The organism is Actinoplanes sp. NPDC019969, from assembly GCF_055562375.1.
In genome coordinates this window covers 1-57,136 of record NZ_JBVHFK010000004.1, presented here as the reverse complement: position 1 = coordinate 57,136, position 57,136 = coordinate 1, and the positions used below count along the sequence as shown (strand labels likewise).

Sequence of the window (57,136 nt, the reverse complement as noted above, 5' to 3'; positions counted from 1 at the left end):
GTCACCGAGATCGCCGGCGGCCCGACCGGCGAGTGACCGTTTCTCCGGCTGGTTCTCAGGGCTGTCTCAGGGCGGTCGAGACAGCCCTGAGAACCAGCCGGATGCTTTTCAGCCGGCGACGACGCGGTCCCGGCCGGAGCGCTTGGCGGCGTACAGGTTGCGGTCGGCGACGGAGAGCAGCGCCGAGAAGACGCCCCGCCCTTCCGGCGCGGTGGTGACACCGATACTGGTGGTGACCGACATGTCCCCGGTGACCGGCTGCCAGCCGAACGCCCGGATCCGCAGCCGCAGCCGCTCGCAGCGCATCGCCGCCTCCTCGGCGTCCACCCCGGGGAAGACCAGCAGGAACTCCTCACCGCCCATCCGGGCCGCGATGGCCCCGCCGGGCGCCGCCTCCTCCAGCAGCTCGGCGACCCGCTGCAGGACGGTGTCGCCGGTGGCGTGCGACAGCGTGTCGTTGATCCGTTTGAAGTGGTCCAGGTCGATGATCGCCAGGGACAGCGGACGGCCCCGGGCGGCCGACTCCAGCAGCAGGGCCGGCACCCGCTCGTTGACGAAACGGCGGTTGTAGAGACCGGTCAGCGCGTCCCGGTGGGCCATCTCCCGGAAGTGCTCGCTGGCGCGGCGGGCCTCGTTGGCCTCGAAGACGGCCTGCAGCGCCCGGGCCCGGGCGTCACGCTGCACCGACTGCAGCGCGGTCATGTCGGCGTGGAAGGCCCGGTGCTCCTCGTACGCCTCGGCGAACCGCCCGGTCGCCGCGAACAGGGCGGCCTGCTCCTGGCGTACCCGGGCCCCGATCCCCGCGAGCTGCCGCTGCGTGCTCAGCGCCCGGGCCGCGTCCAGCGCCGCCTGCGCGTCGTCGTGCCGCCCGTCCAGCCGGCGGGCCTGCGCCAGGGTGAGCTGGCACTCGGCGACCGCGTCACCCTCGTTCGCCACGACCAGGTCGGCCATCACGGGGGCGAGCAGCTCCTCGACGGCGGCGTACCGCCCGCCCATCATCTCGACCTGGGCCAGCGTGTCCAGTTCGTTGGCGGTGAACCGATGCCCGGTGCGGGCCTGCAGTTCCCACATCTGCTCGATCAGCGATCGTGCCTCGGCCTCGTCACCGGTCTCGACCGCCGAGTACGCCATGTTGTTGAGCAGCGACGACGTCTGCTCGTGATCGCCGGCCGCGTCGGCCAGGGCCAGCGCCTCCCGGCTGCGGCGCCTGCCGTCGGCGTGCGAGCCGGTGTCGTCCAGCGCCACCGCGAGGGTCATCAGGTGCCGGGCCCGCAGGTGCCCCGGCACCTCGTCGGTGAGCAGGGCGACACTCTGCACCGCGTGGTTCAGGGCATCGGAGAAGTCGCCGACGTGCCGGTAGAAGACCGACAGCTCCCGGTGCGCCCGGGACAGCAGGTACCGCGAGTCGTGCTCCTCGGCCCAGGCGCGGACCTGCTGGGCGAGCTGCCCGCCGTCGCCGGTGCGGCCCTCTCGCAGCAGCACCCCGGCCTGCAGCAGCGTCGCGCGCTGGCCGACCTCCTCGGCGCCGACCTCGGCGGCCCGCTGCCGCAGCGCGGTCGCGGGCGCCCAGACGGTACGGAACTGGGACAGCGGCCGGCCCTCCAGCTCGGCCACGGCGTCTTCGAGTTCGTCGAGCCGGTGGAGTGGCTCGACAGGGACGAGGCTTGCGGCTTCCGTCGTCAATGTCCCTCTTCCCTGTGATCGCCGTGACGTCTTACGCTCCGGTGCCGGGGTAGCAGACCGGGTCGCATCCGGTTGCGAGACGGGTGCGGAAGAGGCGATCAGCGCCGGGTGCAGACCGGCGTGGCGGTGGCCGGGACCGGCCCGCCGGTCTCGACCCCGACCGTGAAGCAGTAGTTCAGCTTCTCGTTCAGGCTGTAGACGACGTAGTCGGCGGCGCCGGGCCGCAAGGTGGTGATCTTCACCGGGGTCTGCTGGGCCCGCCCGCCGATCACGACCACCTGGCCGGTGGCGCCGCTCGGGTAGACCCAGGAGAGCATGACGCTCCCGCCGTTGTCGCGCAGCCGCACGTTCTGCGGGGCGCCCGGCTCGGCGGTGGTGGCCTCGACCGGCGGGCCGCCGGCGGCGGTGGACGGGCCGGCCGGCGGCAGCGTCGCCCCGTCGGCGCCGGGCAGCATCACGATGACGATCGCGGCGGCCGCCGCCACCCCACCGGCCAGCACCGTGGACAGCAGCAGCGGATGGGCGATCCGGGACCGGCCGGGCCGATCGACCCGCACCGGCAGCCGCCGCGAGTTCGGCGGATCGGTCCGCGTGCCGGTCGGCGCCGTGCCCACCGGCACGGCACGGCCGTCCTCGCCGTAGTCGGGCGCACGCTCGCCGGGCAGCGGCGGCGGGGTGTCCGCGCGGGCGTGCCGGCCGGTCGGGTCCCCGGGCAGCCGGTGCAGGTCGCTGAGATAGAGCGGCTGCTGATAGAGGCCGCCGTTGGGGTCGGTGGCCCGGTCGTCCGGCGGCGCCGGATAAACCCTGCCGTTGGGGTCGGTGGGCCGGTCGTCCGGCGGTGGCTGGCCGGGGGCGTGCACCGGGAACGGCGACGGCCGGGCCCCGCCGGGATCGGCCGCGGTGGGGCGGCGCGGGAACGGGCGGAACGGTTTCTCCCCGGTCGTGTTCCGCCTGCCGCAGACGTGCCGGCCGGACGCCGCCCCGGTGACCAGGGCGGTCGTCTGCCGGGCCAGCGGGTGGTCGGCCGGCAGGTAGCGGGCGCTCAGCTCGGCGGCCAGGGCCAGATGCTCGGCCGACTCGGTGTCCTCGCCGCACTCGCGCTCCATGGCGCCCAGCCGGGCCAGCATCTTGATGCCGGCCGGGGCGGCGTCGCCGTGCACCCGGCGGTGCCGGCGCCAGGCCCGGGCCAGCCGGGAACGGGCCGTCGAGCAGTGCCCGGCCGCGTGCTCGGCGGTGGCCAGGTCGGCCTCGGCGGCCAGCACCCGCGGCGAATCCGGGCCCTCGATCAGGGCGAGCTCGCCGATCAGATCGTGATAGACCGACGCGGCCCGGCCGTGCTGGCCGATCCGCTGGAGCACCGCGGCGTGCATGGCGGACGCGGCGATGGTGCGCTCGTCGCGGGGGCCGTGCAGCCGCTCCTCCGCCGAGTGGGCGAACGCCGCCCACAGCCGGGCCGACTCGGGGTCGCCGAGGGCGATGAGGAGGCGGGCGTGCAGGGCCGCGGCGACGGCGAGATCGGGGGTGGCGCGGCGGGGGTCGGCGTCGGCGGTGCGGAGGATCCCGTCCAGAACGTCGCGGGCGCCCGCGAGATCCCCGGCGGACGACAGAGTCTGTGCCTGGGCGGTGACTTCGGCGAGCGGTGGGGGCATGTATCCCATAGTGCTCACGTGGACACCCTGTGTACAAGTTTTGGCGGGCTGATCGGACACGGTAGAAAGTCGGTATGTCCCCGATTTCGACTGTCACACGTGAACTCCTGCTCCGCCACCTGCAGACCTGGGCGACGGGAGCGCTGCAGCGGGCCCGCCGGGCGACCTATGTGCACGGCTACGCCGACGCCGGCGACGGGGCCGCCGCCGAGGCGGCGCTGCGGGCGCTGGCCGGCCTGCCCGACCTGGCCCGTGGCCGGGAACTGTCCATGGTGGCGGTCGGCGGCGACGTGACCGTGGTGGGGAAGCGGCTGGCCGCGGCCCAGGCCGACGCGGGAGCCGGGCTGGCGGTGCTGCCGGTCGGCGGGGGGACGGACGAGCGGTTGGCGGTCGCGCTGAAGGCGGCCGGTGCTTCGGGCGTACCCCTGCTGGGGTTTCTCGACGCGACAGCCGCAAGCGGGCCGCCCGCGGTGAGCACCGTCCGGGCGATCGCCGCCGGGAAACCGGCCGAGGCGCTGCTGATCCTGCCGCCCGGCACTCCGGTGGACCCCTATCGGGGCCTGGGTTTCCCGCTGGTCACGGCAGCCGGCCTGGCCATCGGGCCGGAGCCGGGCGAGGTGGTCGCCTTCGCCACCACCTCCGCGAAGAGTCTGGAGAGCTTCAAGGAGGCGTTGTGGGAGGCTTGCGAAAACGCGGGGGTACGCCTACGCGGTCCCGCCGATCCGGAACAGCTCCCGGTCGACGTCTCGCCGCGCCCGGACCTCGGCCCGCTGCGGGGTGAGCTGCTCGCCCATCTCGCCGGGGTGGGCCGGGCGACGGTGACCGAGCTGCGCACCTTCGCCCTGACCGGAACCGTCTATCGCGCCGCCGACGCCTCCCGGGTGCTGCACGCGCTCGTGGACGCGGGCACCGTCACCCGGGAGCCGGCGGTCGGCCGGCTGGGCGGCGACGTCGTGATCGGTCTCTAGGAACTCAGCGGGACCGGCTCTTGTCCTGCTTCCAGGACAGCGGCCCGGGCAGGTCGACGCGGTGCGCGCGGGTCTTGGAATTCCAGGACCAGCGGCCGATCTTCAGGCTCCAGGACGAGTAGCCGTTCTCGGTGAAGTTCAGGACCAGCGGGCCGATCTTCTTCCGGCTGCGGTAAACGATGCCCATCGGAACCTCTCCCATCTCGTAGCTGATGGGCCCAAGATTCCCGATGGGCTCGATTCACAAACGTCAGCGTGGCTGCCAGGCGTCGGGGCGGGTGGTCAGCTTGCGCACATGCGCCGGCATCCGCCCGCTGACCAGCTCGGCGAGGCTGACCTCGTCCAGCACCTCGCGCACCGCGGCACGCACCGCCACCCAGAGGTTCGGCAGGTTCTCGGCGGCGCCGGTGTACTGCGTCTCCTCCGGGCGGAGGCCGCGCACGCCGGCGAGCGGGCCGTCGACGGCCCGGATGACCTGCCCGACCGTCACATCCCGGGGTGGGTGCGACAGCGTGTAACCGCCCTCGGCACCGCGTTGCGCCCGCACCACGCCGGCCCGCCGCAGGTCGGCGAGCACCGCCTCGAGGAACTTGCGGGGCATTTCCTGGTCTTGGGCAATGGCCTGGGCGGACATCAGGGCGGGGTAGGCCTGCGCCAAACTGAGGGCGGCCCGGACCGCGTAGTCGCCGCGCGCGGAGATCTGCACCTGACTATCATGCCCCGCCCCCGCATCCCGGATGCACATGCCCCAGGGGTTTATGGGGATTCGGTCAATCCGCCGGTTGTCGTGGGCCCGGAATGGCGGCCGGGCGGTCGCCGGTGAACCGGGCACGGAACTGCCCCGGGCTCAGCCCCGTCTCGCGGTGGAAGAACCGGCCGAAGTTCGTCGGCTCCCCGAACCCCAGGACACGCCCCACCTCGGCGACCGACAGTGACGTCGCGGCCAGCAGCCGCCGCGCCTGCAGCGCCACCCGGTCATCCACCACCTGCTTGGCGGTGCGGCCGGTCAGGGCGAGGCTGGCCCGTGTGAGGGTGCGCACCGAGCAGTTCAGCTCCGACGCGTAGTCCTCCACCCGGCGGGTGTGCGGGTAGCCCTCCTCCAGCCGGACCCGGAACCGCTCGAAGGTGCGGCTCTCGACATGCGCGTGCTGGTCGTCCACCGGATCGAGTTGCCGGATCCGCAGCAGCAGCGCCGCCAGCTGGTGACGCAGCAGCGCGGCGGTGACCGGTCCCGGCGGCCCGTCGGCGTCCGCGGTGAGATGGGTGAGGGCGGATCGCAGAAGCCCCGGATCGGGCGGGGTCAGCGGCCTGCGGGCCGGACCGGCGGGATCCTCGGGGCTCACCTCCGGCAGCTCGTCAGGGCCGAACAGGCCGGGCCGGAACACCACCGTCACCGGATCGTCCGCCGGAGCGGCGAACCGGACCGCCTGCCCCGGGCGGACCCAGAGCAGGGTGCCGGGACCGCACAGGTGCTCACCGAAATCGATCTCGGCGAGCAGCGGCCCGGTGGTGGTGAGTACCAGCGCGTGACAGTTCAGCAGGCCGGTCGCCGCACCGGCGGCGAGCGGCAGGGTGCATCCCCCGATGCCCGACCACTCCGGTGGAAGGCAGGCGGGTGCTGGCTCAGTGTCATGAATGAGTGCTGACATCGCGCCTGACGGTAGTCGTCGATGTCTTCCCGCGCATCCACTAGCGCACTGACTGAGGTGTATGTCCGATTCCCGGCGCGGTATTCGCTATACGTCCGATTCCGATTTCTTTTCGGAGATCGCTTGTTTATCCGGATAAAGGGCGACCCGCGCGGACCGGCAGAGTCCGCGCGGGTCGCCCTGATATCGCTTATCGACCGGCCAGCAGCCGATTGACCGCCGCGTCGACGTCCAGGTGATCCGACTCCCGGCCGCGGGGCACCACCACGTAGGTGCGCCGCAGGAAGCGGACCAGGACGCTGCGCGGCACCTCGAACAGCGCGTTCCCGTCGGGTGACGACAGTGCCAGGGCGACGAAGTCGCCCCGCGGCGTGGCCCACGGCCACACCCGGACATCGCCGATCCCGGCCGGCTCGTCGAGCCCGGTGACGAGCAGTTCCCGCGCGAAGGACCAGCTCACGGCTTCCCCACCGGCTGATTCTGCGTGGAACAACACGTGTACCGCATACGGGTCGGCTGGGTCGTACCGCAGGCTGGCGCGCACGGGCAGTGCCGTCGCGTCAGGCGCTACGAGCCGCAGCGAGGTTTCGACCTCGACGGTCGTTGGACGAATGGTACTCATGGACGAACTCCCCCCGGCACCGCTGCGAGGCTGGTGAACCCCGCGTTTCCCATACTCAGGCGATCCTTGTAGTTACGCTCCGCCATACGCTGATCTCACCCAGTAGTGGGAAGACGGTTCCGAAAACCCCTCCGCGCAGGACGTAAAGAGATATCTTGTCCTGTTCTGCCCATGTACTCGGTTCCGCCCGGCGTCGGGTGGTCCAGCAGTTGACTTACTCCGGTAACGTCCATTCCTCCCGGGTAGTGACGGGGCTCCCGGACACTGGGGGATGAAATGGGTGTAAAACCGGACGACGGGGTTATGTGACGTGCGTGTGCTTGACCGTATCCGGTCCAACTCCACCGGCCGCCTCGCTCTCAAGATCGGCGTCGGGATCGTCGGTGGCCTGGTCGTCGCCGTCGGCATCGTCCTGATCCCGTTCCCCGGCCCCGGCTGGGCGATCGTGATCCTCGGGCTGGCCATCCTGGCGGTGGAGTTCGCGTGGGCCAAAGGAGTCCTCGCGTTCACCAAGCGCCACGTCCAGAGCTGGACGCACTGGATCGGCCGTCAGTCTCTCCCGATCCGGGCGCTCGTGGGCCTGGTCGGCATGATCTTCATCAGCGCGGTGGTCTGGTTGAGCGTTCTGCTGAGTTTCGACCTCAACCTGTTCACCTGGACGCTCGACTTCCTGGGGTGGCGCTGACCCCCTGGTTCGCGTGCCCGGGCGGTCATCTAGTAGAGTTCCATCTCGTTGAGGGCGATTAGCTCAGCGGGAGAGCGCTCCGTTCACACCGGAGAGGTCACTGGTTCGATCCCAGTATCGCCCACTCGGATCCGCAGGTCAGCGGCATGATCGATGACCTTGCTCATTGGCTCCCATCTTCGGATGGGAGCCTTTTGCTTCCCTGGTAACCGCCCCGGTGCTCATCACTCGTTACGTCTGGTGGTGCGCCCGACCCCGGATACCTGATGCTTTCGCGGCTTACAGCCTGTGAAGTCGGTTCGGCTGGGGTCACCAGTAGCCACCGTTGGCGAGCCATCGGGTTTGCAGACGGGCGAGTAGCCGGGTGGTCAGGGTGGGGGCGACGTGGGCGTACTCGACCGACTCCGTCGGCACGTCCAGCGGATCGGCGAGGACCAAGCCCAACGCCCGCAGCACCGAGCGGCACGCGGCGACCGCTACCTTGTGCGGCATGCACTACACCTACTTCGCCGCCCGTTCCGACGCGGCCGCTATCGAGGTCCTGGACCGGCCCGGGAGTTCGGGTCAGTCGTCGGCGGACGCCGGCCTACTCTCCGAGCTGGTCGACGGGGTGGGGTTCTCCCAGGAGCTCGGCTACTACGCCGATCTCATCCTGGGTAGCGGCACCGACCTCGACCTCGAAGACTGGGAGCATCGCATCGACGCCACCACGGACGAGCGGAGGGTCATTCTCCGGCTGCCGCCGATCCTGGTCCGGGCCATCGCGGACACCGACATCGAGCACCTGCACAACCTGGTCCCGGCCTGGGCGCAGTTCCCGCACTTCGCCGAGCGGAACCCGGACCGCCTCCGCACCTTCGCCACCGAACTGCACCGCCTGTGCCGCACAGCCACCGAAGCGAACGGCGGCGTCTATTCCTACGGATATGCCTGACCCGCCGGCGCCGCCCGGCGAACGCGCGCCACCACATATGAGAGTGTCGACCCGCTGGATGCACCGTTCGGCGGGACAGCCGCGTACGGTCTGCGGCTGTAGGGTGCGGTGATCGTCTTGCCGGTCCGATCCGGAGGTACCGTGGCCATCGAACCTACCGTGCGCGATGTCGTCGACAGCGCGATCACGCTGCGGCTGGTGAGCACCGAGAAGGCCGTGGTCCTGTCGGACTGGTCGGATCATCCGCTGTCGGAGTACGGCGGCGGTGACACCGACGCCGAGGTGGCGGTCGGTGTGCTGATCGACCTGCAGGTCGGCTTCGAGGTGCACAGTGACGACGTCGACGACCTGCTCTCTGGCTACGAGGGGACGTTCGAGGAACTGACCGCGTGCACCGACGGCCTGGTCACGGTCGCCGACGTCGAACTCATCGAGTCCGCGAAGGGTTACGACGTGCTGCGGTTCAGCCTCAACGGCGAGCTGGTCGAGTGGACGGTCGAGCACCGCGGCGGCGACTACCTCGACCAGATGCCCTTCTTCGAGAACATGGACGCGTTTACCGTACCGGCCGTACCGAAGCGGTGGGCTGTGATCGACATCGACGGTGAGCCCCTGCCCGGGCGGTACGTCTTCGGTGAACCGGCCGCTCTGCACGCGTTCGGCGAGCGGTTCGGTATCACGTTCGAGGTCTACGCCGCTGTGTGAGGCCGTTCCGCTTTCAGGGAAGTGGAACGGCCGGTCGTGTATGTCAGATTGCCCGGCGCACAAGGGTGGCCGTCTCGTGGACGGCATCGGCGACCATGTGGGTATGACCGATCAGCCCATTACCTTGTGCGGCCAAGGCTCAGCTTTCGCCGCAGCGTAGTTGTCGAACCAGGCGAATCATCTCGGCCTCCTCGGCGCTGACCTTGTCATCCTGACCAGCACAGTCCAAGACACCACCCCGACCGATCGCCTCCCACGAGATCACCGGGCCTTCAGTGATCCCGCCGTCGCAGCTGAAGCGGAACGGTACGTCGACGGTTCGGATCCACTCGTAGCTCACGGAGCGCCCAGTCCCATCGAACGTCGCGGACTCCCCTGCAGCCGGGCGGTGCACGACGCCGTAAGCGGGCAGCGACTCCTTTTCTGCGTACGCAGCCGCCAGTTGGCGGTAAATCGCCTCCGCTGGCACCGGCGTACCGGCCTGCACCTTGGCCGTCCGGGTACTGACCTCGGCATACGGCTCGTCGAGAGTCATGCCTTTGATGACTGCCTCAAGCACCGGCGTTACGCCAGTCAACAGCGGGTTGTCGTCATGGTTCTGGGGGCAGGTCGGATTGACCACTCCTAGATCAGAATTGTTCTGCTCCCTGCATGACCACTACCAGGTCGCAAAGGTGCTCACCCGACAGGTGATACCGCTGGCATCCATCGAACTTGGCATGTCGATGGACGGCCGCCGACACAGGTCCCGGGCCATGAACGGCGCGAAGATGGAAGCTCAGGACGCCCCGACGCGCCCGGCACTGTGGAGCAGGACGGGACGCCGTTGCTGTAGAAGAAGGGTCGCGAAGTCGTCGGCGACCTTCGGCGCGGAGCGGTCGATGATGAAGCCCGGCGGCCCCAGGCGAGTCGGGCGGCTATGTTGCCGGGCGACCGCGTGCCTGTCGGGCTGATGGCGGCAATCCCGAAAGGTTTCTCCAATGCGATGATCAGGGCGGATACGAGGCGTCGTCCAGACCTGGGCTCAGGGAGCGAAAGGCACGTGACAGCAACACCGATGCAACGCCCAGGCGGGCGCACCGAGCGCATCCGGCAGGCGGTCCACCGGGCCGTCCTCGACCTGCTGCGTGAGTCGGGGCCGGCGTTCACTTATCACGACCTGGCCGAACGCTCGGACGTCAGCCGGCGCACGCTGCATCGGCGGTGGCCGGATCGCACCGATCTGATCGCCGAGGCTCTGCGGGAGGACTACGGCACCCTCGATGTGCCGCTCACCGGCGACATGTCCCATGACCTGCGCGAGTACGCGCTGCGTTTCCGGGATTTCTCGGCGCGGTCCACCACGATTCTGGTCGACGGTCTCGCCGCACTCGCCCCCGATGCCGGGCTGGCCCGGATTAGTCGTGATGCGTTCGAGCAGTCCACCAGCGGTGTCCAAGCGCTGCTGAGCGTGGCAGTCGAGCAGGGGCAGTTGTCGAAGGATGTCGACCTGGGCGTGATCCTGCACATGCTGGTGTCGCCGATCGTCGTGAGCTGTTCGATCCTGCGTGAGCCGTTCACCGACGACGAGGTGACGGCCCTCGTCACGCACGTGCTGCTCGCTGCCCGGCCGAGCTGAACCGGACCGTACAGCGAACGGCTGTGGCCCGGCGACCGGTCAGGCGCTGCGGATGTCCATCCGCAGCGCCTCGGCGAGATCGACGGCTTGGTCGGCGGTGATCACCGTGTCGCGCAACTCGACCTCGCGCGGGTCGAAGGCGGTCATGACGCTGCCACGCAGATCGGCACCGCCGAGATCGACCTCACGGAACGTCGCCCCTGCGCAGTGCGCGCCGCTGAGGTTGGCCCCCCGCATCGTCACCCGGGTGAAGTCGGCCGTACTCAGAACGGCGCCGGCCAGAGCCGGCCACGCAGCCTCGATACAGGTGTGGCCATGACGTGTCCCTCTTTCATCCTGCCTGATCTTCCGTGCCGGACGAGGACGGGCCTCCGGCCGTGTGATCGGTCGGAGGCCCGCTCGCGGACCAGCCGGTCAGCCTTCGCCACCGACCGGCTGGATGTCGGCGTTATGCGGCCGCGGGGTTGGGGAACGCACCCGTCACGGTGGTCTCCTGGGTGATCACGACGGCAGGATCCTGCACGAAGTGGTCGATGAAGTCGGCAGCGGCGAAGCACACCTCAGGAGTGAGCACACCGGTCCCGGTGACACGGCCGTCGATCAGCGCCTCCACACCGATCCGGGCAGCCGTCGAGGTCGGGTCCATCGCGTCCTCGCTGCCGCCGAAGTGCATCAGGGTCTTGATCGCGACCTGCCGGCCCGCGCGTACGCCCTCGACCTCCACCGTGGTGCCGTTCAGCACCGGTACGGAGTCGTCGAAGAAAGCGAGCTGACGGTCGGAGCCGACGAGCGCGCCGAGGAACGCCACGGGGGATATACCGGCACTCTCGAGGACTTCGCCGGAGGACAGGCCGGCGTCGATCAGCGCCCGCCAGCGGTCGTTGGCGCCCTCCTCGAGCCAGGTCAGCCGTACGGAGACCTCCTCCAGGTCCGGGAAGGAGTGGCCGAGCATCGCGGTCTCGCCGTGGCCGGCGTTGTAGGTCTTGTGCGTCCCGAACGGCGCCGGTACCTGGATCTCTCGCTCGTCACCGAAGCCGGGAACACTGCGGAACGTTCCCTTCTCGTACCTGATGACGTCTCCCGTCGTGATGTGGAACATGTGATCGATCACCGCGGGGCTGTAGTAGCGCACGCCCTGGAACGACAGCAGCATCGTGACGATGACCCGGGTCGCAGTATCCACCTGGTCGATGGAGTGGCGGGCGATGATGTTCGAGACGCCCGGCGTGGTGCCGCAGCCGATGATGATGCGGATGCCGGCCTCGGCAGCCCTTGCCCGCAGGCTCTCATCGCCGAGAACCTTGACGGCTACGTCGTCATCGTCGTTGACGTCGAGGTAGTGCACCTTCGCCGCGATGGCGCCCTCCATGATGACCGCGGCGTTGCGGTAGAACGGCCCGGCCGTGTTCAACACGATGTCGACACCAGTGAACGCCGCCGCCAGCGATTGCGGGTCGTGTACGTCGACCTGGACGGCCTCGGCGGACTCTCCGGCGGCCGCGGCTGCCCGCTGGGCGTTCTCGATTCGCAGGTCGCCGACCCGGATCTGCACCTCCGGCCGACGTTGAGCCAGTTGGAGAGCAGCGTTCGCGCCGACGTTGCCGGCGCCCAGGAAGAGGACTCGCATGGATTTCCTTTCGATCAGTGCATCGCTTAATTGCGCACAGTGTGACATTAATGCGGTCGGGGTGGTTCCGCGAGAGGATGAAGATCTCCAAACCATGGCGCTCTGAAGGCTTGCCATGCAGGCAAGCCACGTCTACCCGCACCGTCGCCGGTTGCCGCCCGGGCCGACTGCTGTCAGTCGGCGGAGCGCGCCGCGTCCGCCGAATCGAGAAGCGTCTGCAGCCCCAGCGCGATGAAGACTCTCTGGACTGGGCCGCGAGCGTTGACGACGTGGAAGCCGACGCCGGCATCACGGGCCACCTGGGCGCCGACCAGCAAACATCCGGCGGCCTCGGAATCAATGAAGGACACGGCGTACAAGTCGACGACGATCACCGTGCCCCGACCGCCGGTGGCCGGCTGGAGCAGAGCCTCCCGCAGGCGATCACGGGCGCTGAGGTCCAGCTCCCCTGACAGGTGAACCCATACGCCTGATGTCCTGGCCTCATGGGCCCAGACCGGCTCTTCGATGATCGAGAAGCACTCGATCGGCTCTCGGCCGTCGGGGGTCGTGATGGCGGGCCCGCCCAGGGTGGGCTCAGTCGCAATCATGTGGAGCCCGCCGATCGGTACGCCGGCCGGTCCGGGCCGCAGAATCGACCAGGGCAGCGAGGAGAGTCGCCGCAACGGCGAAGGTGACCGCGGTTGAAACAGTGCTGTCCAGCAGCACCGAAGCAAACGCGGCGGCGCCGGTCAGCATCAACCCGAGAGCCAAAGCTGACTGCCGGGGTGGGCGGAAAGTGGCCATGTCACTCCTTCCGATGGCCGGGTGGATCGGGGTGTCAGTAGCGGGCCGGGCCACGGTGAGGCGCGACCGAGCGGCCGTCGGGCATCAACTCACCGGTGTCGTCGAACGTGATGACGCCGTTGCATCGCAAACCCCAGCCTTGCTCGGGGTACGCGATCACGATGCGGGCGGCTTCGTGGTCGGCCGCCTCCGCCAACGGGCACGCCGGCTCATGCCGGCAGATCTCACGGGCTTCTGGCAGGGCACGGAAAGCCGGCGCGGTGGACATGGGATTCCTCTCGGTCGCACGGGTCGGAGACGAGCCCCGATGGCGTGGACCTACGTTACCGACTCGATGGTCGGCAGTGCAAACCTTTTGGTCGGTTAGGAGCGATCGCCAGATCGGGCCAGGCATTACCGATCAAACGGTAAGCTGTGCGGACCTTATGGTTTGCTCCGAGCGCGAGAACATGGAGGAGAGCGTTGGCGCAGCACCTGGAACGCGATACGGCGAGGACCCGACGACTGATCCTCGACGCCGCCGCGAAAGTAGTCGGCAGCAAGGGCGCCGGTGCCAGCGTGGACGCCATCGCCAAAGAGGCCGGAGTCTCCAAGGGCGGCCTGCTGCATCACTTCCGTTCCCGCGAACAGTTGCTCATCGCCGTAGCCGAAGACCTGGCCGAGCAGTGGATCGCCAGCGTGAACGCCGCGGTCGACCCGCGTGACCACGCCGCCGGCCGGCTGGTCCGGGGTTACATCAACGCCACCTTCGACTACGTGCTCGACGGCACCAGCATCCCCGAGCAGGCCATCCTGCATGCCGTCCTGTCGTCTGTGCCCGGTGTCCCCGAGGTCTTGCATCGGGACCGGCTGTGGTGGCAGAAGGCCCTGGACGACGACGGTCTGCACCCCCAACGGGTGCTGCTCATCGTCCGGGCCGCCGACGGCGCCGCTGTGACCAGCCTCGACGAGGGTGCCAAGAACGTCGAGGAGCTCGAAGGCTTCCGGACACTACTGCTGGCTCTGAGCCGACAGGACGGACCACTCATCGGAGAATGACGTGGTTGCAATCTGCAGGGCATCCCACGTCCGGCTTGCCCGCCGGCCCGGCACCGGATTTTCGCTGCCCAGCCTCAATGGCTCCCCTACGCTACGGCCTCGGACACCAGGGTCCTTGGGGCTCGGCTGAGGAGATGGCGGCGGGGGAGCAGCTCACTCCTCACCGGACATTGTGTTTGCCCTGTTCAGAGATTGTCCTCAGTGATGGCGGGGAGCACCACCACGATGAATTTGGGCTGTTCGGGGCGGGTGGTGCGGCGCTGCTCCCAAAACCGGCGATCGGGCGGGGAACAGGCGGGGGTGAAATGAGCAGCGTCAAACAGCGCCGAACGACGTTCAGTCAGCGTCGGGCGACGCTGACTGAGCAGGACAAATCTATATCAGTGCTGGTCAACAGCTTGATCGGACTACGTTCACGCCGGAGAGGTCACTGGTTCGATCCCAGTATCGCCCACATGGCATCCAGCTGCGAAAACACCCGTTGCCACAATCCACGGCAACGGGTGTTTTGTCATAGTCTCGGGAGTGGCGGCGGTCCCGTGGTCCGCTTCGCCTGAGCCGCTTCCGGAACGCTGTCCTCGATCATCCGGGTCCTGTGGGTGTGCCGGGGCGACCAGGAATGGCGGCAGCACCAGGGGCCCGACAGCGGCGGGAGGTCCGCAAGCGGCGGCCGTACGCCCACCGGGTGTTCCGACACAAGCTCGCCGCCCGCCGTAGGCGGCATGCCCGTCAGGTAGTGGTCCCCGCGCCGAATAACCCCAGCTGGAAAGCGGGCCGGGTCCGCGTGGCGGATCCGGCCCACTGACGGCGGTTGCCGGGAACCTCGGTCGAGGTTCCCGGCAACCGCCTCTTCCAGCTCAGGGTGGGTGCTGTTACATGATGCGGTTGAAGGAGTTCCAGCCGGAGAAGCCGATCTGGGTTGCGGTGCTGTACGGGGTGCCGTTGTCGCGCTCGATGTTGTTGGCGTAGTACCAGAGGGTGCTGTCGCTCTTGCGGACGACGAGGTCGGTGAAGCCGTCGCCGGTGACGTCGGCGCCGACGATCGCGGTGAAGGCGTTCCAGCCGTGGCCGATCTGAGTGGGCGCGGCGCTGTAGGGCATGCCGTTGTCGCGGCCGATGTTGTTGGCGTACAGCCACAGGGTTCCGTCGGACTTGCGGGCGACGAGGTCGGTGAAGCCGTCGCCGGTGACGTCGGCGCCGATGAGGTTCTCGAAGTTCCAGCCGCTGAAGCCGATCTGCTTCGCGGCGCTGAACGGGCTGCCGTTGTCGCGGGCGAAGTTGTTGGCGTAGAGCCACAGCGTGCCGTCGGGCTTGCGGGCGACCAGGTCGGTGAAGCCGTCGCCGGTGACGTCGGCGCCGATCAGCTTGTTGAAGCCGCTCCAGCCGTGGCCGATCTGGGTGGCGGCGCCGTACGGGCTGCCGTTGTCACGCTCGATGTTGTTCGGGTACAGCCACAGGGTGCCGTCGGTCTTGCGGACGACCAGGTCGGTGTAGCCGTCGCCGGTGACGTCGGCTTTGACGACCTGGTCGTAGGCGCTGCCCCAGCTACTGCCGATCTTGGTGCCGGCGGTGTATGGCACGCCGTCGTCACGGACGATGTTGTTGGCGTACATGGTCATCGTGCCGTCGGAGCCGGTGACGACGAGGTCGGCGAACGAGTCACCGGTGACGCTGTCGCCGCGCCGCGGCTGATCGGTGGACGATCCGGCGCCGACGCCGGCAGGTGACACGTAGCCGTCGATGGAGGCGCTGGAGCGCTGGTAGCCGGCCCGGCTGACCTTGCTGAGGCGGTTGTCCTTGTTGTCCTGGTTGCCGCCGATGGTGTAGACGCGGCTGCTGTCGGCGCTGGTGACGATGGCGACGTGATCGATGGGGTGGCCGTCGCTGGAGCTGCGGTCGTAGTCGAAGACGATGGCGTCACCGGGCTGAGGCACGTACCCGCTGGAACGGGAGTGGTAGAGCCCGCGGTTCTGCCCATAGGTCTTGAACGACTGCGCCCAGGAGTCCAGGCCCTTGATGTCCGGCACACCGGAGGTCCCCCACACCCAGCGGGCGAACTCGGCGCACCACTCGATGTCGCAGCTGTTGTAGTAGCTCGGGTCGCAGCCCTTGCCGCCGAGTTGTGAGGTGGCCTTGTCGACGATGTTCTGCCGGGTCGGGGCTGCCGAGGCGGGAGCGGCGATCAGACCGATGCCGGCGAGCACGGTCGTCGCGCCGATGAGCGCCTTGCGGCCGAACCGGTGCTCCTTGCGGGGCCGTGTCCCGGTGGTGGCGGCAGTGGCGTCGGTCACGGAGGTGGAACGTCCGAACAGCATGGTGAGCCTTTCGAGGAATGGTGGTCGATTTCGAGCGTGCGAGGTCGGGCTACCGATTCAGAGAATGGCGGCCGGTGATGTCGGGGTGTCACGGAATCTGTCTTCCGCGGGGTCGCGCGATGGTTTTTCAGATCAGTGGCTGCAAGGTCCAGCCGACGGTGTCCGGGCCGGCGGCCAGTGCCCCGGCGCAGAGTCGGGCACCCACGGCGCGGGCCTTGTCGTCACTGGTGGCCATCAACAGGATCCCCACGTCCAGGTGGTGGTGGCGGAGGCCGTCGTGCTCAGCGAGCTCCGCCTCGAGAGGACTGGCGGGCCGGATCCTGATGTGCTGCACCCGGTCGGCGGCGGTCGCCTGCGCCCACAACCGGGCCGTGAGATCTCCCGTCAACGGCTGCTGAGCTGCTGAAACGTGCCATCGCAGGGGACCGGACAGCCGGTAGGCGCACAGCCTCATCCATGCCGTCGTCTCCAGTGCTCTCACCCCCATTCCAGCCCTCCGGCGGCCAGCACCGTCACGGCCGCGCCGTGCTCCCCGGCCTGCTGCTCCGCGCCGGCCGGGGACGGCGTCACCATCAGGGTGAGGACCGTCGAAGCCAGAACCAGTCCCACCGTCGTGAACGTCTTGTTGATCGCTTTGCGCATGACACACTCCTCCTGTGGATCGCATTTCTGTTTAGCGGCGGGACCTTTTTGTCGTCTGCCGCTGAAAGGGCGCTTGTTTGCTGCCGTTCTGCGGTGCCCTTCGCTGAGGACAACAATGCGGTACCGGTGGGGCGAAGTCGATGGATCGGGCCTGGCACGAACGTGCCCCGGCACGTTTGGGCCACCCATCGACGAGGGGCTTGCTACAGCGCGTCATGGTTCAGATACTTGGTGCCGCTGTGCACCGCTCGGGGGAGGGGCGAAGTCTTGTTGGGTGCCATCGGTCTGTCGGCCGACGCAGAAGCCGTCTACCTGGCCTTGCTCGCCTCACCGCAGCTGGACCTGCAGCAGCTCGCCGCCCACATGGGCCTTGCCGAGAGCGCCGTCCGCAGCGCACTGGACGAACTGATCGACCTCTCCCTGGTCGCCCACAGCGGCGCCGGGCTGCGCACCATCGGGCCGACCCTCGGGTTGTCCTCGCTGATCGCCCGCGCCGAAGCAGAAGTGGCCGAACGCCAGCGCCAGCTGGAAGCCACCCGGACCGCCGTGATGTCCCTGGCTGCCGCGCACGAGCAGGCCCGCGACCGCGAACAGGTCACCAAATGGGTCGGCGTCGACGCGGTACGCGGCCGTCTGGAGGAACTCGCCACCGCGATCACCGTGGAGTGCGTGTCACTCAATCCCAATGCCGCTCAGAAGCCGGACAGCAAGAACGCGAGCCGGCCCCTCAATCAGCGCCTGCTCGATCGTGGCGTGACCCTCCGTGCCATCTACCAGGACAGTTATCGGCACAACCCGCTCATGCAGGAGTACGCCGCCTGGCTGACCGGCCTGGGCGCGGAAGTCCGCACCGCACCCACCCTGCCGATGCTGCTGATCGTGGCCGACCGGCGGATCGCGATGCTGCCCATCGATCCGTTCGACAGCGCCAAGGGTGCCCAGGAGATCCACGCCCCCGGCATCGTCGCCGCCGTCTACGGGCTCTTCACCCAGATCTGGTCGACCGCCACACCGATGGGTCAGGCTCCCCTGCCCGATGCCACCGGACTCGACCCCCAGCTCCGCGAACTGGCCCGGCTCCTCGCCGCCGGCAGCACCGACGAGGTCGCCGCCCGCAGAATGGGCGTCTCAGCACGCACCATCAAACGCAAGTCCGCAGAGCTCATGGACCTGCTCGACGCCCGTAGCCGCTTCCAGGCCGGCGTCATCGCCGCCCAACGCGGATGGATCCAACCCCACGACACCTCCACGCGAAAAGCCGACGCCACGCTGACTGTCCACGGATAGCCACCACGGCATCAGCGCACGGCCTCCTCTCGTAGGGAAACATGGTTGAGGACGGCCGAGCCGTCGTCGCCGAATGCCGGGCACCGAGGACGCAACCGTCACGAGGCGAGCGCCTCTGTAGGCGTCAGGCGCGCGGCGTGGACGGCCGGGTAGACACCGGCCACCCCGCCGATCACGATGGAGCCCGCCAGGCCGGCGAGCAGCGCCGGCAGGGGCATGACCAGCGGCCATCCCTGGTGGGTGACATAGGCCGCCGTGAGCAGCGATCCCAGCACGACGCCGGCGGCGCCGCCGAGGGCGGACAGGACGACCGCCTCGGTGAGGAACTGGGCCCGTATCTGTCCTCGGCTGCTGCCCAGAGCTCTCCGCAGTCCGATCTCGGAGCGGCGTTCGAGCACGGAGATGACCATCGTGTTGGCTACACCGACACCGCCGACCAGCAGAGCCACCGCCGCGAGGGCGAGCATGAGCACGGAGAAGGCCGACTCGGTGGCGCGTTTCGCCGCCAGCGCGTCGGAGGGCCGCGTGACGGTGACCGTGTCCGGGCGTTCGGGATGCACGGTTTCCGGCAGCACGTCCCGGACGGCCTCCACCGCGTCTTCCCTGACCCGTACGAAGATCATCGTGGGCCCGCCGCGGTAGCCGAGGGTCAGCCGTGCGGTCTCCCAGCCGACGAGCACGGAACGATCGATCTCGGGTGAGAGGGCCACCGTGTCCAGGATCCCGGTCACGATGAACGGGCGGTCGCCGATGACGACCTGCTGTCCGGGGGTGTCGAAGCCGAGCCGGACAGCCGCCACCGAGCCGAGGACGACGGCGGGATACCGCTGCTCGGCCGCGGTGAGCCAGTGCCCGGATCGGACCCGTGCGCGCAGCACGTCGAGCAGGTCGGATCGGGTGGCACGTACGGTCAGGCCCGAACCGTCGGCCGGGTCGAGGCGGTCCGAGCGGCGCACCAGTGCCGAGGTGCCGGCGACGGCGCTGACGGCGGTCACCGGGCCGATCCGCTGCACCATCGCCACCGACTCGGCGGGCAGCGTGACCGGCGGTTCCTGGCGAGCGGGGACGATCTGCAGCATGTCGGCGCCCAGAGCGGACAGCCGACGCTGGAGGGCGGCGCCGCTCGACGCGGGGATGCCGGTCACCACGACCATGGTGGCGATGCCGATGGCGATACCCAGCGCGGACAGGGCGGCCCGGGCACGCCGGGTACGGACACCGAGCAGTCCGAGTTCGAGCAGGTCCAGCGGGTTGAGCCTCATCGGTCCGACACCAGACGTCCGTCCCGGATCTCGACGCGGCGCGGTAGTGCGGCGGCGATGTCGCGGTCGTGGGTGATGACGGCGATGGAGGCGCCCTCGGCGTTCAACAGGCGCAGCAGTTCGAGCACGGCCTGCCCGTTCCGGGTGTCGAGGGCGCCCGTGGGTTCGTCCGCCAGCACGAGGTCGGGGTTGTTGACCACGGCGCGGGCGATGGCCACCCGTTGCCTCTCGCCTCCGGAGAGCTGATGAGGGCGGTGGTCGGCGCGGTGGGCCAGGCCGACGCGGGCCAGGGCCTCCCGTGCCATCGGGTGTCGCCGTCGTCGCGGTACGCCGGCGTAGAGCAGGCCGGTGGCGACATTCTCCGTCGCTGTCAGCCCACCGCTCAGATGGAACTGCTGGAACACGAAGCCGAGCCGCCGGCCGCGCATCTCCGACAGCCGGCGGTCCGAGAGGCCGGCGACGTCATCCTCGCCGACCAGCACGGTGCCCGCCGTCGGGCGGTCCAGGGTGCCCATGACGTTGAGCAGGGTCGACTTCCCGGATCCGGACGGGCCGACGATGGCCAGCAGGTCGCCTTTCCGGATCGTCAGGGAGACGCGGTCCAGAGCGGTCACGCCACCGGCATAGACCATGCTGACGTCCCGTACGGCGAGCACCTGGGTGTCGTAGACGGTCATGAGGTGGTCACCACGCGGACACCCTCGCTCACCCCGGCGCCACTGACCTCGACCAGCCCGTCGGCGAAGATCCCGGTCCTCACCCCGACCAGTGCCCCGCCGGCCACCTGGACGGCGTAGCCTCCCTCGGCCAGGGCGACCAGCGCGCCGACGGGCGCGGCCAGGACGTCACGGTGGGTCTCCCCGGGAAAGGTCACCTCGACCGGGGCGGTGTCCAGTCTCGTGACGGCGGACGGGGCGTCCAACCGGATGGTCAGGGTGAGTTTCGGCGAACCGCCGGGGTCGTCGGTGACCGCGGTCGAGACCGTGTCGACCCTTCCGGGCAGCGTCTTCCCGTCCGGTAGCCGGACCTCGACCTTGACGCCCCGTCGCATGCCCGCGGCCGCGGTGGGCTCGAGGTCGACAGTGACGACCTTGCTCGGAGAGGTGACGGTCAGGATCGCCGTCTCGGCGTCGTCACCCACCTGCGCGCTGATGCTCTCCACGCGTACCGCCTCGGGCAGCACCGCGACGTCACCGATCCCCAGGGAGCCGGAGGCGGGGAGCCCGGCATCGTCGCGCCAGCGGCTGATCGCCCGTACCAGCGACGGGGTGAGCACGTCCTCGCCCTTGCGTACCGTGACCCAGGACGTCACCGAGGCGGGCGGCGTGGCCGTCGGTACGGCGCCGGGCCCGGCTGAGCGCTCCTCCACCGACACGGTGTTCGTCTGCCGTACGCGTTCACCGGGCTTATGACGCCGCCCCACCGCATAGCCGAGAGCCTTGAGGTTCTCGGCCACCACCCGTACATCCCGTCCCACGGTGTTGACCTTGTCGAGCGTACGGAAGAGCGGGGTGCTGCCGTAGAAGAGGGGAACCGGCTCGTCGTCGATGCGGTAGAGCGTGCCGCCACGGTGCAGTGTCGTGCCCGGCGACGGCAACCAGGTGAGGATGCCGGGACGGCCGCCCTTCACGGGCCGGGCGGTCCCGTGCCCCAGCCGGCCGGACAACGCGACGCTCGTGGACATGTCGCGCCGTACGAGGTCCGCGGTGGCCAGGACCGACGGCGGTGTCGCCGGCTCATCCGCCTCGTCACGGTCGCGTGCCCACCCGGCCGCGACGAACGTCGCGCCCACGATCAGGACCGCCGCGAGCACGATCGGCAGTCTTCGGCTCCTACTCATGGTCGAGATGATGGGACCTCGACATCAGGATCCTGTTAGGCCCCGGGGAGCCCCGGGGAAGGCTGTTCGGTCACGACGGCGGTGAAGGTCGTACCGGCACCGAGTTCGCTCTCCACGGTGATGTCTCCGCCGTGCGCCTCGGCGAGCTTACGGGCGATCGACAGGCCCAGGCCGCTGCCGCCGGTGGATCGGGTGCGCGATCTGTCGGCCCGCCAGAAACGGTCGAAGACTCTGGGCAGGTCCGGCTCGGCGATCCCGTCGCCGGTATCGGCCACCGCGATCGTCAACCGGCCCGCCGCGGCGGATGCCCGAACGGTGACCGTGTCGCCCCGGTTGCTGTGCCGGATGGCGTTCGACAGCAGGTTGCCGGCGAGCTGGCGCAGCCGCACCGCATCGGCGACCACCAGAGGTTCGCCGTCGAAGGAGAGAGCCAGCGACACTCCGGCGGCCTCGGCGCCCGGGCGGTGCACCTCGAGAACCTGCTCGAGCGTGTCGTCGAGATACATCGGTTCGGGATGCATCCGCAGGCTGCCGGAGTCGGCGGCGGCCAGGTCCCGCAGATCGTCGACGATGTGTTGCAGGTGCACGGTCTCGTCGTACAGCAATGTCAGGAGCGGGCCGTCGATCGTGGCCAGACCGTCCTGTGCCGCCTCGAGCCAGTTGCGGATGTTGGTCAACGGGTTGCGCAATTCGTGCGCGACATCGTTGACCATGGCCTTGCGCTGCTCCTCGGAGTGCTCGCGGTGCTCGGCCATCTCATTGAGCGCGACCGCCAGAAGGGCGATCTCGTCCTTGCCGGTCACCGGCACACGCTTGTGCCCGCCGGGTCGCCGGGCCGCCTCGGTCAGGATCCGCAACGGCCGGACCATCCGGCCGCCGACCACGACGGTGACCAGTACGGCGAGGATCAGCACCACCGTTGTGGTGGTGCCGAGACGCACCAGGTTGCGCCGGGAGAACGGGGACACCGGCGCGGCGGCCGTGTCCCCCGGATCGGTCACGAAGAGGAGGGCGGGCGGTGCGACGTACGACTGGAGCTGGGTGTGCCGAGCGCCGCTGAGGCACTGGGCGGCCCGATCGGTCCGGTCCGGGATCGGCACGCCCTTGGCCGGGTCGACGACGGTGACGACGAGGTCCGGCGTGATCGTCACGGCCCGCTCGTCCGCACATTCGGCGATGAGCTTCCGCAACGCCTCCATCGGCGCTTGTTCGCTCCTGGTCAGATCGGGAACGAGCGAGCAGAGGTACGGCTCCTTGGCCACCCGGGTGATCGAGAGCTTCGGACGCCCATGCGGCCCCGTCGTGATGATCGCCTCGCTGCCGAAGCTTCGGACGCACTCCAGCGCCTCGTCGAGTTGCCGGCGCATCCGTTTCTGATCGTCGCCTGTCAGCCGATAGGGGCCGACCACCCGGGGATCGATGTTCTCGGTACGCCCGGTGAGCGCCAGATCCACCCACAGCGGATCAACGAGCGCGGAGGGCCGGGCGAGCTCCAGCGACGGGCCGGCCGCCGAATCGACGATCACCTCCCGCTTCTCGGTCATCAGGGTGATCCGGCGGCCCAGGGCGCGGGCCCGGTCGGCGACCAGCGGCTGGACACCCGACCAGTCGCGGTGGGTGGTGGCATGGGTGAGCATTTCGTCATAGACGCTCTTGTCGTCGCTCAGCGACTGGCCGATCTCCTGCTGGATCGTCTGCGACGTGGACTGGGCCGCCAGCCAGGACGTCGCCACGACGGCAGCGATCGCGATGGCCGCCGAGGTGGCCAGCAGGCGAAGAACCAGACTGCGATGCGGGGGTACGCGGATCACGCCGGGCCCGCGGTCAGCTTGTAGCCGATCCCGTACACCGTCACCAGCCGGACCGGCCGTTTCGGGTTGGGCTCGATCTTGCGCCGCAGGTTGAGAACGTGAACGTCGATGGTTCGTTCCACGGAGTCCCGCTCCACGCCGTTGGTGCGCTCCAGCAGTTGCGCTCGCGTGAACACCCGCTCCGGCTGCCCGGCCAGCGCGGCCAGGATCGCGAATTCCCCCGGGGTGCACTGGACCGGTTCGCCGTCGGCGTGCACCTGATGCCGGCCGATGTCGACGACGAGCTTTCCGGCCGTCAACACCGTCTCGTCCGTACGGATATGGCTGCGCCGCAGCAACGCCCGTGCCCGTGCGGTCAACTCGCGCGGACTGTAGGGCTTCGTCAGGTAGTCGTCCGCGCCACCGTCCAGGCCGGCGAGCAGATCGTCCTCGCCGGCCCGGGCCGTCAGCATCAGGATCGGGACCTCCGACTCGGCCCGCAGGACCCGGGCCACGGTCAGGCCGTCCAGTCCCGGCATCATCACGTCCAGGACCAGAAGATCCGGACTGCGGCGCCGTACGTGTTCCAGCGCGGCCAGTCCGTCATGCACCACGACCGTCTCGTAGCCCTCGGCGGTCAGATAGCGCCGGAGCACCTCCGCCTGGCTCCTGTCGTCCTCCGCCACCAGCAGATATCCGCCCACGGCGAAGACCATAACGGGGTTCCGGACAGCCGCCCGCAAACCTAAACGGTTCCTGACATCACCCCGGCGGTGCCGTCGAGGTCAGTTCGCGAAAGCCTGCCGACGGCACGCCTGCATCTTCTCCGAACCGAAGTCGCCGTTCGGGCCGACCTCGGTGATGCCGAACTGACCGGTCTGCGGGTCGGGGGCGGTCAGCTTGTAGCCCGCAGCCTGGGCACACCGATACCACTCGCGCTGGTTGTCCTTGAATTCGGTCGGGTCGGTACGCAACTGATGCTGCTCGACCGATTCCGGCTGCCGCGACTCGCAGGCCCTCCACGCGGCCGCGTCATCTTCGGACTCGATGCGACCCAGATCCTCGGCGGTGCCGCCTTTCTGAATCAGCCCCACGGCCGCGGCCGGGTTCTTTACGCCCTCCTTCGTCAAGCAGTCGGCCCACGGCTTGGCGATCGCCGCGACCTGATCGTCGGTGGCATCGATTGGATACACCGGTCGCTGATCGCTGCCGGCCGCACCGGAAGGCGCCGCCCCGCTCTGCAGGGTGGCCACCGGCGGCGCGTCCTTCACACCGCTCTCGCTGGAACAGCCGGTGAGCAGAAGGGCGAGGCCGGCGGTCGCCACGAAGAAGCGCTTTCGATATGACATGACGGCCACCCTCGCAAAGTGATGTTCAGATCTTGCTAGCGGACACCACAGTTGTGGAGATCGTCCGTGTCGACTTCGTGCGAAGCTCCGATCTGACCTCCCGCGGCCCTTCAGCCTGGTGGTGCCGCATCCAACGCCGACAGTTGCGGGACGCCGACCTGGCGGGTGTACTCGGCGTCGAGGGCGCGTTTGATCCCCCGAAGGCGTTCCGGATCCCGTTCGCCGATCAGCCGGCAGATCTCCAGCAGCGGGCCCAGTTCCATTGCGGGCTGCGGGATGCCCTGGAACTCCTGGTGCACCGACGGCGCCTCGCCGGTCGGCCACGGGGCGGCGGTGACATTGCCCGCCATCCGGTGCAGCGAGCGGACCCGCAGGATGAAGCCCTCCCACGCGGACAGCATCTTGATGCGCAACAGGCCGACCAGGTCGTCCCGCAGCATTCTCAGGTCCCGCCACGCCGAGTCGTACGCGCCGATCAGCCGGTCGGCCCGGCCGGATCGCCACCGGTAGCCGAGCTGCCGGCGGCGCAGCCGCCGCCGAGCCCTGGAGACGTCGTCGGCGGGCCTGTCGTCCGCGGCGATCTTCACGGCCATGGCGCCGACCGTGAGCAGCAGAATCAGCGCCATGACCGGCGCCACCTGGTAGCCCTCCTCGGGCGGGGCCGCCGAAATCGCCCGGATTCCGGCCCAGACCGCGATCACAGCGAGCAGAAACATCACGAACACCACGGGCAGCAGCCACCAGGCGAGCCGGATCAGCCAATGGCCGACGGCGCCCAGTACCGCGCGCGCACGCCCCTGGCCTTCGATCTTCTCCCGCTTGCGGAAGGCCGCTTCCTTCCAGGCCCTCAGCGACCGCATCAGCAGATCCGCGCCGGTCGCGATCACCACCGCCAGTACCAGGCCGGGCACGATCGCCGCAACCGTCTCGACCGTGGTGAAGACTCCCTTCGCCCCGCCCGCGTCGCCGTCGCCGGTCTGCGAGGACAGATAGCGGAAGACCTGGCTGAAATACCAGGCGTCGAACAGGCCGATGCCGATCACCACCGGCCAGCGCACCCGCCGCAGCCATGCCGGTCGCCGCCGGCTGCCCGTCGCCGCCTGCTCGGTGCGGGCCACCTCGGCGGCGCTGGCGGCGACCCGCCGTTCGGCCAGCGAGGTGCGCATCATGTTCAAGTGCCGCTCCGCGCGCTCGTACGCGGTGGTCGCCGCGTGCCGGCGCTCCACCAGCCGCGGGTCGGTCCGGACGGTCTCGTACCCGTCGCGGACCGCCACCAGCAGCGACCGCATCTCGGCCGCGTCGACCTCGGTGGCGTCCCGCTCGCCCACTTCGGCCTGCTTGGCGACGAGTTCACGTACCCCGCAGACGCAACCGCCGGGGCACTGGCCGAAGAGGTCGCGCGACTCACCCCGGGAAACCTCAGTCATCTGTCTCCGCCTCAGGTGTAGACAAGGATCTCGACCCGCCGGTTACAGGCCATCGCGATCAGGTCGGGTGCACCCGCGCGGTACTCCGGTCCGCACTTCGGACGGTCGGACGCGTACCCGTTCGTCGTGATGCCGGTGAAATTCCGGGCGCGCAGCTTGCCTGCCACCGCGTCGGCCCGGTTCTTGGAGAGCGTGCGGTTGTGTTCCGGCGTGCCTCGTGAGTCGGTGTGGCCGTTGACCTCGATGCGCTTCGGGCGCAGTGTCGGCAGGAAGTCGTAGACCCGCTGCAGCGACTCCTGCGAGCGGTCGGGCGACAACTGGTACGAGTCGGTGTCGAACAGCAGAGACGACGGCACCGACAGCACCATCGGGTTGTCCTTCCTGATCTCCAGCTCCGGCATCTTCACCTCGTTGTCGGCCGGCGGTTTCGTCCCGGGCGCGTCGACCGGGGTGGGTTTCGCCGAGTCGGGCTCCTCACAGGTCGCCTTGGTCGCGTCGCACAGCGACTTCCACAGGGCGGCGATCCAGGTGCGCTGTGGTGTCTTGATGTCCGGCCAGCCCGCCGCCGCGTTGCCCACCCCGATGAAATGCACGGTGTACGACGCGTCCAGCCTGGGCAGCTCCGGCGCGCAGCCGGCGACGATGTCCTTGATCGCGGTGCGGTCGCCCATCGGGGCGGCGCGCAGGTCGGCGCAGCCGGTGTTGGCCAGACCGTCGGTGGCCAGGTAGATCGACTTGGGGCCGGCCCACTTCCGGACGTACTCGGCGCCCTCGGCCAGCGCGCGCAGCACGTCCGACTGTGGCTTGGACGGCGCGACCGTCATCATCTCCGCCAGCTCGTCGGTGAGGCATCGGCGTGCGGCCTTGAAGTCGTTCCTGGTGCGGTTCGCATCGGTGCTCTTGGCCGGCGTCAACTTCGTGGACTGCCAATCGACCGCGCCGCCGAACCGGCCCATCGCCACCAGGTCGGCGCCGTTGCCCGGCAGGTGGGCGGCCAGCTTGGCATCCCAGTCGTTGCGCCGGGACTGGTCAGGGCGGTCGGACGCCGACGCTGAGCCGTCCGCCAGCAGCACCGTGACGCTGGCCGGTTCGGCGTTGCCGGCGGGCTCGGCGAGCAGCGCGGGACAGCGGTCGGCCGGCTCGCTGCTGCCGAGCCAGCTCTCCACCGAGCATCCGCCCGCCACCAGGGCCATCGCCAGCAGGAACGGCATCGCCGCGTGCCGGACCGGGTTCATCGGATCTGCTCCTCGGAGTCGTCGAACAGGGAGTCGCCGCCGGTCGGGGGCGGTGCGATACCGAGCAGTTCGTGGGTCTTGCGCAGGGCGCTGTCGGTGGACAGCGCGAACTCCAGCAGGTCCATCCGCTCGTTGCCGATGGTCACCGCGGACACCATGTCGACGAGCTTCTCCGCCTCGTCCTTGCGGTCCTTGCGCAGCGTGAAGAGGGTCTGCGCGGCCGAGGTCGGCTGCAGAGCCATGTGTACGGCGTACGGCGTGTTCCACTCGGGAAGGCCGTCCTTGATGAACCTGCTCCACACCTCACGGAGTTCACCGAGTCGCAGTGCTGCCTGCTCGCTGTGCTCGTATCGAGCCTCCAGCTGGATCTGCTCCTCGACGGTCTGCCGCTGCAGGGTACGCACCTTGTCCGGCATGTCGACCCGGACCCGGGCGGTGCACTGCAGCGTGATGCCGTAGTCGCCGGGGACACCGACCAGCGTCCGGCGGATCGCCGCGTCGATCTGCTCGGCCACCCGCGGTTCGGCCGCACCCGGCCGGTGGATCGGGTATTTCCGGGCCTCCGGCCGGGCCACGGACCTTATCTCGGCTTCGAGGTCGGGCAGCCGGCCGTCGATCACGGTCTGCAGCCGGTCGGGATTCTGCTGCCCGGTGGCGCACAGGCACATCTCCACGGTGATCGTGAAGTTGTAGGCGTCGCCCTTCGCGGGCGTCTCGAACGTCAGGGTCCTGGTCCGGTTGGCGCCGTCGGTCGGCGGAAAGTACGGCGGCGGTGTGGAGGTGTCGCCGTGCGGGGCGTCGTCGAGCAGGCCACGGACGACTCTGCTGAACCAGCGGCGGATCCGGCCGCCGCGCGGCTGAGAGGGATCGGTCATCGTTTCTCCTGGTCAGGTGGCTTGGCGGAGCCTTCGGGCTTTCGGCGGGCGTCGCGGAAGGCCCAGATCTCCCGGTGGAAGTCGAGGTGACGGCCGATGTCGGGGCTCCTGGCGCACAGATCGGCGACGAGCCGGTCGACGGCCGCCACGACGGAGCCGCTGCTGTCGTCGCCACGCAGGTCACGGGCCTGGTCGAGCCAGCGGTGCAGCGCCTCCCAGGACGCTTCGTCACGGTTGTCCGAGCCGAGGGCGTTCAGCCAGAGCGTGAGCACCTCCCGGTAGGTGCTCTCCTGTACCGCGGACAGCTCCACGAGCAGCGGCCAGGGCCCGGAACCGTCCTTGCGGGACAGCTCGATCAGCCCGCGGGCCGAGGCCCGGCGCCAGCGCCAGTTGGGGATACGGGCCCAGGCGGCCAAGGCGTGCAGCACCTTCTCCTGGGCGCCGGCGTTGAAGACGTCGATCAGCGCCCGCTGGACGATGTTGGCCAGCTGCTGTTCGGCGTGTTCGGCCATCTTGCGCCGGCCGTCGTAGCGGAAGATCCGGGCGCCGGCCACCTCACGCATCCGCGTCAGAGCCTCGTCCGGGTCCTTCGCCCCGAGGAACGTGCCGTACGCGGCGACGGCCGCCGCGAGCAGGGCCGGGTTGTTGCTGTTGGCCCAGCCACGGACGTGACCGCGTACGCGTTTGGCGAACTGGCCCTCGGCGGCGATGGCGAGCGCCTCCAGCGCCAGGGCACATGACTCCCGGGTGCGGAAGCGGCCGTCCAGCGCCCATACCTGCAGTACCTCGCGCATGACGACGTCGAAGTCGTAGCACGCGAGCTGGGCGACAGCCTGTGCGGCCTTGACGCGGACCCGTTTGTGCGGGTGATCGCCGAGACCGTAGAGCCAGGGGAGGAGGATGTCGCGCTCGCCGACGTGGTCCTCCCAGATCGCCTTGAGAAGCATGATCGGCAGCCGCGGGTGGACCAGCCGTACGGTGCGCCCTGATCCCTCCTTGCCGGGCGGGCCGAGCGTGATGGAACCCGGCCACCGCTCCGGGCCGTGGAACCAGTCGACCTTCGGCACCTCGGTCTGCACGCCGGTCGGCTTGTGCATCTCGGCCAGGCGTACGGCCTCGCGGGCCACCGTGCCGGCCGCGAGGTCCGTCATCACCGTGGTGGCGACCAGCAGGATCCGATCCCAGAGCTCGCTCTCCTGCAGCTCCTTGCGGGCCCTCCCGAGCATGTCGTCGTTGTCACCGGACAGCAGGTCGCCGTCGGCCACGTCGTCGTCGGTGTCGTTGATGACGGCGGTGGCCAGGCCGGCCGCGTCCCGCGGGGTGCGGCAGGCCTGGAGCCGGTCACGCACGATCCGCAGGTTGAGGAGTTCGGCGATCCGGGTGGCGTCGAACCGCTGCTCCAGGTGCCGCCGAAAAACCTCCTGCGGCGTCGGCGGCTGGTAGGCCACCGTCCACGCGTCGCGCAACGCCCCGCCGTCCGGTTCCGCCGGGCTCACCACGATCAGGATGCTGTCCCGGTCGCGTAGCGCTTCCTCGACCGCGCCGAACCAGCGCCACTCCGGCGGCCCCGCGTCGGGCGCGAGGGTGAGGATGAGCGCCTTACGCTCGGGAAGCGACTTGCGGTCGATCGTCGCCAGCCCTTGGTCGGAGGCGAGGATACGGACATTGCCGGCGACCGGCAGCTTGCGGTCCTTGAGGTGCTGGATGCCCGCTGCGATCGCGGACGTGGTGCGACCCGTTCCCGGTGTCCCGAACAGGCACTGGAGTGGGGCGGCCGACAGCGCGCTCAGCAGCGGCCGCAGGGACGGCGACGGCACGTAGGACCTGCCCAGCTTCCGCAGGATCGTGCCGGGGATGGCGCCATGCCTCGGTAGCGGGGAGAACTCGCCACCGAAAAAGCTCATCTGTTCGGCCTGGTAGTTCCGGCTCTGATCGCCGGTGTCGATCTTCCACATCTGACGGATGCCGCGCATCCGGTCGCCGCGGGCCGCGTCGTCCTCTTCGGTATCCGGCTCCGGATCGGCGTCCTCGAGCTTGTTCGGCGGTTCGCCGGGCGGTTCCGGCCCGGCCGGCTCGCCCAGCGCGGCCGGTCCCGGTGCCTCGGTCTCGTCAGCGGAAGCCAGCCGCTCGGGCTCCGGGGCCTCCGTGGCGGGCTGCTCCGCGCTCTCCTCGGGCTCGGACATCACTTGTCCGGCCTTTGGTGAAAGGTCATCTGTTCGGCCGTGTAGAACTCGGCGTTGTCTCCGCTGTTGTTGATCGAAAACTTGCTTCCTGAAGGCTCCTGTTTCTTCGCCGGCTCCTCATCGGAACCGTAAGCGGCGTAGTCGGACTCGTCGAGCTTGAGTTCGTCGTCGTCGTTCAAGATGCGATTCCTCAAATCCTTGAGCTCGCTCACGCTGTCGTAACCCCCCCAGTTCGCCCATGGCGTTCTCGTAGCGTTCGAATGCGGCGACCGCACCGGGTGTGCGGCCGGCCCGGAAGAGCGCGATCATGTGGAGCCTGGCGAGGTCGGCGTCGGTCGCACCGTCCTCCTCGGCGGTGAGTCCGTCGAGTTCGGCGAGCAGCCTCCGGTGCCTGCCGCACCTCAGCTCCGCCTCGATGCACAACAGCCGTACGTCCCGGAACTGTTGCTGCAGTGGACGGGTCAGCGGGTCGAGCCGGGCGTCGGCCGATTCCAGGGGGGTGCCGCCTCGCAGGCCGCCGGCGCCGGGCCACTCCGCGAGCGCCTTTCGGCCCAGCCGGGCGGTCAGGCCGGGATCTTCCGGGAACGCCGCCTCGGCGCGGGCCTTGAGCGCGGTGAACCGGTGCTTGTCCACCTGCTCGGGCTTGACCAGGAGCTGGTAGCCGGTGTTCCGGGTCGTCTTCAGCAGCGTGCGCCCGTCCGGTACCCGGTCAAGGGCTGCCCGGGCTCCCTTGGCACAGGTCTGCAGGGCGTCGTCCGGGTCGGCGGGCTCTTCTCCGCGGTCCCACAGGTAGCCGATGAGTTTGTCTTTCGCGATGAGGCCGAGATCGCAGGCCAGGATGCCCAGGAATACTCGTGGCCTCTTGTCGGGAATGGGGATGACCTGGCCTTCGTATGTCATGGTCACCGGTCCGAGAATGCTGATGGAGAGCGACAAACGGACAACCTCCGGATTCACGGGAATTCGCCACGGACAGGTGGCGCAGAGTTTTCCTCAACAGCGCAGGACCCCCCTGAAGAGGAGAATGAAAATGTTCGCGAAGAAGACGGTGGCCCCGGAGTTCCGCGTCGGCTGCGAGGGCGGCAGCACCTGCGTCGAGGTCGGCTTCATGGCGTACGTCCGGGACTCGAAGGACCCGAACGGCCCGGTGCTCGGCTTCACCGAGACCGAATGGCGGGAGTTCACCGCCGCGGTCAAGCGGGGTGAGTTCGACCTCGCCTGAGTGATCGGGTGCTGGGGCGGGCCCGCCGCCCCAGCACCCCTTCGGCCGGCCGTCGTTCATGCGGATCGCCGCATCTCGTCGGCCAGCGAGCGAAGGAAGCCACGGGCCTCGTCGTCACGGATCGCGTTGCGGGCGAGGGATTCCCAACGGCGGCGGTAGGCCGCCACGTCCGCACCGACCAGCACCTGAAGGTTGCCGTGCACCATCTCGACGTTCACGAACTCCTCGCGTTGCTCGTTCTTGGGTTCGTAGACGGTGAAGGCATGGGAGTGGGGCACCACGGCCTGGTCGGCCTGTGGCAGCAGCCCGACCGTGACGTTGCTGAGCGTGCTCAGCGAGCTGACCCGGTCGAGTTGGGCGACGAGCAGCGAGAGGGGTCCGGGGCGCCAGCGCAGCGCGCCCTCGGTGATCAGGAACTCGAACGCGCACGACTCGTCGAACAGCAGCAGTTGCCGGTCGAGGCGGGCGGCGATGGCGGCGGCGAGTTCATCCTTCGCGTACGGCCTCTCCTCGAACATCTCGAAGACGCGGCGGGCGTACCCCGCCGTTTGCATGAGGCCGGGCACGACGGAGGGCTGGAAGATCAGGATGCGGCGGGCGTCCCGCTCGGTCTCCTCGATCTGATCCTGGATGTGCGCCCGTCCGGGCAGCTCCGTGCGCCAGCGCAGCACGTTGGTGTGCGTCGCCTCGGTGAGAGCGAGCAGGAACTCGCGGACGTCGTCGCCGGCCTCGACGGCGTCGGCCCAAGCCCGCACCTCGGGCAGGGACGGCACGGCGGATCCGCTCTCGATCCGGGACACCTTGGACTGGCTGATGTCGATCCGCTGGGCGAGGTCGCGCCCGGAGAGACCGGAGATGGAGCGGGCGCGCTTCAGCTCCTCGGCGAGGCGCTGCCGGCTCTCACCGAGGGTCCAGGCGGAAAACGGCCCGTTCACCGGCCCTCCGATGTCCCACGAAGAAGAAGATGGCGTCCGGCCGAGTGTGATGCCGAACGATTCATTAGAAGATCCATTATGGAGGAGTGATTCACTGTGACCCATCTTGATGCAGGCTGTCAATCGCCGACGAGATTGATCATCATGATCACCTGCTGCGGTCGGGCCGGAACGCCCGGGGTTCCCGCGATCAACTGGATGAGGTGCGCGAACGGCGCATCCGGGAGTGGCGGATCGACTCGCCGCCCCCGACGGATCTCCGGGCGCGTTCCGATCATCGCCGCGATCATCACGGCAGCTGGGGCCGTGATCGCGGCGGTCGTCGCCGGAGCGTTCAGCCTATTCGGCTGATCGTGCCGCCGGCACCCGTCACGGCCGCGAACCGGCAGTCGTGGCCGTGACGGTGGCCCGTCCTGATTCGGCCGGCACGGAAGCGGTGACTGAGGAGGGAATCGCTCACAGGGAGAATGATGAACGCGGGCAGTGCCGCCGAGAACTCGCTGATCCGGCTGAATGCGACGGCGAACGCCGGAAAGACCGGACGGACGAATTAACCCGATCGGGCTCGGCCAGGTCGTGATCGATGCACGTCGTCGCTGGCCGCATCACTCCCGGTTCGGCCGGGTCACATAGCGCGGACGATCAGCGGCTCGCCGTTTTGTCGTACCCGGGCAGTAGGTTGCGCGGCGTGGAACAGACGGTGATGGATCACGGGGTGGCGTCGGAGGACACGTTCGTCATGCCGGACGCCTGGCTGAAGCACGTGCATCCGCGGCGCGGCGGCGCCACGACGCTGCCGTTCGTGGCCGACCCGGAGGCTTGCGCCCGGATCGACCGGATCCTTGCCGAGCGGCGGGAGGCGGTGGCCCGGGTCCTCACCGCCGTCTCCACACCGGAGGAGGTCCGGGTGGCGGCCGCGGCGTGGCTCGCCGGAGGCGCCGACCCGCTGGGGGCGGCGACGGCGGCGGTGATCATCCAGCGTGGTGGCGGAGTGGACGGGGCCACGCTGGCAGACGCGTGGATCGACCGGCACGGGCTCCGGTTCGCGGCGCTCGCCGCGGTCGAGATGGCGACGCTGCTGTTCGTGGACGACGGGCTGCCGCCCGGCTGGCACCGCGCACCCACCGCCGAGCCCGGTGTCCGGCGCCGGCTGCCGGCCGACCGTCACGACGATCCGCTACCGGGCCTCGGGCAGCTGCTGAGGGTTCGGGCAGCGCTCGCGTCCGCGCCGGAAGGGGAGTTCGCAGAGGTTCTCGCCGCGCTGACCGTCCACCGTGCGGGGCCGGCACATGCCCGGGCCGCGTGCTCGGTGCTGGTTCCCCGGGCGGACTGGGTGGAGCGCGACGTCGCCGATACGCTGTCCACCCGAGATCACCGCAGGGTCGCGATGCTGCTCTACGCGGTGACGGACGCCGCCCAGGCCGCCGCGCTCGCCCGCATGATCAACTTTTTCGAGGCGAGCGCCGACGATCTGGTGATCACCCTCGTCGACGGTGTGGGGCCGGCCATCGCGCCCGTGCTGTTCTATTGGATCGACGACGAGCACGCCGGCCACCTCTCGACCGGCGCCGTGCCGCGTCTGCTCTCGACCCTGGCCGCGTTGCCGGGTGACGAGGTCATGCGCGGTCTGCTGTCCCGTTCCTTCCGGCGCAACGTCAAAGCGGCCCTGCTGAAGTCGATGGCGCGCTATCCGGCCCGGGCCGTCCGCGTCCTCGCCGAGGCCGGCGACGAGCTGCTCCGCGTGCACGTGATCAACCACCTCGACCTGGCCGGCCGCGTCGTGCCGCTGCTCGGCCCGGAGGCCGCCGCGCGGGTGCGGGCCGTCGTGGCGACCCGCGACGAGATGGCGACCGCCCCGCCGTCCGCGATGCCGCCGGTGCTGGCCGACCCACCGTGGCAGACCCGGAGGAAGGGCGCCCGGCCACCCGTCGTCCCCGGTCTCACCTGCACCGAGACGGCGCGGGTGCACTGGCTTCCGGGCGAACGGCAGGAGTGGGCGGAAAAGGCCGACTGGTACCGGGACGAGCCCGCGACCGACTGGTCCGCCCTCGCCGACCGGGTGATCAACGGAACCCGCCGTTGGTCGGACGATCCCGCCCGGTTCTTCACCCGCGCACCGGAGGACGCGGTGCGCGCGGTGCTCACCCGGTGGAAGCCGCGCGCCGACTATCACTCGGACCGGTGGCTCGCGGTCGCCGCGGCCCGCCTCGGCACCGATCTCCTGCCCGCGCTGCTGACCGTGGCCCGGGCGTCACCGGCCGACCACGCCCCGCTGCTGATGCCGTTCACCTCACCCGAGGTGGCAGCACAGATGGCGGACTGGTCGGCGCGGCTCAAGTCGATGCGCCGTACCACCCGGGAGTGGCTGCTGCGGCATCCGGCAGCCGCCGCTCGCGCCCTCGTCCCGGCAGCGCTGGGCAAGGCCGGCAATGCCCGCCGCCAAGCCGAGCGCGCCCTGCTCGTCCTACGCGACCACGGCCTCGCCGAGCAGATCCGGGAAGCCGCCGCCGGATACGGCCCGGAGGCCGCCGCCGGAATCGAAGCGCTGCTCACCGCCGACCCGCTGATGGCCCTCCCGAGCCGGATGCCCACGCCGCCGCAGTGGGCCGCGCCCGGCCTGCTCCCACGGGTGCGGCTGCGGGACGGCTCCGGGGCCCTGCCCGCCGACGCGGGCGCCGACCTCGTCCGGATGCTGATGATCTCCCGGCCCGACGACCCGTACGCCGGACTCGACCTGGTCCGCCAGGCCGTCGAACCGGCGGACCTCGCCGAGTTCGGCTGGGCGCTGTTCGAGCTGTGGCAGTCCACCGGAGGCCCCGCCAAGGACGGCTGGGTGCTCGACGCGGTCGCGCTGACCGGCAACGACGAGATCGCCGGCCGGATCACGCCGCTGATCATGACCTGGCCCACCGAGGGATGGCACGCCAAAGCGGTCGCCGGGCTGTCCGTCCTGGTCGGCATCGGCACCGACGGGGCGCTCATGCACCTGCACCGCATCTCGCAGAAGGCCAGGTCCACGCCCCTTCGCCGCGCGGCCGCCGATCGGATCGCCGAGGTCGCGGACGCGCTCGGGCTCACCGCGGAGCAACTGGCCGACCGGTTGGTCCCCGACTTCGGGTTGGACGCCGACGGCAGCCTGCGGCTGGACTACGGGCCGCGGTGGTTCGTGGTCGGATTCGACGAGCAGTTGCGGCCGTACGCCGCCGACAGTGCCGGTAAACGACTCAAAGCGCTGCCCAAGCCGGGAGCCCGGGACGACGCGGACCTGAGCGAGGCCGCCTACCAGCGTTTCGCCGCCCTGAAGCGGGAGGTACGCAAGATCTCCGCCGAGCAGATCCGCCGCCTGGAACGGGCCATGGTCGACGGCAGGCGCTGGACGGGAGCGGAGTTCCGGCGCCTGTTCGCCGGCCATCCGCTGATGTGGCACATCGGGCGGCGGCTCGTCTGGGCACGCTTCGGCGCGGACGGCGCCGTGGTCTCCACGCTGCGCATCGCCGAGGACCGCAGCTTCGCGGGCGTCGACGACGAACTCGCCGAGGTGGGCGACGACGACGTGCTGGGGGTCGCGCACCCCGTACACCTGGGCGACGACGCCACCGGGTGGTCCGAGGTGTTCGCCGACTACGAGATCCTGCAGCCGTTTCCGCAGCTCGGCCGGCCGGTGTACGCGTTCACCGAGACCGAGCGTGCGGCCGGGCGGCTGGAACGCTTCGAAGGCGTCACCGTGGCGACCACCAAGGTGATCATGCTGGACCGGCGTGGCTGGAACCGGCAGGAGGCGCTGAACGCCGGGATCCGGCACGGCTTCGACCGGCCGGCCGGCCCGGGCAAGGTCCTGACCGTCCAGCTCGATCCGGGGATCGTCGGGCAGGTCGGTTACGAAGCCGAGCAGACCCTGACCGCGGTCTACCTGCACGACGGCGGTCATGGGGATGTCACCGGCGCCAGGACCCTTCCGCTCGGCGGTGTGGACCCGGTCATCGCCTCGGAGGTGCTGCGGGACCTGACCGACGTCACCACCTGACGGCTACCGCCCCGGCTTCGTCGCCGCTCGCGGGGACGGCACCGACTTGTCCGGGTCGTCAGTTTCGGCCCAGGTCACCAGCCGCCGCCGTTGTCGAGCAGGGCCGCGGGAGGCCGTGGCGGACATCGACCGGACGGTGGGCATCGAGATGCCGCTCCAGCGTTTACGATCTTGGCCCATGTCCGAACGTAGTGCCGCCGTGTCCGTACCGGGCGCCGACAGCGCAGACTCCTCCGAGACCGCACCGGCCACGAGCGATGCCGTGGCCGGCCACCCGGCGCCCGAGCAGGCGGACAGCGGGAAGCCCGTCGCGGGCCCGCCGGCGACAGGCGGAAATGAGGGCGATGCGGGTGAGGGCGCCACCGCGGAGTCAGCCGCCGCCGGCCCGGCCGAGCCGGAGCAGGTGACGGACCCGAACCCCACCGCTGTCGAACCCGGCGACGCGCCTGGACCGGCCTCGGATCCCGTCGCTGTCGAGCCCGGTGATGCGTCCGGGACGGGTCAGCATCCCATCGCTGTCGAGTCCGGTGATGCGTCTGCGGCAGACCCGAATCCCGTCGGTGTCGAGCCCGGTGATGCGCCTGAGGTCCCGGAGAGCGGCGCCGTGACGGCGCAGGCTGTCGCCGCGGCGGCCAATGATGCGGCGAGCGCCGCCGCGGCGGCCGCCGACGCCGCGGCTGAGGCAGCGACCGCCGCGGCAGAGGCGGCGGAGGCCGCCGCGGAAGCGGCTGAGGCCGCCGCCGTGGCAGCGGATCTCGCCGCCACCGTGACCCGAGGATCTTCGGCCGCGGCCGGTGCTGCCCAGGAGACCGGGCGCGCTGACGATGACAGCGACCCGGAAACCGGCAGCGAGGCCCCGCACGACGAGACGCTCGCCGACATCGAGCCGGAGGCCCGGGGGATCGCCGCCTGGCGTACCGACCGGCGGCGGGATCTGCTGGCCTACATCTGCGTGCCGGTGGTGACGCTGTTCGCCGCACCGGCGCTGGTGCTGTTCTGGGGCATCGTGATCCTCGGCAACAACACCTCCGCACCGGCCCTCTGCGACGGGGTCCGCGGCGTCAACGGCTGCGAGGAGCTGACCTGGCACGTCGTCCGGGTGCACGTGCTCGGATTCCTCGGCCTGTGGGCACTGCTCTGGGCGCTGCCGTGGAGACGAGGACTGCGCACACCCCGTGTGCTGCTCGCGGTGGCGTCGGGGGTCTTCCTGTTCATCGGCCTGCTGCGGTTGGCGGCCTGATCGGTACGGGCCGTGCGGTCAGGAGTTGTCGATCCTGGTCAGGGTGGTGATCTCGCCGTTGGTGGTGGTGACCACGGCCAGGGCGTCCTGGTTCCCGGCCAGCCACGTCGTGAGCGTGGACGCGGAGATGACCCGGCCGGCGCCGGCGCGCACCGCGATGATGCCGGCGCTGCCGTCGTGCTTCCATGACGTCAGCTTCGGCGCGGACCGGACCGGGACGGTCACCTTCGTACGGCTCTCGACGATCTGGAACGGGTCGCCGCACCGGATGTCGTCCGGGTCGATCGTGAACTTCCTGCAGTAGTCGGCGCTGGCCATCACGAGCACCGGCTGAGCGACCATGGAGCGCGCGACCGGGTCGTACGAGCGCAGCTTCACCATCGACTGCCCGGAGCCGGTCCGTGGATCGGTGAAGCGCGTCTGCGGGCCCGTCACCGGTGACCGCACGTCGACGTTCGCGAAGGCCACGGTGGCGTCCCCGGCGGATGCCTCGTTGAGCGCCCCGAGCACCACCCGGCCCGCCACCAGCTGCGGGTCGGTGACCGGGACGCTCAGCGCGGGGGTTCCGTCGACGGTCACCTCGGCCGTGCCGTTGCGCACGGTGATGCCGGCCCGGTGCGTCTGCCCGGTCCGGAACGCCGTCGAGGCGACCCGCTGTTCCGCGTCGAACCCGTTCCCCGCGCTCTCGTCGAGCCCCAGCCGGATCTCGTTCTCGCAGAACGAGGCGGCGTAACCGCGCTGGTCGACCCACCGGAACCAGATGATCGCGCAGGCGCCCTTGGTGACGATGCTGACGTCGGCGGCGATCGTCTGGTCGCCGGCGAACAGATCCTGTGGGCCCTTGCACTGGTGGAGGGTGGACAGGTGGGTGGTCGCCAGCATCCGCCCGCGGAAGGCGCACCACCCGGCGGCGCTGTCGGAGATGCGGTCCGCCGTCCACAGGCCACGCCGGTCGAGACGGTCGGACACCCCGGGCCCCTGGAGCGAGCCGGCCACCGCCGGCCGGGGCGCGGCCGACGCCGGGCGCGACGCCGGCGTGCCGGCCGCGAACGACGCCGGCGTCCCGTCCCGTTCGTGACGTGACAACGCGAACCCGATGCCGGCACACACGACGGTCGCCGCGGCGACCGCGGCCACCAGGCGCTTCGGCCGGCGGCGAGCGGGGGCGGCCGGTTCGCGTACGCCCGGAGGCCGCACCCGGCCGGTGTGCTGTGCCGCCTCGGCGGCCCGGAGCAGCTCCGGGCGCTGGGCGAGCGCTCCCCCGGTCTCCGCCTCCAGCAGCAGGTCGAGCAGCTGATGGGCGGTCGGCCGCTCGGCCGGATCCTTGGCCAGGGTGCGGCTCACCAGGTCACGCAGCGACCCGCCGAGCCCGGTCAGGTCGGGCGGCTGGGTCAGGATGCGGGCTGCCGTGGCGGCCGGCGAATCCGCCCGGAACGGGGTGCGCCCGGTCGCCGCGTACGCCACCACCACACCCCACGCGAACACGTCCGCGGCCGGCCCGACCGTACGATCCGCGTCGCTGTCGAATCGCTCCGGCGCCATGTACGACACCGTGCCGACCATCTGATCGGTCCGGGTGTGCCGGCTGGTCGCCTCGAGCGCCTGGGCGATCCCGAAGTCGATCACCTTGGGCGTCCCCAGCGAGAACAGAACGTTCTGTGGCTTCAGGTCCCGGTGGATGACCCCGACGCCGTGAATCGCCGCCAGCGCGGTCGCCACGCCGACCGCCACGCTGTGCAGCGTGCCACCGTCCAGCGGCCCGCGATCCCGGACCACCTCGGAGAGGCTCGGCCCGTCGACGTACTCGACGACCAGGTACGGCGTCTCGTGTTCCGGGTCGGCGTCGAGGACCGCCGCCGTGCAGAAGCCGGGCACCTCCCGGGCCCGGTTGACCTCGCTGCGGAAGCGCCCCCGGAACTCGGTGTCCCAGGCGTGCTCGGCCCGCAGCATCTTGACCGCCACCAGCCGTTCGTCCGGGGCGCGTCCCAGGAAGACGGTGCCCATGCCGCCTTCGCCGAGACGGCCGAGCAGCTCGTACTCACCGAGCCGTCGTGGATCGTTCGGCATCAACGGATTGGTCACACGCGGCAGGATAGCGGCCTCAGCCGGGGCCGCCGGGCCGCCGGTCGAACAGCAGGCGGTGCAGCCAGCCGGCCCGGAACCCGGCCGGCTGGTAGGGCAGTTCGACCGCCTCCGCGAAGGCGCCGCGGGTGGTGCGCACCGTCACCAGGGCGGCGTAGTCCGGATGGATGCCGTCCGCGCTGAGCGTCCAGGAGAAGTCGATCTCCACGATGTCGCCGGGCGCCACCGGGACCGGCACGGGGAAGACCGGCACGTACATCGGCATCCAGGAGGTCTTCTGCAGCAGCGTGTCGATCGGTGAGGCGGCGGGGTGGGTCCACAGCCGTAACCAGAGCAGGAGCCCGTCGATCCGCCCTTCGTCGCCGGCCACCAGGGCCACCGCCTGGTTGCCCTCGGTGCGGGCGCCGGAGACGAAGTCGAGGTCCTCCACGATGCCGGCCGAACTGATCAGATGCTGGTAGGTGGCGCCGCTGAGGCACATGCGTGCGTCGTACGGCTTGTCGCGCATCCGGAACAGTTCGTCCAGGTACGGCGGCGCCAGCGGCGAGAACCGCATCCCGGGGGCGATGTCGCGGGCGCAGAACGCCGCGGCCATGGTGCACGCCCGGGCCGGGATCACCTCGGCGCCCGGCCGGGTCAGCCGGGTCCGGGCGTCGCCGACGATCGCGGCCGCGCCCCCGGAGCCCGCGATGGCGCCGAAGCCGGTGACCACGCACACGTCGGCGGGCTCGTGCAGGACCAGGTCGGCCGGCCGGCCGTCGAACCGGGCGACCCGGTCCCGGCCGGGATGCGGGGCCGGGGTGTGCGGAGACCCGGGGCGGCCGGTGACGGCAACGACGGAGGAGGCGCCGCGGTCGGCGGCGTACCGGGCCCAGACGGCGTCCGGTGAGGTGTCGATCTCCAGAACGCGGCGGCCCGGGGCCACCAGGTCGAGCGCCGTCCGGAAGGCGTCGGTGCGTACCCGGTCGGTGGCGCGGACGGCGCGGGCGAAGTCGTCGATCGCCTGGTACTCGCCGATGGACGGGAAGAACGTGGGTTCGGTACGCCGTCCGCGCTCCACCCGTACCTCGATGTCCGGCCAGGAGGGCAGGGCGAGCCGCCGGGGTTCCATCGTGACCCCCGTCAGCGCGCCGGCGTAACCGGTCACCCCCTGTGCCCGCACGAGCCGCCGTATGGCCGTCAAGACTCTCCACACCGGTGCGGTTCTCCTTCGGTTCTCAGGGGTACGGGGCCGGCCGCTGGACGGCGCGAATGACAGCGCTGATGACAGCGGGATCGGTCAATGCGTTCACCACGATGTTTTGGGCGCGCACGGTTCCCTCCGGAAATGGATGTGAACAGCGTGTTGAGAAAGGGCGAGGGCCAGCGCAATCGCATTGCCACGGAACTTAACCACGGGTAACCCTGCGGTCGGTGTTCGATCATGAGCGGAGCGTCAGAATCGTTCGAAAGTAGGATTTCGGTCCGGCGTCTCGCTGAGCAGTGCGTATACCGGGAGCCCACGGTCTGTTCGCAGGGCGGTTCTCCGATCGGGCGGGCATGTCCACTATGACGTGTTGTGTCGTGGCAGACCGGACAGTGATCCGCGTCACATCGAAGCTGATCATGCGTACCGCGCCGCACTTGCGCGCCGACCGGCCTTTTGTTGTCATTCCAACAGCTGAGATCAACATTTGTTGATCAAGCCGCTCGCTATGCGCATCGCATTGACGCTCGTTATCCTCGGCCCAAGCGTGGCCGGTCATTCCGAAGAAAGCGCGGCACCTGAGACCAGAGCCCGGTATCGCTGGTAGAAGCAACACGGGGGAGTACGTTGTTCACCGACAAATCTCGAGTCAGGTCGGCCGTGGCGATCCCGCGCGCGGCCGCTCGTCCGCCCGCCGCCCCGAGCGCGCCGCCGCAACGGCGCGCCGGCCAGACGTACGAGCAGGTGCCCATCGGCAGCCTGCTGCCCGCCGACTCGCCCCGGCTCGACGGCGAGGACGAGGAACACATCCGCCGGCTCGCCGAGTGCACCGAGCCGTTGCCGCCCATCGTGGTCGACCGCCGGACCCGGAAGATCGTCGACGGCATGCACCGCTATCGCAGCGCCCAGCTCGCGGGCGCCGAGCAGGTGGCCGTCCGCTACTTCGACGGCAGCGCGGACGACGCGTTCGTGCTGGCCGTCAGCCTGAACGCCAAACACGGCCTGCCGCTGACCCGGCAGGACCAGATCGCAGCCATCACCCGCATCCTGCGCACCCACGCGCACCTGTCGGACACCGCCCTGGCCGGGATCTGCGGGGTCTCCGACAAGACGGTGGCCCGGATCCGCCGCCAGCTGTTCGACCCCGGAGCCTCCGAGGTCGAACAGCGTGTCGGCCGGGACGGGCGACGGCGGCCGGTCGAGTCCGGCGCCGCCCGGGTGCGGGCGGCCGAGATGCTGCGGCGCAACCCGGTGGCCAGCCTGCGCCAGGTCGCCGCCGCCGTGCAGCTCTCGCCCAGCACGGTCAAGGACGTCCGGGACCGTCTCGCCCGGGGCGAGTCGCCGTTGCCCGGCCGGTCCGCTGCCGCCGAGCCGGGCCGGGAGCCGGTGCGCCCGGCCGACGAGGCGCTGGTCCGGGCCTGCCTGGCGAACCTGCAGAGCGACCCGCGCGTGCGGCACAACCACATCGGCCGGTTCCTTCTGCAGCTGATCCGTGGCAACGCCATCGACCCCACGCGGTGGGAGGAGCTGGCCGACACCGTGCCGCGGCAATGGGCCCGGCCGCTGTCCCAGGTCGCCGGCATGTACGCCGAGGCGTGGACCCGGTTCTCCAAGCGGCTGGCCGACCGCAGCGCGGACTCGGTGTCCCGCTCGTCGATCTGACCGGCCCGTCTTCTTCCCGATCGGCGTACGCCCGATCGCCCTTCCCTGGAGCCAAGAATGAAACTCTGCCCTGCCGGTGTCGGGGCGGCCCTCGTGCTGGCGCTGCTCACCGCGCCGGTCGTGCCCGCCACCCCGGCCACGGCCGCCGCCCCGTCCGGCGTCGCCTGGACCGCCTGCGAACCCGGCGTCCTCGAACCGGTGCCGCCCGCCCAGCGCGCCTCGCTGAGCTGCGGATCCGTCGCGGTCCCGGTCGATCACGACGCGCCGTCCGCCGGAACCCTCTCGCTCGCCCTGATGCGCCGCCAGGCCGACGATCCGGGACAGCGGATCGGCACCCTCTTCGTCAACATCGGCGGGCCCGGCGGGTCCGGTTTCCTCTACACCCGTCTGGTCCACGAGCGCTTCGCCCCCGCCGTGCTGGCCCGGTTCGACATCGTCGGATTCGACCCGCGCGGCGTCGGCCGCAGCGATCCGCTGCGCTGTTTCACCTCGCAGGAGCAGGTCTACGACCTGCTGTCGCGCAGTCACGCCGCACCGGTCCAGCCGGCGGAGATCGCCTCCAGCGTCGCCGCGGCCGGTGAGTACTCGCAGTTGTGCGCCGCCAACGCCGGCCCGCTCCTCGAGCACCTGGCCACCCGGGACGTGGCGCGCGACCTCGACCTGCTGCGCGCGGCGGTGGGCGACGACAGGCTGAACTACGTCGGCCTGTCCTACGGGACGTTGCTCGGCGCGACCTACGCCGCCCTCTTCCCGCAGCGGGTGCGGTCGATCGTCCTGGACGGGAGCGTCGACCCCGCGCTGCGTACCACCGACGGGGTGCAGTATCTGCAGCAGCGCTCGCAGGGCTTCGAGCTGGCGCTGAACGCGATGCTGGCCCGGTGCGAGGACAGCGGCGCCCGGTGTGCGCTCGCGCCCGGCGCCCGGACCAAGTTCGCCGCGTTGCGGGAGCGTCTGCGCACGTCCTCGCTCACCCGGGCGGACGGTTCCACCGTGACGTTCAGTTCGTTCGTCAGCGAGCTGGTGTCGCTGCTCCAGCAGCCGGCCCTCTTCGACGAGCTGGCCGCCTCGCTGCAGGCCGACTACGAGCTGATGCGTACCGGCCGGGCGGTCACCACCCCCGACCGCGCCGCCATCGCGGCGGCGGGGACGGCGTACTTCGGTGACGACTCGTACTTCGGCGTCAACTGCACCGACATGCCGTTCCCCGACGCGCTCGACCCGGCCGCCACGGCGACGGCCTGGGAGCGGTCGTCGCCCACCTTCGGCCGGTACCACGCCTTCCTGGAGCCGGCCCAGTGCCCGAGCTGGCCGTCCACCGGCGCCGACCGGTACCGCGGGCCGTGGGTGAACCGGTCCGGCCGCACCATCCTGGTGTACGGCAACGTCTTCGACCCGGCCACCCAGTACCGCTTCGCCCAGCGGATGGTCAACCAGCTCGGCAACGCCCGGCTGGTGACGGTCGGCGCCTTCGGGCACACCATCCTCGGTGACTCCGCCTGCACCGACCAGATCACCGCGTCCTATCTGGTCGACGGTCAGGCGCCGGCGGCCGGGCGGGTCTGCCAGCCGGACCTGACCCCGTTCGGCTGACCGGCTCAGCCCCGGTTCAATGTCGCGGCCGTGGACACCCTGTGCAGCACCCACTCCAGGGGTCCACGGCCGACGAGCCAGCGCCAGAGCGGCAGCGCCAGCAGCGTCACCGCCACGGTGATCGCCAGCGGCACCGAGGAACCGGCGAGGATGTCCGCGCTGAAGGCCGGTGCGAAGCCCAGTTGCAGCGCCGCGATCAGCACGATGTGCCCGGCGTACGCCGTGAGCGGCAGCGCGCCCACCGAGGCCAGCGGATAGAGCAGCGCCGGGATTCCCCGGGCGAGGACCAGGCAGAGACCGATCACCGTGAGGGCCAGGCCGGTGACCGCGAAGATCTCCACCGGTGAGCCGCTGTGCCCGGCCGCGTCCATCAGCATCAGCGGATGCCCGGTGGACACCGCCCCGAGACCGGTCGCGTTGGCGGTCTGCGCCTCGGCCACCGGGATCCGCATGCTCGCCGCCACCGCCTGCCACCCGCCGAGCTGCTCCATCACCGTCCAGGACAGCGCGTAGGCGCCCGCGGCCAGTGCGGCGCCACCGCCCAGCAGCGCGTACTGCACGCGGTGGGCGCCCAGGTCGAGCCGGCCGACCGCCATGCCGGCGAGCACGAACGGGAGCCAGGTGAGGACCGGGTAGGGCCCGGTGATCAGAAGTCCCTGCGCCGTGGCCGCCCAGCCGTCCACCGACAGCAGCGCGTCCGGCTGCGGGGTGACCCCACCCTGGTAGCCGCTGAGCACCGTCGAGCGGAGCAGGAACGACAGCACCGGCCCGGTGATCGCGAGATTCGCGGCGAGCAGCGCCAGCGTGCCGGCGCTGAGCCGGACGAGCGGGATCGCGATGAGGAACAGCACCGCGTAGACGGTGAGGATCTCCTTGATCGTGGTGCCGAGCAGGGTCAGCCCGAGCCCGAGCAGGAAGAGCAGCACGGCGCGCACCGCCAGCTGCACGCAGCGCAGGGCCAGCGGCAGGCCGGTCCGGGGCCGGGAGCCACCGGTGACGAGCGCGACCGAGACGCCGGCCAGGAGCGCGAAGAGACCTGCGGCCCGCCCGTTGAAGGCCTGGTACGTCCAGCCGGTGGCGGTCTGCGGCCCGAGGTGGGTGGCGAACATGCCGAGGACTGCGCATCCGCGCGCGACGTCGATGCCGATGTGCCGGGTCGCCCGGCGGATCGGGGCCGGTGGCTCGCCAGGCGGGGGGCCGGCGGCTTCCGGCGACCTGTCGGAGACTCCGGGTGACGAGTTGGTTGCCCTATGTGCAACGTCCATGAGGCAAGTATGTGGAAAGTACCGTTATTCCGAATCCTTCAAGAGTCGGAGAGCGGGGAGGAGATATCCCCGCCGGTACGCCGTCAAACGTTCGGGCCTTCCTCCCTTAGGAGGATTTCCACCTGCGCCGGGCCCGGGGCCGGGCGTCCGGGGTGGCCCGGTGGCGCTTCCGTGCTGCCCTGCCAGGGTTCATTGCCGTGTCAATACCCCGCCGGAGAAGTTTTCGCGGGTGGCCTTGAACATGAGCTTCCAGGTACCTTCGCTTTCGAAGTCATCCGGCCAGCTGATGCGGCCGTCACTCACTCACGCATTCACCGCTGCCGATGTGTTTGTGCTCTCCGGCGGGGGCGAGGGAATGTCACTTGCAGTCATGGGGGATTCGTTGTGGCGCCCAATCCTGTTCAGCAACCCACCTTCGCCGTCGTGCCCGGAACCCAGGTGCGGGAAGTGATCGACGGAAACGCCGGCACGATCATCTCGATCGTCGAGGACGCGTACCGGGCGCACGGGGCCGGGCGGACCGTCAATCCCGACTCGTACTTCCTGCGTTTCCCGGACCGCCCGGAATCGCGCATCATCGCCCTGCCGGCCTCCCTGGGCGGTGACACCGGTGCGGTGGACGGCATCAAGTGGATCTCCAGTTTCCCCGGCAACATCGGCTCCGGGCTGCCGCGGGCCTCGGCCGTGCTGGTGCTCAACGATCCGGTGACCGGATACCCGTACGCGTGCCTGGAGTCCTCGATCATCAGCGCCTCCCGCACCGCGGCGTCGGCCGCCCTGGCCGCCCGCGAACTCAGCCGGGACCGCGGCCGGCCGTCCCGGGTCGGGATCGTCGGCGCCGGCCTGATCGCCCGCCACGTCCATCGCCACCTGCGGGCCCTCGGCTGGGAGTTCGACCGGATCGACCTGTTCGACCTGGTGCCCGGCTACGCGGCCGCGCTCGCCGAGCACATCGACAAGGTCGACGGCCGGCCGGTCGCCCGGGTCCGGGACTCCGCGGAGGACGTGATCCGCGACAGCGACCTGGTCGTGCTGACCACCACCGCGGGCGAGCCGCACCTGACCGATCCCGGCTGGTTCGATCACCACCCGCTGGTGCTGCACCTGTCCCTGCGCGATCTGTCGCCGGAGGTGATCGCCTCCGCGGTCAACGTGGTGGACGACGTCGACCACTGTCTCAAGGCCAACACCTCGGTGCACCTGCTGGAACAGCGGACCGGCAACCGTGACTTCATCGCGGGCACCCTCTTCGACGTGCTCACCGGCAAGCTGACGGCGCCGGCCGGCCGCACCGTCGTGTTCTCGCCGTTCGGCCTCGGGATCCTCGATCTGGCGGTCGGCCGGCACGTCTGGTCGGCCATCGCCGAGGCCGGCCGGCTGATCGATGTCGAGGGATTCTTCGCCGAGCTCGACCGGCACTCCTGACCGTCGTCGGCCGGCCACTTCGCATTCAAGATGAGGCGGTAGTATGCCCATTATCGCTCGCGCTGACGAATTCAACACCAGCGATCTGTTCGTCGACCTCACCGAAGGTCTCGGAATCCCGCTGTACCTCAAGTGCGAGGGATTCAACTTCGCTGGCTCCATCAAATTGAAAGCCGCGCAGGAAATGGTGGAAGCGGCCGAGCGGAATGGTCTTCTCCGGCCCGGTGACACCATCGTCGAATCATCGTCGGGAAATGTCGGCGTCGCGCTGAGCACCATCGCGGCAAGCCGGGGCTACCGATTCGTCTGCGTGATCGACCCGCACTGCAACGAGACCATCCGGCGGCAGATGATCGCCCTCGGCGCCGAGGTGCACGTGGTCACCGACCCGGACGGCCCGCGCGGCCTGGTGGGCGCCCGGATCGCCCACGCCCGGGCGCTCTGCGCGCAGCACGACGACTACGTCTGGCTCAACCAGTACGACAATCCGGACAACTGGTCGGCGCACGCGCAGACCACCGGCCCGGAGATCGTCAAGCAGTTCCCGGACGTCGACGTCCTGTTCATCGGCGCCGGCACCACCGGCACGGTGATGGGCTGCGCACGCTACTTCCGCGAGTACCGGCCGCAGACCCGGATCGTGGCGGTGGACGCGGCCGGCTCCTCGCTCTTCGGCGGCCGGCCCCAGCTGCGCCGCATCCCCGGGCTGGGCAACCGGATCACGCCGGGCATCCTCGACACCTCCTTCATCGACGAGGTGGTCGTGGTGGAGGAGCCGGACACGGTACGGATGTGCCGCCGTCTCGCCCGGCACGGCTTCCTGCTCGGCGGCTCCACCGGAACGGTGGTCAGCGGCGCCGACCGCTGGCTGGCCGGTCGTCCCGACACCGGCGGGCTGACCGCGGTCGCGGTGTCCCCCGATCTCGGCAGCCACTATCTCGAAACGATCTATCACGACGAATGGGTTCACCAGAACTTCGCCTGAAGAGGAACGGGAGCCGCAAGGATGCTCGTCGACGAACGTGACCAGGAGATCTCCCTGGTCCGGGTCACCGCACGGTGTCATGACCTGGCCGCCGAACTACGGCGTAGCGGGGTGACCGAGAACGACCGGGTCGTCCTCTCCGCCGCCAACTCCGCCGACTTCGTGGTCGGCCTGTTCGCGCTGATGGAGCTGGGCGTGTCGATCGCCCTGGTGGACCGCGGCGCCACCCAGTCCGACTGCGCCGCACTGGTCGCCGAGTCGGGCGCCCGCTGGTTCCTCTCCGACCACCCCTCGCTGGACGCCGCCTTCGACCGGGTCCGGGTCGGCTGGCTGCAACTGGGGGAGCTGGCCGCGGAACGGGCCGAGCCGGACACCCGGAACCGTCCGGCGCTGTCCTTCGACCGATGGCGCGACCGCCGCGACGCGCTGATCATCTGGACGTCCGGCAGCTCCGGAACCCCCAAGGGCATCGTCCGGTCCGGGGCGTCGGTGCTGGACAACGTGGCGCGTACCCAGGCCCGGATGGGTTACCGCGCCGACGAGGTGCTGCTGCCCCTGCTGCCCTTCACCCATCAGTACGGGCTGTCCATGCTGCTGCTGTGGTGGCAGGCCGGGGCCACCCTCACCGTGCTGCCCAGCACCCGGGTCGACCGGGCGCTCGAGGTCATCGAACGCCGGGGCGTGACGGTGGTGGACGCCGTGCCGGCCGCCTACCGGGCGATGATCCGCCTGACCGACGGGAACCGGCACGCCGGCCGCCGGTTCACCGCGGTCCGCCTGTGGTGCGTCGGCGGGGAGCCGCTGCGCGACGACCTGCGCCGGCAGTTCGCGGAGTGGGCCGGGCAGCCGCTGCTCGACGGCTACGGCAGCAGCGAGGCCGGCAACGTCGCGCTGGCCACCGCGGAGACGCCCGAGCACTGCGGCCCGCCCCTGGACGGCGTGACCGTGGAGATCCTGGACGAGGCCGGGGCGCGGGTCGATCCCGGCGTCGTGGGCGAGGTCGTCGTGCGTACCCCGGACATCATGATCGGCCTGCTGGAGCCGGGCGGCCGGGTCCGCCCGGTGCACCGGCCGCAGCACCACACCCAGGACGTCGGCTTCGTCGACGAGCGGGGCAACGTACGGGTCCTCGGGCGCAAGTCCGCGGTCCACCGGTTCGGCCACACCCTCTACCCCGACGTGATCGCCGACAAGGTCAGCGACTGCGGCGTGCCGGTCCGGGTCCGGCCCGTGCAGGACCCGGTACGCGGCACCCAGCTCGTCTTCGTCGTCGCGGACACCGAGAACCGTCCGGCGGCGCACTGGCGGCGGGTGTTCGGCCGCCGCCTGGCCGAGTACGAGCGGCCCAACCGCGTCGTGGTGCTCGACGCCTTCCCGCTGCTGAACAACGGCAAGGTCGACGTCCAGGCCCTCGACGACGTGGCCGCCTCCGCCGTCGCGCTGAACGGCGTGAAGGGCGTGCTGCCGGTCGAGCATCCGAACACCGACGCCGACGCCTCCACCATCCCGTTCCCCGAGCGGGCCGCCCGGCTGGCCGACCTGGCCGCGATGCTGCGCCGCCGCCGCTCCGAGGTGATCGACCTGCTCACCGAGGTGAGCAACTACAAGACGGCGTACGGCGAGGTGGACGCGGCGATCGCGGCGCTGGAGGGCGCGGTCGGCGAGGTCACCCGGTACGCGCCGGGCCGGGTCGGCCAGATCGGCGTGCTGATGCCGTCCAACATCCCGCTCTACAGCTACATCCTCTACCTGGTCATCCCGTCGCTGTACAGCGAGCGGGTGGTCTTCCGGCCGTCCCGGCGGATCGAGGACCAGGTCCGCAAGCTGCACTCGATGATGGCCGACGAGCATCGGCTGCCGATCGTGCTGGACGAGGCCGACCAGCGGGAGTTCCTGGAGAACGAGGGCCGCCGCTCGGACGTGCTGGTGTTCACCGGCACCTACAACAACGCCGAGAAGATCCGCGTCGGGCTGCGCAAGGACCAGCTCTTCCTCTACTTCGGCCAGGGCGTGAACCCGTTCGTCGTCGGCCCGGACGCCAACATCCCGGAGGCCGTCGACGGTCTGCTGCGGGTGCGGATGCTCAACTCGGGGCAGGACTGCTTCGGCCCGGACGTGGTGTTCGTGCACACGTCGATCAGCGCGCAGTTCTGCAACCTGCTGTGCCGCCGGGTGTCCGCGCTGCGGTTCGGCCGCTACGACGACCCCACCGCCGAGTACGGCGCGATGTTCTACCCGGACGCCTTCGACGCGTCGCTGTCGTACCTGCTCAAGAGCCGGGAATACCTGGCAGCCGGCGGGCAGGTGAACCTGGCCGACAACCACCTGCACGCGACGGTGCTGATCCGGCCCGCCGACACCGCGATCAACCCGCCCGAACTGTTCGCGCCGATCTTCAGCGTGGTGCCGTTCACCTCCACGGACTGGCTGCACCAGGCCGTCGACCACCCGTACTTCGAGGAACGGGCGATGGCGGCCACCGTCTACGGCTCGATGCCCGAGACGGTGGAGATCCTGCGGCGCCGGCACACGGTGAGCGTCAACGAGACCCTGATCGAGGTCGACAACGGCAACGCCCCGTTCGGTGGCACCGGCATCCGGGCCAACTACGCCGCGATCGGCAAGAGACGCCACGCCGAGCCGCTGCTGCTCAGCAAGGCCGTCGCGGACCACCTGGGCGGCGCCGAGCGGCGAGGTGACGCATGAGCACCGCGACGGTGACCGGGTGCTGGCCCGCGGCGGCGCACACGCTCGCCGCCGCCGGGGTGGAGACGGTCTTCGGGCTGCCCGGCGACGACCTGGACGCGCTGGCCGCGATCACCGCCGCCGGGCTCGGCTTCACCCTCTGCCGGGACCAGCGCAACGCGGTCTTCATGGCCACCGGGTACGCGCTCCAGTCCGGCCGGCTCGGCATCGCCGTCGTCGGCAAGGGCCCGGCCGTGACGAACACCGTCACCGGCCTGCTGGAGGCCCGCTCGTCGGCGGCGCCGGTGCTGCTGCTCGCCGGTGGGACCGCGCTGGAACAGCGGGGCTCCGGCGCGTTCCAGGAACTCGACCAGATCGGCGTGGTACGCCCACTGGTCAAGTGGGCCGAGCGCGTCGACCACCCGAGCCGGCTGGCGCCCCTGCTGCGCCGGGCCCTGGCCACCGCCGGCGACGGGGTGCCCGGTCCGGTCTACCTGGAGCTGCCCGACCACCTGCTGACCACCGAGTTCCCGCTGCCCGCGACGGCCACCACCGCCCCGGAGCAGCCCGCGGCCCTGGTGGTGGACCCGGACTCCCCGGCGCTGGCCGCCGTCCGGGCCGCACGGCGCCCGATCATCCTGGTCGGCGGTGGTCTGCGGCACCGCAACACCGGCCGCCGGGTGGAACGGCTGGCCGAGACGCTCGGCGCCGCCGTGGCCGTCACCGCCAGCGGCCGCGGCACGGTCGACGAGTCGATCCCGCTGTTCGCCGGAGTGGCCGGTCTCTACACCCCGGAGGCGGCCGCCGGGCTGTGGGCCGACACCGACTGTGTGCTCAGCCTCGGCAGCCGGCTCGAGGAGACGGTCCGGTTCGGCTGGCCCGAGGCACTCGGGGACACGGTGCCGGTGGTGCAGGTCAACGTGAGCGCCGCCGAGCTGCGTACCGAACTGGCCGGGCCCGCCGTGATCGCCGAGGCCGGCGCGCTGCTCGACGCGTGGCAGGACCGGCTCACCGGCCACCGGCCGGCCGCCGCATGGGCCGGCCGGGTCGGCGAGGTGCACGCCGGGCTGCGGTCCGCGCACCGGGCCGACACGAACACCGGGCCGGAGCCCCGGATCGCCGACGTGCTGGGCACCCTGACCCGGGTGCTGCCCGGCGACCTGGTCCTGGTGCAGGAGAACGGCCTGCAGGACATGTGGTCGTACCTGTTCCCGCTCTACGCCTGCGACGGCGGCGCCGGCTCGATCGTGCCGTCCGAACAGACCAGCCTCGGCTTCGGCGCGGCCGCGGCGGTCGGCGTACGCCGCGCCGCCCCCGGCCGCCCGGTGGTCGCGCTCGTCGGCGACGGCGCGTTCCATCTGTTCGCCGCCGACCTGCCGACCGCCGTGGCCGAGGGCGGGATCCTCTACGTGGTCCTGCGCAACGGCGGTTACGGCTGGCTGCAGAGCCAGCTCGACCAGCGCGCCACCCCCATCCCGGGGCGGGCGTTCGTCGACCCCGCCGCGGTCGGCCTGCGTGCCCCGGACGTGCCCGGCCTGCACCAGATCACCGTCACCGGCCGGGACGCCCTCACCGGCGACGTCACCGAGGCGTGGAAGCGCTGCCAGGACGGTCAGACGGTGGTGCTCAACGTGCCGGTGCGCCTGACCGACGCCCTGTTCGCCGGGCACACGGCCGCCGGCGACTTCCCCGAACCGCCCGAGAGGAGCTGACGATGCCCGACACCGTGCCCGGCCGCCGGAGAGTGGTGGTGACCGGCTGGGGCGCCGTCACCCCGCTCGCCCTCACCGTCGACGAGACGTGGCAGGCGCTGCTCGCCGGCCGCAGCGGGATCGGCCCGCTCACCTGCATCGACGCCTCCGACCTGCCGACCAGCATCGCCGGCGAGGTGACCGGCTTCGACCCGAAGGCCTACCTCGACCACCGGCGGGTCCGCCGGATGGACCCCTACTCCCAGTACGCGTACGCCGCCGCCGTCCAGGCCACCCAGATGGCGAAACTCGACGTCGAGACCGAACTCGGCCCGCGGGCCGGCGTGCTGATCGGCAGCGGATACGGCCCGATGACGTCGCTGGCCGAGCACGTCGTCGTGATGGGCGCCCGGGGCCCGCGCGCGGTCAGCCCGTTCGCCCCGGTCACCGGCGCCATCGACAGCGCGGCCGGGGAGATCAGCCTGGCCTTCGGCGCGCAGGGCCCGAGCCGGGCGATGAGCAGCGCCTGCGCCTCCGGGACCGACGCCATCGGCGAGGCCACCCGGTGGATCCGGCACGGGGTCGCCGACGTGGTGATCGCCGGCGGCGCGGAGAACATCCTGACCCGCGTCGACATGGCCGGCAGCGGCAACGCGAAGGCGCTGTCCACCCGGGTCGACGCGCCGGAGGAGGCGTCCCGCCCGTTCGACGCCGACCGGGACGGGTTCGTGATGAGCGCCGGCGCCGGCGTGCTGATCCTGGAGTCGGAGGAGCACGCGCTGGGCCGCGGCGCCCCGATCCTGACCGAGGTCGCCGGGTACGCGTCCACGTCGGACGCCTACCACTGGACGGCGCCGCACCCGGAGGGACGCGGGGTCCGCGCGGCGATGTCCGGCGCGCTCGCCGACGCCGGGCTGACCCCGGACCACGTCGACTACATCAACGCGCACGGCACCAGCACGCTGCTCAACGACGTGGCCGAACTCGCGTCGATCCGGGCCGTCTTCGGCGACCGCGCCGAACAGATCCCGATCAGCTCCACCAAGTCGATGACCGGGCACATGATCGGCGCGGCCGGCGCGTTCGAGGCGATCGTCTCGGCGCTGGCGATCAACACCGGCGTGGTGCCGCCCACGATCAACTGCCACCGGCCGATCGACGAGCGGATCAACTTCGTCGCGCACACCCCGCAGGAACACGTGGTCGATGTCGCGATGAGCAATTCGTTCGGGTTCGGCGGCCACAACGCCGTCGTCGTACTCCGCCGCTGGCAGCCCTGACCGGGCACGGACCAGCAGCGACGCTTCAAGGGAACGGGGACCCGATGCAGGAAGCCGCCATCCGCCGCCGGCCGCTGTCGGTGGCACAGCAGGGGATCTGGTACGCCCAGCAGCTCAACCCGGACAACGTCTCGGTGATGTCGGAGTACCTGGAGATCCACGGTGCGATCGACGTCGAGCTGTTCGGCGAGGCGCTGCGGCGCACCGTCGCGGAGGCGGAGACCGTCCAGGTGCGGTTCGAGGCCGGCGAGGACGGCGTCCGGCAGTACCCGCTGCCCGAGGCCACCCTGCGGTTCATCGACGTGGCGGACCGGCCGGACCCGGTGGCCGCCGCCGAGGAGTGGATGCGCGGTGACCTGCACACCGGGTTCGACCTGCACGGCGGCCCGCTGTCGGTGGACGTGCTGTTCCGGGCCGGGGCCGAGAAGTTCCTCTACTACCAGCGCAACCATCACCTGATCGCGGACGGGGTCAGCGGCCGGCTGTTCACCGACCGGCTCGCCGAGATCTACACCGCCCTGGTGGCCGGCGTCGCGTACCGGCCCGCGTACTTCGCCTCCCTCGACGCGTGCCTCGCCGACGAGGAGGCGTACCGTGCGTCGCCGGCGTTCCAGCGGGACCGGGAGTACTGGACCCGGCGGCTCGCCGACCGGCCCGCCGCGGTCGGCCTGACCGCGCGGACCGCCCCGGCCAGCGCCCGGCCGGTCCGGCGCACGGTCACCGTCGACCCGGCGGTGATGGACCGCCTGCGCGCGGTGGCCCGGGAGAACACCAGCACCTGGACCGTCGGCCTGCCCGCCGCGGTCGCCGTCTACCTGCACCTGACCACCGGCGCCCGGACGGTGCCGATCGGGCTGCCGGTGGCCGCGCGGCGTACCCGGGTGATGCGGGAGACGCCGGTGATGGCCAGCAACATCCTCGCGCTGATCGTCGACGTCGACCCCGCGATGACCTTCACCGAGGTGCTGCGCCGCACCACCACGGAGATGCGCGACGTCATCAGGCACCAGCGGTACCGCCAGGAGGACATCCGGCGCGACCTCAAGCTCGGCGGCGGCGCCGGGCAGCTGGCCGACGTGGTCGTCAACATCATGCCGTTCGACTACGACGTGACCTTCGCCGGTCACCCGGTGACCGCGCACAACCTCGCCAACGGGGTGATCGACGACATCGAGATCACCGCCTACGACCGGCTGGACGGCGGACCGGTACGGCTCGACGTCGACGGCAACCACGAGCTGTACACCCCGGACGAGGTCGCCTACCACCAGGAAGCCCTGCTGCGGCTGCTGGCCCGCCTGGTCGAGGCGCCGGACGCGCCGCTGGCCACGCTCGACCTGATCAGCGACGAGGAGCGGGAACGGGTCCTGGTCGAGTGGAACCGGACCGGCGACGACGAGGAGCGGACCGGCGTCGTCGAACGGGTGCGCGCCTTCGCCCGCAGCACCCCCGGGGCGATCGCGGTGCAGGACGACGCCGAGCTTATGACGTACGCCCAGCTCGCCGGCCGGGCCGGTGCCCTGACCACCCGGCTGCGCGCCGCCGGGATCGGCCCCGGCGACCTGGTGGCACTGCCCACCGAACCGGGCGCCGGATTCGTCACCGCGGTGCTGGGCGTGCTCGGGGCCGGCGCCGCCTACGTGCCGCTCGACCTGGACGCGCCGGTGGCCCGGAACGCCGGGGTGCTGCGCGACTGCGCCGCGCGCCTGGTGGTCTGCTCGCCGGCGCTGGCCGGCCCGGCGCGCGAACTGATCGACGCCGCCGGGGCGCCGGCCGAGGTGCTGCCGCTCGACGGCGCGGCCGAGCCCGTCGAGGACCTGACCGGGCCGTACGGCAGCGAGCTGGACCTCGCCTACGTCCTGTTCACCTCCGGCTCGACCGGCAAGCCCAAGGGCGCCATGGTGCACCGCCGTGGCATGGTCAACCACCTGCTCGCCAAGGTCGCCGACTGCGGCCTGGACGCGGGCGGCACGGTGGTGCAGAACGCCCCGCTCACCTTCGACATCTCGATCTGGCAGATGCTCGCGCCGCTGATGGCCGGAGGCCGCACCCGGATCGTGCGCCGGGACGTCGCCGCCGACCCGGCCGCCCTGTTCGGGCTGGTCGAGCGGGAACGGATCGGGGTGCTCGAGGTGGTGCCCTCGCTGCTGCGCACCGCCCTGGACTCCTGGCGGGAACAGCCCGGCACGGCGCCCGGGCTCGGCGCCCTGCGGTGGCTGCTGGTCACCGGGGAGGCGCTGCCCGCCGACGTCGGCGTGCGGTGGCTGGAGCGGTACCCGGCGGTGCCGTTGATGAACGCGTACGGCCCGACCGAATGCTCCGACGACGTCACGCACGCGGTGCTGCGGACCCCGGCCGACCTCGGCGACGGGCCGGTGCCGATCGGGTCGGCGCTGCGCAACACCAGCCTCTACATCCTGGACGACCGGCTGCGCCCGGTGCCGATCGGCCGCCCGGGCGAACTCTACGTCGGCGGTCTCGGGGTCGGCCGGGGCTACCTGAACGACGCCCGGCGCACCGCCGCGGTGTTCGTCGCCGACCCGTACACCCCCGGCCCCGGCGCCCGGATGTACCGCACCGGCGACTACGTGCGGACCCGGCCCGACGGCAGCCTGGTCTTCCTGGAGCGCCGCGACCACCAGGTCAAGGTGCGCGGGCACCGGATCGAACTGGGCGAGATCGAGACGGTGCTGAGCCGGCACCCCGGCACCGGGCCGCTGGCCGTGGTGGTGCGCGAGGACCGGCCCGGCGACCGGCGGCTGGTGGCGTACGTGGTCCCCGCCCCCGGCGCCGGCCCGGTGGACCTGCGCGCCTACGCCGAGGCCGAACTGCCCGGCTACATGGTGCCGTCCGCGTTCGTGGAGCTCGACGCCCTGCCGCTGACCGCCAACGGCAAACTCGACCGGGACCGGCTGCCGGCCCCCGAGTACACCACCGGGTACGAGACCCCGCGCACGATCACCGAGGAGCGGGTGGCCGCCGTCTTCGCCGACGTCCTCGGGGTCGGCCCGGTCGGCGCCGGTGACGACTTCTTCGACCTCGGCGGCGACTCGCTGCTCGCCACCCGCCTGGTCGGCCGGGCCCGGACCGTCCTCGGCGTCGAACTGACCATCAAGTCGGTGTTCGACGCGCCGACGGTCGCCGCCCTGGCCCGCGAGGTGGACAGCGCCGCCCGGGCCCGCCGCGCGATCACCCCCCGGGAACGCCCGGACGTGGTGCCGCTGTCGTACGCCCAGCAGCGCCTCTGGTTCCTCAACAAGCTCGGCGAGTCCGGCGGTCTCTACAACATCCCGCTCCCGCTGCGGCTCACCGGCCGGCTCGACACCGCCGCCCTGGTCGCCGCCCTCGGTGACGTGGTGCGCCGGCACGAGCCGCTGCACACCGTGTTCGAGGAGGTCGACGGCGAACCCCGGCAGCGGCTGCTGGACGAGGCCGAGACCATGGCCCAGTTCGCCCGGGCCCTCGACGTGCGGCGGGTGACGGCGGCCGAGCTGCCGGCCCGGCTGACCGAGGCGAGCGGTCACCACTTCGACCTGGAGACCGGCATCCCGGTACGGGTCTCGCTGTTCGAGCTGGGCCCGGAGGAGCACGTCCTGCTCGTGGTGGTGCATCACGTGGCGGGGGACGGGTGGTCGATGGGTCCGTTGTTCCGGGATTTCGGGGTGGCGTATCGGGCTCGGGTGGCGGGGTCGGTT

50 protein-coding genes and 1 tRNA gene (1 of these 51 cut by a window edge) are annotated in these 57,136 nt (G+C 70.8%); 20 read left to right on the top strand and 31 right to left on the bottom strand.

Features of this window, described 5'->3' with window-relative positions; translation table 11 throughout:
• A protein-coding gene (locus ACZ3II_RS13730; protein WP_465517964.1) for a mycothiol transferase crosses the window boundary here: on the top strand, positions 1-36 show its 3' portion. Its footprint begins 474 nt before the window's first position; only the last 36 of its 510 coding nucleotides appear in the window; the start codon falls outside the window, past its left edge; its stop codon occupies positions 34-36.
• A gap of 72 nt (positions 37-108) precedes the next feature.
• Here ACZ3II_RS13730 and ACZ3II_RS13725 read toward each other — a convergent pair whose 3' ends face one another.
• Together ACZ3II_RS13725 and ACZ3II_RS13720 are read right to left on the bottom strand one after the other, a co-directional pair.
• On the bottom strand, positions 109-1,683 hold the full coding sequence (locus ACZ3II_RS13725) for a GGDEF domain-containing protein (protein ID WP_465517963.1): 1,575 nt from the start codon (positions 1,681-1,683) through the stop codon (positions 109-111).
• 98 nt (positions 1,684-1,781) lie between these two features.
• Positions 1,782-3,341: a fibronectin type III domain-containing protein gene (locus tag ACZ3II_RS13720; RefSeq protein WP_465518399.1), complete on the bottom strand. Its 1,560-nt coding sequence runs from the start codon at positions 3,339-3,341 to the stop codon at positions 1,782-1,784.
• A 65-nt stretch (positions 3,342-3,406) separates the two neighbouring features.
• Here ACZ3II_RS13720 and ACZ3II_RS13715 point away from each other — a divergent pair, with 65 nt between their 5' ends.
• Positions 3,407-4,300 (top strand): hypothetical protein, encoded by an 894-nt coding sequence (locus tag ACZ3II_RS13715; protein WP_465517962.1) that lies wholly within the window; start codon positions 3,407-3,409, stop codon positions 4,298-4,300.
• Between the two features lie 4 nt (positions 4,301-4,304).
• On the opposite strand, the gene ACZ3II_RS13710 is transcribed toward ACZ3II_RS13715, so the two are convergent.
• From ACZ3II_RS13710 to ACZ3II_RS13695, 4 genes are all read right to left on the bottom strand, one after another.
• A complete protein-coding gene (locus ACZ3II_RS13710) occupies positions 4,305-4,487 on the bottom strand; it encodes a DUF4236 domain-containing protein (RefSeq protein WP_043522949.1) in 183 nt (60 codons plus the stop codon).
• Between the two features lie 63 nt (positions 4,488-4,550).
• Positions 4,551-5,006, bottom strand: a complete 456-nt coding sequence (locus ACZ3II_RS13705) for an RrF2 family transcriptional regulator (protein ID WP_043522948.1) — start codon at positions 5,004-5,006, stop codon at positions 4,551-4,553.
• A gap of 64 nt (positions 5,007-5,070) precedes the next feature.
• A complete protein-coding gene (locus ACZ3II_RS13700) occupies positions 5,071-5,949 on the bottom strand; it encodes a helix-turn-helix domain-containing protein (protein ID WP_465517961.1) in 879 nt (292 codons plus the stop codon).
• Positions 5,950-6,139: 190 nt separating this feature from the next.
• On the bottom strand, positions 6,140-6,571 hold the full coding sequence (locus tag ACZ3II_RS13695; protein ID WP_014446635.1) for an SsgA family sporulation/cell division regulator: 432 nt from the start codon (positions 6,569-6,571) through the stop codon (positions 6,140-6,142).
• 310 nt (positions 6,572-6,881) lie between these two features.
• On the opposite strand from ACZ3II_RS13695, the gene ACZ3II_RS13690 reads away from it, so the two are divergent.
• Both ACZ3II_RS13690 and ACZ3II_RS13685 read left to right on the top strand, forming a co-directional pair.
• Positions 6,882-7,256 (top strand): TIGR02611 family protein, encoded by a 375-nt coding sequence (locus ACZ3II_RS13690; RefSeq protein ID WP_465517960.1) that lies wholly within the window; start codon positions 6,882-6,884, stop codon positions 7,254-7,256.
• A 52-nt stretch (positions 7,257-7,308) separates the two neighbouring features.
• Positions 7,309-7,380, top strand: a tRNA-Val gene (locus tag ACZ3II_RS13685).
• Between the two features lie 185 nt (positions 7,381-7,565).
• Here the strand turns inward: ACZ3II_RS13685 and ACZ3II_RS13680 are convergent.
• Entirely contained in the window at positions 7,566-7,748 is a 183-nt protein-coding gene (locus tag ACZ3II_RS13680; RefSeq protein ID WP_465517959.1) for a hypothetical protein, read from the bottom strand.
• On the opposite strand from ACZ3II_RS13680, the gene ACZ3II_RS13675 reads away from it, so the two are divergent.
• Positions 7,747-8,190, top strand: coding sequence for a hypothetical protein (locus tag ACZ3II_RS13675; RefSeq protein ID WP_465517958.1), 444 nt, complete (start codon positions 7,747-7,749; stop codon positions 8,188-8,190). The genes ACZ3II_RS13680 and ACZ3II_RS13675 overlap by 2 nt on opposite strands.
• Before the next feature lie 141 nt (positions 8,191-8,331).
• On the top strand, positions 8,332-8,895 hold the full coding sequence (locus ACZ3II_RS13670; RefSeq protein WP_465517957.1) for a hypothetical protein: 564 nt from the start codon (positions 8,332-8,334) through the stop codon (positions 8,893-8,895).
• A 139-nt stretch (positions 8,896-9,034) separates the two neighbouring features.
• On the opposite strand, the gene ACZ3II_RS13665 is transcribed toward ACZ3II_RS13670, so the two are convergent.
• Positions 9,035-9,517 (bottom strand): hypothetical protein, encoded by a 483-nt coding sequence (locus tag ACZ3II_RS13665; protein ID WP_465517956.1) that lies wholly within the window; start codon positions 9,515-9,517, stop codon positions 9,035-9,037.
• A gap of 435 nt (positions 9,518-9,952) precedes the next feature.
• Here ACZ3II_RS13665 and ACZ3II_RS13660 point away from each other — a divergent pair, with 435 nt between their 5' ends.
• Positions 9,953-10,513 (top strand): TetR/AcrR family transcriptional regulator, encoded by a 561-nt coding sequence (locus ACZ3II_RS13660; protein ID WP_465517955.1) that lies wholly within the window; start codon positions 9,953-9,955, stop codon positions 10,511-10,513.
• Positions 10,514-10,552: 39 nt separating this feature from the next.
• On the opposite strand, the gene ACZ3II_RS13655 is transcribed toward ACZ3II_RS13660, so the two are convergent.
• The 4 genes from ACZ3II_RS13655 to ACZ3II_RS13640 form a co-directional block, all read right to left on the bottom strand.
• A complete protein-coding gene (locus ACZ3II_RS13655) occupies positions 10,553-10,795 on the bottom strand; it encodes a pentapeptide repeat-containing protein (RefSeq protein ID WP_465518398.1) in 243 nt (80 codons plus the stop codon).
• 166 nt (positions 10,796-10,961) lie between these two features.
• Positions 10,962-12,140 (bottom strand): saccharopine dehydrogenase family protein, encoded by a 1,179-nt coding sequence (locus tag ACZ3II_RS13650; protein ID WP_465517954.1) that lies wholly within the window; start codon positions 12,138-12,140, stop codon positions 10,962-10,964.
• A 173-nt stretch (positions 12,141-12,313) separates the two neighbouring features.
• Complete coding sequence (locus ACZ3II_RS13645; RefSeq protein ID WP_465517953.1) at positions 12,314-12,805, bottom strand: STAS domain-containing protein; 492 nt, start codon at positions 12,803-12,805, stop codon at positions 12,314-12,316.
• A gap of 155 nt (positions 12,806-12,960) precedes the next feature.
• A complete protein-coding gene (locus ACZ3II_RS13640) occupies positions 12,961-13,194 on the bottom strand; it encodes a DUF5999 family protein (protein WP_465517952.1) in 234 nt (77 codons plus the stop codon).
• A gap of 194 nt (positions 13,195-13,388) precedes the next feature.
• Between ACZ3II_RS13640 and ACZ3II_RS13635 the strand changes: the two genes are divergently transcribed.
• Positions 13,389-13,964, top strand: coding sequence for a TetR/AcrR family transcriptional regulator (locus tag ACZ3II_RS13635; RefSeq protein ID WP_465517951.1), 576 nt, complete (start codon positions 13,389-13,391; stop codon positions 13,962-13,964).
• Between the two features lie 872 nt (positions 13,965-14,836).
• On the opposite strand, the gene ACZ3II_RS13630 is transcribed toward ACZ3II_RS13635, so the two are convergent.
• The 3 genes from ACZ3II_RS13630 to ACZ3II_RS13620 all read right to left on the bottom strand — a co-directional run bounded on the left by ACZ3II_RS13630 (position 14,837) and on the right by ACZ3II_RS13620 (position 16,921).
• The gene (locus tag ACZ3II_RS13630; protein ID WP_465517950.1) at positions 14,837-16,255 is read right to left on the bottom strand and encodes an FG-GAP-like repeat-containing protein; all 1,419 of its coding nucleotides are present in this window, start codon (positions 16,253-16,255) and stop codon (positions 14,837-14,839) included.
• 151 nt (positions 16,256-16,406) lie between these two features.
• Positions 16,407-16,667: a hypothetical protein gene (locus ACZ3II_RS13625; protein WP_465517949.1), complete on the bottom strand. Its 261-nt coding sequence runs from the start codon at positions 16,665-16,667 to the stop codon at positions 16,407-16,409.
• An 89-nt stretch (positions 16,668-16,756) separates the two neighbouring features.
• Positions 16,757-16,921, bottom strand: a complete 165-nt coding sequence (locus ACZ3II_RS13620; protein ID WP_465517948.1) for a hypothetical protein — start codon at positions 16,919-16,921, stop codon at positions 16,757-16,759.
• Between the two features lie 267 nt (positions 16,922-17,188).
• Here ACZ3II_RS13620 and ACZ3II_RS13615 point away from each other — a divergent pair, with 267 nt between their 5' ends.
• Positions 17,189-18,208, top strand: coding sequence for a LuxR family transcriptional regulator (locus ACZ3II_RS13615; protein WP_465517947.1), 1,020 nt, complete (start codon positions 17,189-17,191; stop codon positions 18,206-18,208).
• 98 nt (positions 18,209-18,306) lie between these two features.
• Here the strand turns inward: ACZ3II_RS13615 and ACZ3II_RS13610 are convergent, their stop codons facing one another.
• The 11 genes from ACZ3II_RS13610 to ACZ3II_RS13560 form a co-directional block, all read right to left on the bottom strand.
• The gene (locus ACZ3II_RS13610; RefSeq protein ID WP_465517946.1) at positions 18,307-19,470 is read right to left on the bottom strand and encodes an ABC transporter permease; all 1,164 of its coding nucleotides are present in this window, start codon (positions 19,468-19,470) and stop codon (positions 18,307-18,309) included.
• Positions 19,467-20,147: an ABC transporter ATP-binding protein gene (locus ACZ3II_RS13605; RefSeq protein WP_465517945.1), complete on the bottom strand. Its 681-nt coding sequence runs from the start codon at positions 20,145-20,147 to the stop codon at positions 19,467-19,469. Before ACZ3II_RS13605 ends, ACZ3II_RS13610 begins: the two co-directional genes overlap by 4 nt.
• Entirely contained in the window at positions 20,144-21,310 is a 1,167-nt protein-coding gene (locus ACZ3II_RS13600) for an efflux RND transporter periplasmic adaptor subunit (RefSeq protein WP_465517944.1), read from the bottom strand. The genes ACZ3II_RS13605 and ACZ3II_RS13600 overlap by 4 nt, the downstream gene beginning before the upstream one ends.
• Before the next feature lie 35 nt (positions 21,311-21,345).
• On the bottom strand, positions 21,346-23,121 hold the full coding sequence (locus ACZ3II_RS13595) for a sensor histidine kinase (RefSeq protein ID WP_465517943.1): 1,776 nt from the start codon (positions 23,119-23,121) through the stop codon (positions 21,346-21,348).
• Positions 23,118-23,804, bottom strand: coding sequence for a response regulator (locus ACZ3II_RS13590; protein WP_465517942.1), 687 nt, complete (start codon positions 23,802-23,804; stop codon positions 23,118-23,120). Before ACZ3II_RS13590 ends, ACZ3II_RS13595 begins: the two co-directional genes overlap by 4 nt.
• Before the next feature lie 81 nt (positions 23,805-23,885).
• Positions 23,886-24,449, bottom strand: coding sequence for a hypothetical protein (locus ACZ3II_RS13585; protein ID WP_465517941.1), 564 nt, complete (start codon positions 24,447-24,449; stop codon positions 23,886-23,888).
• A gap of 110 nt (positions 24,450-24,559) precedes the next feature.
• The gene (locus ACZ3II_RS13580) at positions 24,560-25,876 is read right to left on the bottom strand and encodes a hypothetical protein (protein WP_465517940.1); all 1,317 of its coding nucleotides are present in this window, start codon (positions 25,874-25,876) and stop codon (positions 24,560-24,562) included.
• An 11-nt stretch (positions 25,877-25,887) separates the two neighbouring features.
• Entirely contained in the window at positions 25,888-27,111 is a 1,224-nt protein-coding gene (locus ACZ3II_RS13575) for an OmpA family protein (protein ID WP_465517939.1), read from the bottom strand.
• Complete coding sequence (locus tag ACZ3II_RS13570; RefSeq protein ID WP_465517938.1) at positions 27,108-27,986, bottom strand: hypothetical protein; 879 nt, start codon at positions 27,984-27,986, stop codon at positions 27,108-27,110. Before ACZ3II_RS13570 ends, ACZ3II_RS13575 begins: the two co-directional genes overlap by 4 nt.
• Positions 27,983-30,169: a hypothetical protein gene (locus ACZ3II_RS13565; protein WP_465517937.1), complete on the bottom strand. Its 2,187-nt coding sequence runs from the start codon at positions 30,167-30,169 to the stop codon at positions 27,983-27,985. The genes ACZ3II_RS13570 and ACZ3II_RS13565 overlap by 4 nt, the downstream gene beginning before the upstream one ends.
• Positions 30,170-30,286: 117 nt before the next feature.
• Positions 30,287-31,069, bottom strand: coding sequence for an AfsR/SARP family transcriptional regulator (locus ACZ3II_RS13560; RefSeq protein WP_465518397.1), 783 nt, complete (start codon positions 31,067-31,069; stop codon positions 30,287-30,289).
• Positions 31,070-31,199: 130 nt separating this feature from the next.
• Here ACZ3II_RS13560 and ACZ3II_RS13555 point away from each other — a divergent pair, with 130 nt between their 5' ends.
• The gene (locus tag ACZ3II_RS13555; RefSeq protein ID WP_465517936.1) at positions 31,200-31,391 is read left to right on the top strand and encodes a DUF397 domain-containing protein; all 192 of its coding nucleotides are present in this window, start codon (positions 31,200-31,202) and stop codon (positions 31,389-31,391) included.
• Between the two features lie 56 nt (positions 31,392-31,447).
• Here ACZ3II_RS13555 and ACZ3II_RS13550 read toward each other — a convergent pair whose 3' ends face one another.
• Complete coding sequence (locus ACZ3II_RS13550; RefSeq protein WP_465517935.1) at positions 31,448-32,326, bottom strand: helix-turn-helix domain-containing protein; 879 nt, start codon at positions 32,324-32,326, stop codon at positions 31,448-31,450.
• 119 nt (positions 32,327-32,445) lie between these two features.
• Positions 32,446-32,616, bottom strand: a complete 171-nt coding sequence (locus ACZ3II_RS13545) for a hypothetical protein (protein ID WP_465517934.1) — start codon at positions 32,614-32,616, stop codon at positions 32,446-32,448.
• A gap of 398 nt (positions 32,617-33,014) precedes the next feature.
• Between ACZ3II_RS13545 and ACZ3II_RS13540 the strand changes: the two genes are divergently transcribed.
• Both ACZ3II_RS13540 and ACZ3II_RS13535 read left to right on the top strand, forming a co-directional pair.
• Positions 33,015-36,350, top strand: a complete 3,336-nt coding sequence (locus ACZ3II_RS13540; protein ID WP_465517933.1) for a DUF4132 domain-containing protein — start codon at positions 33,015-33,017, stop codon at positions 36,348-36,350.
• 178 nt (positions 36,351-36,528) lie between these two features.
• Positions 36,529-37,590: a hypothetical protein gene (locus ACZ3II_RS13535; protein ID WP_465517932.1), complete on the top strand. Its 1,062-nt coding sequence runs from the start codon at positions 36,529-36,531 to the stop codon at positions 37,588-37,590.
• An 18-nt stretch (positions 37,591-37,608) separates the two neighbouring features.
• Here ACZ3II_RS13535 and ACZ3II_RS13530 read toward each other — a convergent pair whose 3' ends face one another.
• Both ACZ3II_RS13530 and ACZ3II_RS13525 read right to left on the bottom strand, forming a co-directional pair.
• Positions 37,609-39,672 (bottom strand): serine/threonine protein kinase, encoded by a 2,064-nt coding sequence (locus ACZ3II_RS13530; protein ID WP_465517931.1) that lies wholly within the window; start codon positions 39,670-39,672, stop codon positions 37,609-37,611.
• Between the two features lie 19 nt (positions 39,673-39,691).
• Entirely contained in the window at positions 39,692-40,855 is a 1,164-nt protein-coding gene (locus ACZ3II_RS13525; protein WP_465517930.1) for an SAM-dependent methyltransferase, read from the bottom strand.
• Positions 40,856-41,518: 663 nt separating this feature from the next.
• On the opposite strand from ACZ3II_RS13525, the gene ACZ3II_RS13520 reads away from it, so the two are divergent.
• Positions 41,519-42,520: a ParB/RepB/Spo0J family partition protein gene (locus tag ACZ3II_RS13520; RefSeq protein WP_465517929.1), complete on the top strand. Its 1,002-nt coding sequence runs from the start codon at positions 41,519-41,521 to the stop codon at positions 42,518-42,520.
• 57 nt (positions 42,521-42,577) lie between these two features.
• On the top strand, positions 42,578-44,110 hold the full coding sequence (locus ACZ3II_RS13515) for an alpha/beta fold hydrolase (protein WP_465517928.1): 1,533 nt from the start codon (positions 42,578-42,580) through the stop codon (positions 44,108-44,110).
• Between the two features lie 5 nt (positions 44,111-44,115).
• Here the strand turns inward: ACZ3II_RS13515 and ACZ3II_RS13510 are convergent, their stop codons facing one another.
• A complete protein-coding gene (locus tag ACZ3II_RS13510) occupies positions 44,116-45,375 on the bottom strand; it encodes a heparan-alpha-glucosaminide N-acetyltransferase domain-containing protein (RefSeq protein WP_465517927.1) in 1,260 nt (419 codons plus the stop codon).
• A gap of 384 nt (positions 45,376-45,759) precedes the next feature.
• On the opposite strand from ACZ3II_RS13510, the gene sbnB reads away from it, so the two are divergent.
• The 6 genes from sbnB to ACZ3II_RS13480 all read left to right on the top strand — a co-directional run.
• Complete coding sequence (gene sbnB / locus ACZ3II_RS13505) at positions 45,760-46,800, top strand: 2,3-diaminopropionate biosynthesis protein SbnB (RefSeq protein WP_465517926.1); 1,041 nt, start codon at positions 45,760-45,762, stop codon at positions 46,798-46,800.
• A 43-nt stretch (positions 46,801-46,843) separates the two neighbouring features.
• Positions 46,844-47,785 (top strand): 2,3-diaminopropionate biosynthesis protein SbnA, encoded by a 942-nt coding sequence (gene sbnA, locus ACZ3II_RS13500; RefSeq protein WP_465517925.1) that lies wholly within the window; start codon positions 46,844-46,846, stop codon positions 47,783-47,785.
• A 21-nt stretch (positions 47,786-47,806) separates the two neighbouring features.
• The gene (locus ACZ3II_RS13495; protein ID WP_465517924.1) at positions 47,807-50,491 is read left to right on the top strand and encodes an aldehyde dehydrogenase family protein; all 2,685 of its coding nucleotides are present in this window, start codon (positions 47,807-47,809) and stop codon (positions 50,489-50,491) included.
• Positions 50,488-52,182 (top strand): thiamine pyrophosphate-binding protein, encoded by a 1,695-nt coding sequence (locus tag ACZ3II_RS13490; RefSeq protein WP_465517923.1) that lies wholly within the window; start codon positions 50,488-50,490, stop codon positions 52,180-52,182. The genes ACZ3II_RS13495 and ACZ3II_RS13490 overlap by 4 nt, the downstream gene beginning before the upstream one ends.
• Before the next feature lie 2 nt (positions 52,183-52,184).
• Positions 52,185-53,441 (top strand): beta-ketoacyl-ACP synthase II, encoded by a 1,257-nt coding sequence (fabF, locus tag ACZ3II_RS13485; RefSeq protein WP_465517922.1) that lies wholly within the window; start codon positions 52,185-52,187, stop codon positions 53,439-53,441.
• A gap of 44 nt (positions 53,442-53,485) precedes the next feature.
• Positions 53,486-57,136 (top strand): amino acid adenylation domain-containing protein (locus ACZ3II_RS13480; protein ID WP_465517921.1); only part of this gene is annotated, 3,651 nt, incomplete at its 3' end.

What these genes read in the sequence shown, in the direction of transcription:
- ACZ3II_RS13650 (WP_465517954.1), bottom strand. Translation starts at nt 12,140, where the DNA reads ATGCGAGTCCTCTTCCTGGGCGCCGGCAACGTCGGCGCGAACGCTGCT.
- ACZ3II_RS13560 (WP_465518397.1), bottom strand. Translation starts at nt 31,069, where the DNA reads ATGACATACGAAGGCCAGGTCATCCCCATTCCCGACAAGAGGCCACGA.
- ACZ3II_RS13710 (WP_043522949.1), bottom strand. Translation starts at nt 4,487, where the DNA reads ATGGGCATCGTTTACCGCAGCCGGAAGAAGATCGGCCCGCTGGTCCTG.
- ACZ3II_RS13565 (WP_465517937.1), bottom strand. Translation starts at nt 30,169, where the DNA reads ATGTCCGAGCCCGAGGAGAGCGCGGAGCAGCCCGCCACGGAGGCCCCG.
- ACZ3II_RS13570 (WP_465517938.1), bottom strand. Translation starts at nt 27,986, where the DNA reads ATGACCGATCCCTCTCAGCCGCGCGGCGGCCGGATCCGCCGCTGGTTC.
- ACZ3II_RS13700 (WP_465517961.1), bottom strand. Translation starts at nt 5,949, where the DNA reads ATGTCAGCACTCATTCATGACACTGAGCCAGCACCCGCCTGCCTTCCA.
- ACZ3II_RS13575 (WP_465517939.1), bottom strand. Translation starts at nt 27,111, where the DNA reads ATGAACCCGGTCCGGCACGCGGCGATGCCGTTCCTGCTGGCGATGGCC.
- sbnA (WP_465517925.1), top strand. Translation starts at nt 46,844, where the DNA reads ATGCCCATTATCGCTCGCGCTGACGAATTCAACACCAGCGATCTGTTC.
- ACZ3II_RS13535 (WP_465517932.1), top strand. Translation starts at nt 36,529, where the DNA reads ATGTCCGAACGTAGTGCCGCCGTGTCCGTACCGGGCGCCGACAGCGCA.
- ACZ3II_RS13495 (WP_465517924.1), top strand. Translation starts at nt 47,807, where the DNA reads ATGCTCGTCGACGAACGTGACCAGGAGATCTCCCTGGTCCGGGTCACC.
- ACZ3II_RS13675 (WP_465517958.1), top strand. Translation starts at nt 7,747, where the DNA reads ATGCACTACACCTACTTCGCCGCCCGTTCCGACGCGGCCGCTATCGAG.
- ACZ3II_RS13620 (WP_465517948.1), bottom strand. Translation starts at nt 16,921, where the DNA reads ATGCGCAAAGCGATCAACAAGACGTTCACGACGGTGGGACTGGTTCTG.
- ACZ3II_RS13715 (WP_465517962.1), top strand. Translation starts at nt 3,407, where the DNA reads ATGTCCCCGATTTCGACTGTCACACGTGAACTCCTGCTCCGCCACCTG.
- ACZ3II_RS13660 (WP_465517955.1), top strand. Translation starts at nt 9,953, where the DNA reads ATGCAACGCCCAGGCGGGCGCACCGAGCGCATCCGGCAGGCGGTCCAC.
- ACZ3II_RS13545 (WP_465517934.1), bottom strand. Translation starts at nt 32,616, where the DNA reads ATGATCGCGGCGATGATCGGAACGCGCCCGGAGATCCGTCGGGGGCGG.
- ACZ3II_RS13695 (WP_014446635.1), bottom strand. Translation starts at nt 6,571, where the DNA reads ATGAGTACCATTCGTCCAACGACCGTCGAGGTCGAAACCTCGCTGCGG.
- ACZ3II_RS13600 (WP_465517944.1), bottom strand. Translation starts at nt 21,310, where the DNA reads ATGAGTAGGAGCCGAAGACTGCCGATCGTGCTCGCGGCGGTCCTGATC.
- ACZ3II_RS13580 (WP_465517940.1), bottom strand. Translation starts at nt 25,876, where the DNA reads ATGACTGAGGTTTCCCGGGGTGAGTCGCGCGACCTCTTCGGCCAGTGC.
- ACZ3II_RS13605 (WP_465517945.1), bottom strand. Translation starts at nt 20,147, where the DNA reads ATGACCGTCTACGACACCCAGGTGCTCGCCGTACGGGACGTCAGCATG.
- ACZ3II_RS13585 (WP_465517941.1), bottom strand. Translation starts at nt 24,449, where the DNA reads ATGTCATATCGAAAGCGCTTCTTCGTGGCGACCGCCGGCCTCGCCCTT.
- ACZ3II_RS13610 (WP_465517946.1), bottom strand. Translation starts at nt 19,470, where the DNA reads ATGAGGCTCAACCCGCTGGACCTGCTCGAACTCGGACTGCTCGGTGTC.
- ACZ3II_RS13510 (WP_465517927.1), bottom strand. Translation starts at nt 45,375, where the DNA reads ATGGACGTTGCACATAGGGCAACCAACTCGTCACCCGGAGTCTCCGAC.
- ACZ3II_RS13490 (WP_465517923.1), top strand. Translation starts at nt 50,488, where the DNA reads ATGAGCACCGCGACGGTGACCGGGTGCTGGCCCGCGGCGGCGCACACG.
- ACZ3II_RS13680 (WP_465517959.1), bottom strand. Translation starts at nt 7,748, where the DNA reads ATGCCGCACAAGGTAGCGGTCGCCGCGTGCCGCTCGGTGCTGCGGGCG.
- ACZ3II_RS13720 (WP_465518399.1), bottom strand. Translation starts at nt 3,341, where the DNA reads ATGGGATACATGCCCCCACCGCTCGCCGAAGTCACCGCCCAGGCACAG.
- ACZ3II_RS13555 (WP_465517936.1), top strand. Translation starts at nt 31,200, where the DNA reads ATGTTCGCGAAGAAGACGGTGGCCCCGGAGTTCCGCGTCGGCTGCGAG.
- ACZ3II_RS13640 (WP_465517952.1), bottom strand. Translation starts at nt 13,194, where the DNA reads ATGTCCACCGCGCCGGCTTTCCGTGCCCTGCCAGAAGCCCGTGAGATC.
- ACZ3II_RS13515 (WP_465517928.1), top strand. Translation starts at nt 42,578, where the DNA reads ATGAAACTCTGCCCTGCCGGTGTCGGGGCGGCCCTCGTGCTGGCGCTG.
- fabF (WP_465517922.1), top strand. Translation starts at nt 52,185, where the DNA reads ATGCCCGACACCGTGCCCGGCCGCCGGAGAGTGGTGGTGACCGGCTGG.